Source organism: Actinomadura oligospora ATCC 43269, assembly GCF_000518265.1.
GTDB classification, from domain to species: Bacteria; Actinomycetota; Actinomycetes; order Streptosporangiales; family Streptosporangiaceae; genus Spirillospora; species Spirillospora oligospora.
In genome coordinates this window covers 57,672-108,354 of sequence record NZ_JADG01000023.1, presented here as the reverse complement: position 1 = coordinate 108,354, position 50,683 = coordinate 57,672, and the positions used below count along the sequence as shown (strand labels likewise).

52 protein-coding genes and 2 pseudogenes (1 of these 54 running past the window's edge) are annotated in these 50,683 nt (G+C 71.8%); 29 read left to right on the top strand and 25 right to left on the bottom strand.

From position 1 onward, the window contains the following. Window positions 1–780, bottom strand: a 780-nt coding sequence (locus P696_RS49105) for a GntR family transcriptional regulator (protein ID WP_064744158.1), incomplete at its 3' end; no start/stop codon positions are given. A 121-nt stretch (window positions 781–901) separates the two neighbouring features. Between P696_RS49105 and P696_RS0130215 the strand changes: the two genes are divergently transcribed. The 5 genes from P696_RS0130215 to P696_RS0130195 all read left to right on the top strand — a co-directional run bounded on the left by P696_RS0130215 (window position 902) and on the right by P696_RS0130195 (window position 7,233). Then, window positions 902–1,120: a hypothetical protein gene (locus P696_RS0130215; RefSeq protein ID WP_026415261.1), complete on the top strand. Its 219-nt coding sequence runs from the start codon at window positions 902–904 to the stop codon at window positions 1,118–1,120. Between the two features lie 737 nt (window positions 1,121–1,857). Continuing rightward, on the top strand, window positions 1,858–3,150 hold the full coding sequence (locus tag P696_RS0130210; RefSeq protein ID WP_051468363.1) for a GH39 family glycosyl hydrolase: 1,293 nt from the start codon (window positions 1,858–1,860) through the stop codon (window positions 3,148–3,150). 81 nt (window positions 3,151–3,231) lie between these two features. Then, window positions 3,232–4,500: a cytochrome P450 gene (locus tag P696_RS0130205; protein ID WP_026415259.1), complete on the top strand. Its 1,269-nt coding sequence runs from the start codon at window positions 3,232–3,234 to the stop codon at window positions 4,498–4,500. An 88-nt stretch (window positions 4,501–4,588) separates the two neighbouring features. Further along, the gene (gene glgB, locus P696_RS0130200) at window positions 4,589–6,871 is read left to right on the top strand and encodes a 1,4-alpha-glucan branching protein GlgB (RefSeq protein ID WP_026415258.1); all 2,283 of its coding nucleotides are present in this window, start codon (window positions 4,589–4,591) and stop codon (window positions 6,869–6,871) included. Beyond that, window positions 6,868–7,233: an ACT domain-containing protein gene (locus tag P696_RS0130195; RefSeq protein WP_026415257.1), complete on the top strand. Its 366-nt coding sequence runs from the start codon at window positions 6,868–6,870 to the stop codon at window positions 7,231–7,233. Before glgB ends, P696_RS0130195 begins: the two co-directional genes overlap by 4 nt. On the opposite strand, the gene P696_RS0130190 is transcribed toward P696_RS0130195, so the two are convergent. Continuing rightward, the gene (locus P696_RS0130190; RefSeq protein WP_026415256.1) at window positions 7,230–8,099 is read right to left on the bottom strand and encodes an NUDIX domain-containing protein; all 870 of its coding nucleotides are present in this window, start codon (window positions 8,097–8,099) and stop codon (window positions 7,230–7,232) included. The two genes, P696_RS0130195 and P696_RS0130190, sit on opposite strands and share 4 nt — an antisense overlap. 146 nt (window positions 8,100–8,245) lie before the next feature. On the opposite strand from P696_RS0130190, the gene P696_RS0130185 reads away from it, so the two are divergent. The 5 genes from P696_RS0130185 to P696_RS0130165 all read left to right on the top strand — a co-directional run bounded on the left by P696_RS0130185 (window position 8,246) and on the right by P696_RS0130165 (window position 11,938). Continuing rightward, entirely contained in the window at window positions 8,246–8,740 is a 495-nt protein-coding gene (locus P696_RS0130185; RefSeq protein ID WP_245627875.1) for a PaaI family thioesterase, read from the top strand. 105 nt (window positions 8,741–8,845) lie between these two features. Then, window positions 8,846–10,549: a signal peptide peptidase SppA gene (gene sppA / locus P696_RS0130180; RefSeq protein WP_026415254.1), complete on the top strand. Its 1,704-nt coding sequence runs from the start codon at window positions 8,846–8,848 to the stop codon at window positions 10,547–10,549. Further along, window positions 10,534–11,025, top strand: coding sequence for a flavin reductase family protein (locus P696_RS0130175; RefSeq protein ID WP_051468369.1), 492 nt, complete (start codon window positions 10,534–10,536; stop codon window positions 11,023–11,025). The genes sppA and P696_RS0130175 overlap by 16 nt, the downstream gene beginning before the upstream one ends. Before the next feature lie 90 nt (window positions 11,026–11,115). Next, window positions 11,116–11,448, top strand: a complete 333-nt coding sequence (locus P696_RS0130170; protein ID WP_026415253.1) for a cupin domain-containing protein — start codon at window positions 11,116–11,118, stop codon at window positions 11,446–11,448. A gap of 10 nt (window positions 11,449–11,458) precedes the next feature. Beyond that, a complete protein-coding gene (locus P696_RS0130165; protein ID WP_026415252.1) occupies window positions 11,459–11,938 on the top strand; it encodes a cupin domain-containing protein in 480 nt (159 codons plus the stop codon). Between the two features lie 148 nt (window positions 11,939–12,086). On the opposite strand, the gene hutI is transcribed toward P696_RS0130165, so the two are convergent. Continuing rightward, window positions 12,087–13,250, bottom strand: coding sequence for an imidazolonepropionase (gene hutI, locus P696_RS0130160; RefSeq protein WP_026415251.1), 1,164 nt, complete (start codon window positions 13,248–13,250; stop codon window positions 12,087–12,089). A gap of 376 nt (window positions 13,251–13,626) precedes the next feature. Between hutI and P696_RS49100 the strand changes: the two genes are divergently transcribed. Then, window positions 13,627–14,313, top strand: a complete 687-nt coding sequence (locus P696_RS49100) for an FAD-dependent oxidoreductase (protein ID WP_084338412.1) — start codon at window positions 13,627–13,629, stop codon at window positions 14,311–14,313. 10 nt (window positions 14,314–14,323) lie between these two features. Here P696_RS49100 and P696_RS0130150 read toward each other — a convergent pair whose 3' ends face one another. Beyond that, window positions 14,324–14,779: a MarR family winged helix-turn-helix transcriptional regulator gene (locus P696_RS0130150; protein ID WP_026415250.1), complete on the bottom strand. Its 456-nt coding sequence runs from the start codon at window positions 14,777–14,779 to the stop codon at window positions 14,324–14,326. Window positions 14,780–14,807: 28 nt separating this feature from the next. Here P696_RS0130150 and P696_RS0130145 point away from each other — a divergent pair, with 28 nt between their 5' ends. After that, the gene (locus P696_RS0130145) at window positions 14,808–15,713 is read left to right on the top strand and encodes an LLM class flavin-dependent oxidoreductase (protein WP_026415249.1); all 906 of its coding nucleotides are present in this window, start codon (window positions 14,808–14,810) and stop codon (window positions 15,711–15,713) included. Here P696_RS0130145 and P696_RS49095 read toward each other — a convergent pair. After that, window positions 15,623–16,627 carry a LysR family transcriptional regulator gene (locus P696_RS49095; protein ID WP_051468361.1) on the bottom strand — a complete coding sequence of 335 codons (1,005 nt, stop codon included), beginning with the start codon at window positions 16,625–16,627 and terminating at the stop codon, window positions 15,623–15,625. The two genes, P696_RS0130145 and P696_RS49095, sit on opposite strands and share 91 nt — an antisense overlap. Before the next feature lie 84 nt (window positions 16,628–16,711). On the opposite strand from P696_RS49095, the gene P696_RS0130135 reads away from it, so the two are divergent. Further along, on the top strand, window positions 16,712–17,656 hold the full coding sequence (locus tag P696_RS0130135) for a threonine ammonia-lyase (protein WP_026415248.1): 945 nt from the start codon (window positions 16,712–16,714) through the stop codon (window positions 17,654–17,656). Window positions 17,657–17,709: 53 nt separating this feature from the next. Then, window positions 17,710–18,090 carry a Rid family hydrolase gene (locus tag P696_RS0130130; RefSeq protein ID WP_026415247.1) on the top strand — a complete coding sequence of 127 codons (381 nt, stop codon included), beginning with the start codon at window positions 17,710–17,712 and terminating at the stop codon, window positions 18,088–18,090. Between the two features lie 75 nt (window positions 18,091–18,165). Here the strand turns inward: P696_RS0130130 and P696_RS0130125 are convergent, their stop codons facing one another. Together P696_RS0130125 and P696_RS0130120 are read right to left on the bottom strand one after the other, a co-directional pair. Further along, entirely contained in the window at window positions 18,166–20,313 is a 2,148-nt protein-coding gene (locus P696_RS0130125; RefSeq protein ID WP_157429999.1) for a hypothetical protein, read from the bottom strand. A 113-nt stretch (window positions 20,314–20,426) separates the two neighbouring features. Beyond that, window positions 20,427–21,176 (bottom strand): arginase family protein, encoded by a 750-nt coding sequence (locus tag P696_RS0130120; protein WP_026415245.1) that lies wholly within the window; start codon window positions 21,174–21,176, stop codon window positions 20,427–20,429. Window positions 21,177–21,253: 77 nt separating this feature from the next. Between P696_RS0130120 and P696_RS55000 the strand changes: the two are divergent. Then, a pseudogene (locus tag P696_RS55000) lies at window positions 21,254–22,135 on the top strand (LysR family transcriptional regulator); the annotation flags it as partial. Between the two features lie 24 nt (window positions 22,136–22,159). Here the strand turns inward: P696_RS55000 and P696_RS57595 are convergent. Next, window positions 22,160–23,086, bottom strand: a complete 927-nt coding sequence (locus P696_RS57595) for a GDSL-type esterase/lipase family protein (RefSeq protein ID WP_026415243.1) — start codon at window positions 23,084–23,086, stop codon at window positions 22,160–22,162. A gap of 261 nt (window positions 23,087–23,347) precedes the next feature. Between P696_RS57595 and P696_RS0130105 the strand changes: the two genes are divergently transcribed. The 4 genes from P696_RS0130105 (at window position 23,348) to P696_RS49085 (ending at window position 25,805) form a co-directional block, all read left to right on the top strand. Then, window positions 23,348–24,172, top strand: a complete 825-nt coding sequence (locus P696_RS0130105; RefSeq protein WP_026415242.1) for a S1 family peptidase — start codon at window positions 23,348–23,350, stop codon at window positions 24,170–24,172. After that, the gene (locus tag P696_RS49090) at window positions 24,139–24,738 is read left to right on the top strand and encodes a L,D-transpeptidase (RefSeq protein ID WP_051468360.1); all 600 of its coding nucleotides are present in this window, start codon (window positions 24,139–24,141) and stop codon (window positions 24,736–24,738) included. The genes P696_RS0130105 and P696_RS49090 overlap by 34 nt, the downstream gene beginning before the upstream one ends. A gap of 167 nt (window positions 24,739–24,905) precedes the next feature. Then, complete coding sequence (locus tag P696_RS0130095; RefSeq protein ID WP_157429998.1) at window positions 24,906–25,295, top strand: hypothetical protein; 390 nt, start codon at window positions 24,906–24,908, stop codon at window positions 25,293–25,295. 96 nt (window positions 25,296–25,391) lie between these two features. Continuing rightward, window positions 25,392–25,805 carry a DUF5959 family protein gene (locus tag P696_RS49085; RefSeq protein WP_051468359.1) on the top strand — a complete coding sequence of 138 codons (414 nt, stop codon included), beginning with the start codon at window positions 25,392–25,394 and terminating at the stop codon, window positions 25,803–25,805. Here the strand turns inward: P696_RS49085 and P696_RS54995 are convergent. Genes P696_RS54995 through P696_RS53110 form a run of 4 tightly spaced genes read right to left on the bottom strand, consistent with a single transcriptional unit; the run spans window position 25,789 to window position 27,176 of the window. Next, window positions 25,789–25,986 (bottom strand): DUF397 domain-containing protein, encoded by a 198-nt coding sequence (locus P696_RS54995; RefSeq protein WP_084338408.1) that lies wholly within the window; start codon window positions 25,984–25,986, stop codon window positions 25,789–25,791. The two genes, P696_RS49085 and P696_RS54995, sit on opposite strands and share 17 nt — an antisense overlap. Next, the gene (locus P696_RS54990; protein WP_084338406.1) at window positions 25,967–26,179 is read right to left on the bottom strand and encodes a DUF397 domain-containing protein; all 213 of its coding nucleotides are present in this window, start codon (window positions 26,177–26,179) and stop codon (window positions 25,967–25,969) included. The genes P696_RS54995 and P696_RS54990 overlap by 20 nt, the downstream gene beginning before the upstream one ends. Continuing rightward, a complete protein-coding gene (locus P696_RS0130080; protein ID WP_026415240.1) occupies window positions 26,176–26,370 on the bottom strand; it encodes a DUF397 domain-containing protein in 195 nt (64 codons plus the stop codon). Before P696_RS0130080 ends, P696_RS54990 begins: the two co-directional genes overlap by 4 nt. After that, window positions 26,367–27,176, bottom strand: coding sequence for a helix-turn-helix domain-containing protein (locus P696_RS53110; protein WP_051468358.1), 810 nt, complete (start codon window positions 27,174–27,176; stop codon window positions 26,367–26,369). The genes P696_RS0130080 and P696_RS53110 overlap by 4 nt, the downstream gene beginning before the upstream one ends. 258 nt (window positions 27,177–27,434) lie before the next feature. On the opposite strand from P696_RS53110, the gene P696_RS0130070 reads away from it, so the two are divergent. Both P696_RS0130070 and P696_RS0130065 read left to right on the top strand, forming a co-directional pair. After that, a complete protein-coding gene (locus P696_RS0130070) occupies window positions 27,435–28,076 on the top strand; it encodes an ATP-binding protein (protein ID WP_157429997.1) in 642 nt (213 codons plus the stop codon). Further along, on the top strand, window positions 28,073–29,344 hold the full coding sequence (locus tag P696_RS0130065; protein ID WP_084338404.1) for an SGNH/GDSL hydrolase family protein: 1,272 nt from the start codon (window positions 28,073–28,075) through the stop codon (window positions 29,342–29,344). Before P696_RS0130070 ends, P696_RS0130065 begins: the two co-directional genes overlap by 4 nt. Window positions 29,345–29,347: 3 nt before the next feature. On the opposite strand, the gene P696_RS0130060 is transcribed toward P696_RS0130065, so the two are convergent. Together P696_RS0130060 and P696_RS0130055 are read right to left on the bottom strand one after the other, a co-directional pair. Then, window positions 29,348–29,935, bottom strand: coding sequence for a TetR/AcrR family transcriptional regulator (locus P696_RS0130060; protein ID WP_026415237.1), 588 nt, complete (start codon window positions 29,933–29,935; stop codon window positions 29,348–29,350). Window positions 29,936–30,074: 139 nt separating this feature from the next. Then, on the bottom strand, window positions 30,075–30,899 hold the full coding sequence (locus P696_RS0130055) for an HAD family hydrolase (RefSeq protein WP_211245893.1): 825 nt from the start codon (window positions 30,897–30,899) through the stop codon (window positions 30,075–30,077). A 184-nt stretch (window positions 30,900–31,083) separates the two neighbouring features. Between P696_RS0130055 and P696_RS0130050 the strand changes: the two genes are divergently transcribed. The 3 genes from P696_RS0130050 to P696_RS49075 all read left to right on the top strand — a co-directional run bounded on the left by P696_RS0130050 (window position 31,084) and on the right by P696_RS49075 (window position 33,982). Next, a complete protein-coding gene (locus tag P696_RS0130050; RefSeq protein ID WP_026415235.1) occupies window positions 31,084–31,761 on the top strand; it encodes a hypothetical protein in 678 nt (225 codons plus the stop codon). 13 nt (window positions 31,762–31,774) lie between these two features. Continuing rightward, window positions 31,775–32,650, top strand: coding sequence for a transporter substrate-binding domain-containing protein (locus P696_RS0130045; RefSeq protein ID WP_026415234.1), 876 nt, complete (start codon window positions 31,775–31,777; stop codon window positions 32,648–32,650). 204 nt (window positions 32,651–32,854) lie between these two features. Continuing rightward, the gene (locus P696_RS49075) at window positions 32,855–33,982 is read left to right on the top strand and encodes an AurF N-oxygenase family protein (RefSeq protein ID WP_064744157.1); all 1,128 of its coding nucleotides are present in this window, start codon (window positions 32,855–32,857) and stop codon (window positions 33,980–33,982) included. Between the two features lie 10 nt (window positions 33,983–33,992). Here the strand turns inward: P696_RS49075 and P696_RS0130035 are convergent, their stop codons facing one another. The 4 genes from P696_RS0130035 to hutH form a co-directional block, all read right to left on the bottom strand. After that, a complete protein-coding gene (locus P696_RS0130035; protein WP_026415233.1) occupies window positions 33,993–35,357 on the bottom strand; it encodes a formimidoylglutamate deiminase in 1,365 nt (454 codons plus the stop codon). A 9-nt stretch (window positions 35,358–35,366) separates the two neighbouring features. Continuing rightward, entirely contained in the window at window positions 35,367–36,572 is a 1,206-nt protein-coding gene (locus tag P696_RS0130030) for an allantoate amidohydrolase (protein WP_026415232.1), read from the bottom strand. A gap of 16 nt (window positions 36,573–36,588) precedes the next feature. Then, complete coding sequence (gene hutU / locus P696_RS0130025; RefSeq protein ID WP_026415231.1) at window positions 36,589–38,247, bottom strand: urocanate hydratase; 1,659 nt, start codon at window positions 38,245–38,247, stop codon at window positions 36,589–36,591. 94 nt (window positions 38,248–38,341) lie between these two features. After that, on the bottom strand, window positions 38,342–39,886 hold the full coding sequence (gene hutH / locus P696_RS0130020; RefSeq protein ID WP_026415230.1) for a histidine ammonia-lyase: 1,545 nt from the start codon (window positions 39,884–39,886) through the stop codon (window positions 38,342–38,344). Window positions 39,887–39,977: 91 nt separating this feature from the next. Between hutH and P696_RS0130015 the strand changes: the two genes are divergently transcribed. Next, window positions 39,978–40,802, top strand: coding sequence for an IclR family transcriptional regulator domain-containing protein (locus P696_RS0130015; protein WP_157429996.1), 825 nt, complete (start codon window positions 39,978–39,980; stop codon window positions 40,800–40,802). Window positions 40,803–40,845: 43 nt separating this feature from the next. Here the strand turns inward: P696_RS0130015 and P696_RS0130010 are convergent, their stop codons facing one another. The 4 genes and pseudogenes from P696_RS0130010 to P696_RS49065 all read right to left on the bottom strand — a co-directional run. Further along, window positions 40,846–41,769: an ABC transporter substrate-binding protein gene (locus tag P696_RS0130010; RefSeq protein WP_026415228.1), complete on the bottom strand. Its 924-nt coding sequence runs from the start codon at window positions 41,767–41,769 to the stop codon at window positions 40,846–40,848. Between the two features lie 34 nt (window positions 41,770–41,803). Further along, window positions 41,804–42,490, bottom strand: coding sequence for an ABC transporter permease (locus P696_RS0130005; RefSeq protein ID WP_051468356.1), 687 nt, complete (start codon window positions 42,488–42,490; stop codon window positions 41,804–41,806). After that, window positions 42,487–43,236, bottom strand: a complete 750-nt coding sequence (locus tag P696_RS49070) for an ABC transporter permease (RefSeq protein WP_026415226.1) — start codon at window positions 43,234–43,236, stop codon at window positions 42,487–42,489. The genes P696_RS0130005 and P696_RS49070 overlap by 4 nt, the downstream gene beginning before the upstream one ends. Window positions 43,237–43,340: 104 nt before the next feature. Continuing rightward, a pseudogene (locus P696_RS49065) lies at window positions 43,341–44,084 on the bottom strand (ABC transporter ATP-binding protein); the annotation flags it as partial. Window positions 44,085–44,263: 179 nt separating this feature from the next. On the opposite strand from P696_RS49065, the gene P696_RS0129990 reads away from it, so the two are divergent. After that, window positions 44,264–45,757 (top strand): aromatic amino acid ammonia-lyase, encoded by a 1,494-nt coding sequence (locus P696_RS0129990; protein WP_026415225.1) that lies wholly within the window; start codon window positions 44,264–44,266, stop codon window positions 45,755–45,757. Window positions 45,758–45,761: 4 nt separating this feature from the next. Here the strand turns inward: P696_RS0129990 and P696_RS0129985 are convergent, their stop codons facing one another. Then, entirely contained in the window at window positions 45,762–46,760 is a 999-nt protein-coding gene (locus P696_RS0129985; protein WP_026415224.1) for a LacI family DNA-binding transcriptional regulator, read from the bottom strand. A gap of 132 nt (window positions 46,761–46,892) precedes the next feature. On the opposite strand from P696_RS0129985, the gene P696_RS0129980 reads away from it, so the two are divergent. Together P696_RS0129980 and P696_RS0129975 are read left to right on the top strand one after the other, a co-directional pair. After that, window positions 46,893–47,786, top strand: coding sequence for an amidohydrolase family protein (locus tag P696_RS0129980; protein ID WP_245627873.1), 894 nt, complete (start codon window positions 46,893–46,895; stop codon window positions 47,784–47,786). Further along, a complete protein-coding gene (locus tag P696_RS0129975; protein ID WP_026415222.1) occupies window positions 47,776–48,318 on the top strand; it encodes a cysteine dioxygenase in 543 nt (180 codons plus the stop codon). Before P696_RS0129980 ends, P696_RS0129975 begins: the two co-directional genes overlap by 11 nt. Before the next feature lie 63 nt (window positions 48,319–48,381). Here the strand turns inward: P696_RS0129975 and P696_RS49060 are convergent, their stop codons facing one another. Continuing rightward, window positions 48,382–49,377, bottom strand: a complete 996-nt coding sequence (locus tag P696_RS49060; RefSeq protein WP_084338400.1) for a rhomboid family intramembrane serine protease — start codon at window positions 49,375–49,377, stop codon at window positions 48,382–48,384. Window positions 49,378–49,468: 91 nt separating this feature from the next. Between P696_RS49060 and P696_RS49055 the strand changes: the two genes are divergently transcribed. Then, window positions 49,469–50,251 (top strand): SGNH/GDSL hydrolase family protein, encoded by a 783-nt coding sequence (locus tag P696_RS49055; RefSeq protein WP_245627872.1) that lies wholly within the window; start codon window positions 49,469–49,471, stop codon window positions 50,249–50,251. On the opposite strand, the gene P696_RS49050 is transcribed toward P696_RS49055, so the two are convergent. Next, a protein-coding gene (locus P696_RS49050) for an ATP-binding protein (protein WP_245627871.1) crosses the window boundary here: on the bottom strand, window positions 50,142–50,683 show its final stretch. Its footprint extends 2,620 nt past the window's final position; 542 of the gene's 3,162 nt are visible here — the last part of the coding sequence; its start codon lies beyond the right edge, outside the window; it ends in the stop codon at window positions 50,142–50,144. The genes P696_RS49055 and P696_RS49050 overlap by 110 nt on opposite strands.

The following is a 50,683-nucleotide window of genomic DNA, read 5'->3' as shown; positions in this document are numbered from 1 at the left end:
GGGGGTGAGGTCGATGGCGTAGTCGAGGACGGCGCGGTCGGCGGGGATGACGATGTCGCGGCAGACCTCGAGGATCCGGGCGTCGGAGATCATTCGGCGGGTGATGGCGAAGACGGGGACGCCCGCGCCCATGCCGAGGGTCTCGGCCTCCTCGGGGGTCGGCATGCGCGCGCCGACGGACTCCTCGACGCGGGTGGGCGGGTGGCCCAGGTACACGAGCTGCGCGAGGGTGCCGCCGGGCCACGGCTCGCGCGCGGGGTCGGAGACGGGGGTCTCGGCGACCAGGTCCCAGGGCAGGTAGTTGACCGAGATCTGCTGCGGGTCGCCGCGCGCGTAGAAGACGAACCGGCGACGCAGAAGCTCGGTGCCGACGGGGAGTTCGAAGAGGGCGGCGAGGTCGGGGGTCGCCTGGGTGCGGGTGAACTCGCGGTCGAGCCGGTACTCCTGCCAGCCGATCCGCTGGTCGTGGGTGAAGGTGGTGGCGGGCGGCAGCGGGGTGTCGCGTCCGGGGGGCGCCGCCGTGAACCTGCGGTACCGGTCCATCGCGATGCGGCGGACCGGGGGCGTGTGCCGGACCATGGTGCCCGCGCCGCGCCGCGACTCGATCAGTCCCTCGCCGCGCAGGAGCGCGAACGCCTGGCGGACGACGATCTCCGAGACACCGAACTCCTCGCCGAGATCCCGCATGGTGGGCAGGCGGGATCCGGGTGGATACGTGCCCGAGCGGATCTGGTCGCGGATGGTGTCGGCGATGCGCAGGTAGGCCGGGCGTTCGGCCACGGGCTCACCTCCCTAGGCACTGTCCGTGAGGGGACGGTCCACTTACGGACAGCTTGACACCTCTTCGACCGAGTAAGACTTTTGTATACAGAACCGCCGCCCCGGGGAAAGGACGACCTTGATGGGCGACTTCGAGGATCTGAAGACGACCATCGAGCGCGAGTACCCGGGTTGGCTGGTGTGGCGCAGCGACGCGGGCCGGTGGTACGCGACCCGCAGCGGCGACCTCACCGACGCCCAACTCCAGGCCGGATATGCGATGACCGTGGCCGCCGACGACTCCGGCGGCCTCCGCGAGCTTCTGGCCGAGCAGTCCCGCAAGGACGGCGGCGAGCGGTGAGACGGGCTTTCGGGGCGCCGGAGCCCGGCCCGGAGTCGGGGGCGGGCCGGGCTCTACCGCACCGCGACGACAGTGACCTGTGGCGCTCAGGTGACACAGGAATGGAGCTCTGGTCGGTGGGGTGGACGTCACCCCCCGGGCCAGGAGGACGTGACCGCACGGATGACACATCGGCGCGACCCCAACAAGAAGTCGTGTCGTCCGTGCGGTCGCGCAGAGCGGTTCTTCCGCTGGAACGGGCTCGGCACGGCACATTCTCCTGACGCACGGTTCCCAGCCGTCCCGCAGCCGTTTGGCCGAGCTTTTGCCGGGGCGGACGCGGTCGTGCACGGGACGCAGCCGGGTCGTACGGGTGGGGGTTCCGCGACAGGCCGCACAGGGGTTAGGCAGATATGACGGCCAAATGGAAGACGGGGACGAACCCGGCCCCCGTCCGCGACGTTCTAACAGACGTGCGCGCATGACGCCGATCACGGGAGGCGCACGTGGACGTTCGGTCGCGGACCCATGACATGCCGGAGCCGGATCACACCGCGGCGTCCGGCGAACGACGCGCGGCGTCCGGTGAGCGGCGCGCGGCGTCCGGTGAGCGGCGCGCGCGGCCGAGTAAAAGGCGCGCGCGGTCCGATGGGCGGGGCGGGTCGCGGCGGGGGGTGTTCCGGGGGAGCAGGGGGAGGCACGGGCGGAGGCGTCGCCGGGGTCTGCTTCCGGTCGCGCTCCTCGCGGCGCTCGCGGGGGTGCTGACCTCGGCTCTGGTGATCTGGACGACGGGGTGGCAGGCCGGGGGCGTCGGGTTCGGGCCGACGCGTCCGGTGGGGCCCGCGTCCCGGGTGGCGCCGGACGCGCCGACGAGCTGGCCCGCGTGGGGCTTCACCCACACGCAGGTGTCGGTCGACACCCAGCAGGGTCCGGCGCAGGCGCTCCGCGACCTCTCGCGGGAGGCGATGCCGCAGGTCACACCCATCATGGGGTGGGGGCTGGACAACCCCGAGCCGAGCCCCGGCGAGTACAACTGGGCCTCGCTCGACCACCGGATGAGCGTGATCCGCAAGACCAGGGGCACGCCGGTGATCACGCTGTGCTGCTCGCCGGACTGGATGAAGGGCGGAGCGCAGGGCCAGACCGACTGGACGCACCTCGAGGACGCGGTCGCGTCCCAGCATTTCGACGATTTCGCGAATCTCGCCGCGAAGGTCGCCCAGCGCTATCCGGACGTGAGGTACTACGCCGTCTGGAACGAGTTCAAAGGCTTCTGGAACAACAGGGCCAACCGCTGGGACTACGAGGGCTACACCACGCTCTACAACAAGGTGTACGCGGCGCTGAAGAAGGTGGATCCCGACCTCAGGATCGGTGGCCCGTACATCGTCCTCAACAGTGACGCCCCTGGTAGGGCCTATGGTCCGCCCTCGGAGTTGCACGGTGTCTGGGGAAGCATGGACCAGCGTGGCCTGGACGCGGTGAAGTACTGGTCCAAGCACAAGGCCGGTGCGGATTTCCTCGCCGTTGACGGTTCTTCTCTGCCACAGCAAAAAGACGTCAGGATGAACGAGTTCGAGACGCTCGCCAAGTTCTCCGACGCGACGAAATGGTTGCGCGGCCTGGATCCGAAGCTGCCGGTGTGGTGGGCCGAGTGGTACGTGGAGCCGGACGGTTCGGACTGGTCGGACGAGCACAGGGGCGCGGTGCTGACGGCCGCGTTCATGGAGTTCGTCCGGGGCGGGGCGTCCAGCGCGTACTACTGGAGCCCGCAGACCCACACGTCGGGGAGCTGCGCCGGGTGCCTGTGGTTCGGCTCGTCGCAGGGTGGGGGTGCGACGCCGAACCTGGTCATGTTGCAGAACTTCGCCCGCTGGTTCCCCCCGGGGACCAGACTCGTGGACGTCCGGTCGTCCGACCCGTCCGTGCGGGTCCTCGCGCAGGCGCACGAGATGGTCCTGGTGAACACCCGGGACACTCCCGTGTCGGCCCAGGTGGGCGGGCACAAGGTGGACCTCGCGCCGTACGAGGTCAAGTGGATGGGCCGTTGACCGGATCGTCTTCGACCGGATCGCGTCGCCGGGCCTTCGGGGGCCGGACGCAGGGCACGTGATGGCCACAGGGGGAACGTGATGGCGCTCGCCGCAGACATCGACCTGGTCGACATCGGGTTCTGGGACCGTCCGCCGGACGAACGGCTCGCGGACTTCGCGCGCCTGCGCGAGCGCGGCGCCCCAGTCCACTTCGCCGAACCCCGGGTCCCATTCGTCCGCTCGGGCAAGGGCTTCTACGCGCTGGTCCGGCATGCGGACGTGGTGGCGGCCAGCCGCAACGCGAAGGTGTTCTCCAGCGAACCGGCCGCGACGTCGCCGGAGCCTCCGCCGTGGCTGTCGAAGGTGTTCGGCACGCCGATGGTGAACATGGACGACCCCGCGCACGCGCGTCTGCGGCGCATCGTGTTCCGCGCGTTCACGCCGAAGATGCTCGCGAAGATCGAGGACGACATCCGGGCCACGGCGGCGCGCATCGTCGACGACGTCCTGGCGGAGGGGCCGGGCGACTTCGTCGGGCAGGTCGCGGCGCGGCTGCCGATCAACGTCATCTGCTCGATGATGGGCATCCCCGAGGAGACCCGTCCGTACGTGCTGTCCCGGATCGACGCCATGACGGAGTACTCCGGTGTGCGCGGGTCGCTGGCGAGCCCCCGCACGATGCGGTTGCTGGCGGGGAACCTCAAGGCGATCGTGGATCTGCACCGACTCGTCGCGCGCCTGGGCGAGGCGCGCAGGGAGAACCCGGCCGACGACCTGGTGTCGGCGCTCGTCAACGCCAATCCCGACGGCGAGCGGTTGTCGGTGAAGGAGCTCGGGTCGTTCTTCGACCTGCTGCTGGTGGCCGGGAACGAGACCACGCGCAACGCGCTCGCGCACGGGCTGAAGCTGTTCACCGACCATCCGGACCAGCGCGACCTGCTGCTGTCCCGGTACGACGAGCGGATCGGGACGGCGATCGAGGAGATCGTCCGGCACGCGTCCCCGATCATCCAGTTCCGCAGGACGGTGACCACCGGGCATGAGCTGAACGGGCATCCGCTCAGGACAGGCGACAAGGTGGTGTTGTTCTACCCGGCCGCCAACCGCGACCCCGAGGTGTTCACCGACCCGGACGCCTTCGACATCACCCGCTCCCCCAACCCACACGTCGGGTTCGGCGGGCCTGGGCCGCACCTGTGCCTTGGGGCGAACCTCGCGCGCATGGAGCTGCGCATCCTGTTCCAGGAGCTGTTCGGCAGGCTGCCCGGCCTGCGCGCGTGCGGGGAGCCCGAGTACCTGCTCTCCAGCTTCGACAACGGCATCACGCGCCTCCCCTTCACCTGGGGTCACCAACCAGAAACCGGGTGAGAGGGGCGCATCTCGGGGCATGGCTAGGGGCGCACACACGCACCCATCGACATCAACCCCTCGCCCTCACCCCCGGGAGGAGCGCCCGATGACACGAGTGACCCGCGCGGAGATCGACCGGCTCGTCGGAGGCGACCACCACGATCCGCACTCCGTCCTCGGCGCGCACGCGGGGCGGACGGGAGTGACGGTCCGGGCGCTGCGCCCCCTCGCGGAGCGGGTCGAGGTGCTGCTGCCGAACGGCGACCGGAAACGGCTGCGCCACTACCAGGCGGGCGTGTTCACCGGGACGCTGCCGCCGGGGGCCTCACTGTCCAACATGTCCGGTCCGCCGCAGGCGGTGCCCGACTACCGGCTCGCCGTGACCTATCCCGGCGGCCCTGAGATCGTCCAGGACGACCCGTACCGGCATCTCCCCACTCTCGGCGAGCTGGACCTGCATCTGCTCGGCGAGGGACGCCATGAGGAGCTCTGGCGGACTCTCGGGGCACGCGTCCGGACGTACGACTCGGCGTTCGGACCCGTCTCGGGGACGGCGTTCGCCGTGTGGGCGCCGACCGCGCGCGGCGTGCGCGTCGTCGGCGACTTCAACCACTGGGACGGGCGCACCCATCCGATGCGGTCGCTCGGCTCCACGGGCGTGTGGGAGCTGTTCGTCCCGGACGTGGGCGACGGCGACGCCTACAAGTTCCAGATCCTCGGTGAGGACCATGTGTGGCGCACCAAGGCGGACCCCATGGCGAGGTACACCGAGACGCCCCCGGCCACGGCCTCGCGCGTGTACGAGTCGTCCTACGAGTGGGGCGACGGCGACTGGATGGACCACCGCAAAGGACGCGATTGGGTGGACGAGCCCATGAGCGTGTACGAGGTGCATCTGGGGTCGTGGCGTCCCGGCCTGAGCTACCGGGACCTCGCGGACGCCCTCACCACTTACGTGCGCGACATGGGCTTCACGCACGTGGAGTTCCTGCCGGTGGCCGAGCATCCGTACGGACCGTCCTGGGGGTACCAGGTCACGTCCTACTACGCCCCCACCTCCCGGTTCGGCACGCCGGACGACTTCCGGCATCTGGTGGACCGGCTGCACCAGGCGGGCGTCGGCGTCATCATCGACTGGGTTCCCGCGCATTTCCCGAAGGACGAATGGGCACTGGCGCGCTTCGACGGGACGGCTCTCTACGAGCACGCCGACCCCGACAAGGGCGAGCATCCGGACTGGGGGACCTACGTCTTCAACTTCGGACGCGCGGAAGTGCGCAACTTCCTCGTCGCGAACGCCTGCTACTGGCTCGAGGAATTCCACGTCGACGGCCTCCGCGTGGACGCCGTCGCCTCCATGCTCTACCTGGACTACTCCCGGAAGTACGGCGAATGGAAGCCCAACGTCTACGGCGGCCGGGAGAACCTGGAGGCCATCTCGTTCCTCCAGGAGATGAACGCGACGGCCTACAAGCGGAACCCCGGAATCGTCACGATCGCCGAGGAGTCGACGGCCTGGCCTGGGGTTTCACGTCCCACACACCTGGGCGGGCTCGGGTTCGGCCTCAAATGGAACATGGGCTGGATGCACGACACCCTCAACTACCTCGAGCACGATCCCGTGTTCCGGCACTACCACCACAACGAGATCACCTTCTCGATGGTGTACGCGTTCTCGGAGAACTACGTCCTTCCCCTTTCGCACGACGAGGTCGTGCACATGAAGGGGTCGCTGCTGGAGAAGATGCCCGGCGACACCTGGAAGAAGTTCGCGGGGCTCAGGACTCTGCTCGCCTACATGTGGTCACATCCGGGAAAGCAGCTTCTCTTCATGGGCGGAGAGTTCGGCCAGGGGGCCGAATGGTCCGAGAGCCGAGCCCTGGACTGGTGGCTTCTGGACAACGCCGCCGAAGGCGCGAACCACATCGGCGTCCAGAGGCTCGTGCGCGACCTCAACCACGCCTACCGGGAACGGCCGGAGCTGTGGACGCGCGACGCGTCCGCTGAGGGATTCCAGTGGATCGACGCCAACGACGCCGAGGGCAACGTCCTCTCGTTCGTCCGGTACGCGGCGGACGGCACGCCCCTGACCTGCGTCGTCAACTTCTCCGGAGACGCCCACGAGGACTACCGCGTCGGGCTGCCGCGCCCCGGCGCCTGGCGGGAGCTGCTCAACACCGACGCCTACGAGTACGGCGGCAGCGGCGTCGGCAACATGGGACGCGTCGAAGCCCACGACGAGCCGCTCCACGCGATGCCCGCCTCCGCCGCCATGCGCGTCCCACCGCTCGGCGTCGTCTGGCTGGTTCCCGAGCCGGATGACGCCGCCGACCCGGAATCCGACACGAGCACAGGCACTGTCGCGGACGCGAATACAGTGGCGGAATGACCACTGCTCAGACCCTCGGTATCGTCCCGAACCAGTTCGTCCTGGAGCATCTGCCGAACTCGGTGTTCCCCGAGGACGACGAGTGGGTGGCCCTCGTGCGCGCGCCCGAGGGGCTGACGGTCGTCCGCGAGGCACCGCCCTACGTGGAGGCCGACCGCTGGGTGGGTTTCTACGGCGGGGCGACCGCGCACTCCCTCGACATGCCCGGCATGCTCGCCGCCGTCGTGGGCCCCCTGGCCGAGGCCCGGGTGTCGGTGTTCGTGGCGTCGACCTATCACGCGGACCTCGTCCTCGTGCCCGAGCACAAGCTCAAGGTCGCGACCGAGGCGCTCCAGGCCGCCGGGCACAAGATCCAGCCCTAGCCTGACCGGGCCCCCAGGCGGCCGAGGAGCCAGCGGGGTCCGGCGACGGCTCCGCCGGCCGCCGCGACCCGGGTCTTGAGTTCGCGGTCGGCGGTGATGACCAGCGCCTTCTCCCCCGGTCCGGTGCCCGCGACGAGCTCGACGATGTGATCGTCCCCGCTGCCGGGGGCCGGGCTGACCTCCACCCAGTCGGACGAGGACACCGAGCGCGCGGCCCCCTCCACCGCCTGGACGATCGCCGGGTACGCGGTGTCATAGGGCACCGGCACGCCGGGCAGGTCGGTGACGCCCTCGGCGATGACGGCCAGGTCGTCGCGGAGACGCGCGTTCGCCCCGGCCCGGTCGCGCCACCAGCCGTGTTCCGCGCGCGCGCCGACGACGTTCGCGGCGTCCACGATCAGGACGACCTCGAAGAGCGCCTCCCGCAGCACCGGCCAGGTCCCGGCGAACGGCGCGAACAGCTTGAGCGCCTCGACCTTGTCTACGGGAACCCACGCGGCGCGGCGCGTCTCGAACGAAACGCCCCGAACGGCGGTCATTTCGGGGACGGACATGACGACCGACGTGAACGACCAGTTCCCGTGGTCCTCAGTACGGGTTCCAATCAGATCGGCGTCGGACGCGTCGAACGTGCTCTCCTCGCCCGTTTCGCGGATGGCGCCCGTGATCGGGTCCTCGTGGCTGTGGTTGGCACCGCCGAACATGCCCCACGTCCCGCCGCCGGGCCCAAAGGCCCCGCGCTTCTGCAGAAGCACGTGGACGACGCCGTCCGGACCCCGGTGATAGGGCAGCAGCCCGGACGCGCCGAACCGGCCCCAGTGCTTATGCCCCTGTTCACACCGCGTCCAGCCGTCGCCGTCTCCCATGTCCGCGACACTAGCCGTGACGAAGTGCACATGCCCGCGCATCGCCGCCCCGAATACCCTTCGGTTGTCCCGTCCGCCTCAACCGTCCGCGCCCCCACCCGTCCGCCTCACCCGTCCGCCAGACCCGTCCATCCGAGGGAGCAGCGTTGAGCGCCCAGACCCGACCCGCCGCGGCCGCCCAGGCCGAGCACGCCCGCATGTGGGACGAGCTGTCCGGAGCGGAGCTGATCCAGGCGATGGCGGACGGCGCGTTCCCGCACGTCTCCCAGGTGGACGAGCACCTCGGGATGGAATTCCGGTCCGCCGAGTCCGGCCTGATCGCCGTCGGCTGGACCCCCGGCGAGCACCTCTGCAACCCCGGCGGGATCGTGCACGGCGGCTATGTGGCGATGATCCTCGACAACGCCGTGTGCCTCGCCGGGTCGTCCACGTGCGAGCACTTCATGCCGATGCTGACGCTCAACCTGAACGTCGACTACCTGCGGCCCGTCCAGGCGGGGGTGCCGTACACGGTGACCGGCACCTGCGTGCACCCGGGCCGCACCCGCATGGTCGCCAACGCCGCGATCACCGACGCGGACGGCCGTGTGTTCGCGCAGGCGAGCGCGTCCGTCCTGCCCAACCGCGCCTTCGACCGCTGATCCCAGGCCCTGCGCCGCATACGGCACAACGGCTGGTCCGACCGCTGATCCACACCCGGCCCGGCCGCCGTCCGGATGGCCCGCACGGCGCATAGGGTGGGAGGCATGGTGGATCCCGGCAACGTTGTCAACGTCATCCGGCAGGCGCGCGAGCGGCGTACCGCTCCGCTGGTCCTGGAGCTGGACCTCACCGACGGGATCGTGGAGGCCCCGCCCGGCGACCCGTTGTCGGCGGTCCTCGCGATGCGGCGGACGCACCTGCGCGACGTCCTCGACGGGCTGCGCCGCGCGCGCTCGGACGCCCGGGTCAGGGCGCTTGTGGTGAAGGTGACCGGCGGGGCCGGGCTGGCGCTCGTCCAGGAGGTCCGGGACGCGGTGACCGCGCTGCGCGAGGCCGGGAAGTACACGGTCGCGTGGGCCGAGACGTTCGGCGAGGGCGGGCGCGGCACGGTGCCCTACTACCTGGCGTCGGCGTTCGACCGCGTGTACCTGCAGCCGACCGGCGAGGTCGGGCTGACGGGCGTGGCGCTGGAGGAGCCGTTCTTCGCCGGCGCGCTGGAGAAGGCGGGCGTCCAGCCGCGGTTCGCCAAGCGCTACGAGTACAAGACGATGGCGAACACCTTCATGGAGAAGGCGTACACGCCGGAACACGAGGAGTCGTCCAAGCGGCTCGTCGAGTCGCTCGGCGAGCAGCTCGCGAAGGGCATCGCGGAGGCGCGCGGGATGAGCCCGGAGCGGGTCCGCGAGCTGACCGACAAGGGCCCGCTGCTCGCGGACGAGGCCCTCGAGGCCGGGCTGGTCGACAAGCTCGGCTACCGCGACGAGGTGTACGCGCACCTGAAGGCGAAGGCGGGCGAGGACGCGCAGCTCAGGTACGTCGCGCGGTACAACCGGACGCACGGCCTGGCGAAGCGGATCCCGCAGCCCGGGCGGCACGACGGCGTCGCCCTGATCAACGGGCACGGGCAGATCCGGCTCGGACGCAGCGGACGCGGCGGGCCGCTTCCCGGGCAGAGCGTCGCGATGGGCTCGGACACGGTCGGCGCGGCGTTCCGCGCGGCGGTGAAGGACGACAAGGTCAAGGCGATCGTGTTCCGGGTGAACAGCCCCGGCGGGTCGGCGGTGGCGTCCGACGCGATCTGGCGTGAGGTCGTCCTCGCGCGCAAGGCGGGCAAGCCCGTGATCGTGTCGATGGGCGACGTCGCGGCGTCCGGGGGCTACTACGTCGCGATGGCCGCCGACACGATCGTGGCGCAGCCCGGGACGATCACCGGATCGATCGGCGTGGTCGTCGGGAAGGCCGTGGTGAACGGGCTGCTCGACCGGGTCGGGATCGGCCTCGGCGCGGTCGAGGACGGCGCGCACGCCCGCATGTTCAGCGCGACCAAGGACTTCAGCGACTCGGAGTGGGAGCGGATCAACGCCTCGCTCGACAAGATCTACGACGACTTCACCGGGAAGGCCGCCGAGGGCCGTGGAATGACCCGCGAGCGCGTCCACGAGCTGGCCCGCGGCCGGGTCTGGACGGGCGCGGACGCGCAGGCCAGCGGCCTGGTGGACGAGCTGGGCGGCCTCGACCTGGCGTTCGACCTGGCGCGGAAGAAGGCCGGGCTCGCGGCCGACGCCCCGATCCGCACGTTCCCGCACACCTCGCCTCTGGAACGGCTGCGTCCGCCCGAGTCCAGCGAGGACCGCACCGCCGCGTCGGCGCGGTTCGACGGCTGGGGCTCGCTCGGCGGGCTCGCCGCGCGGCTCGGACTGCCGTCCGCCGGTCCGCTCACCCTGCCCGGCACCTGGGACATCCGCTGAACGAGGTCGAGTTCACCGAGGCCGTCGCGGGTTTCGCGACCGGGGTCGTGGTGCTGACCGTCCGGGACGAACGGGACGATCTCGGCACCACGGTCACCTCGTTCATGTCGGTGTCGCTGGAGCCGCCGATGGTGCTGGCCGGGGTCGCCTCGGACGGCTACCTGGCCGAGGTGCTCCAGCGCCGTCCGCGCTGGGCGGTGACGGTGCTGAGCGCGGAGCAGCGGGCGCTGGCCGGACGGTTCGCCGCGGCGGGACGTCCGTCCGCGCGGATCCTGCTGGCGTCCGAGCCGCACCACCGGGGCCCACGGTCGGACGCGCTGATCGTGGAGTCCGGGCTGGCCGCGCTGGAATGCGAGACCCGGCAGACGATCGAGGCGGGCGACCACCTCCTGTTCGTCGCCGAGGTCCTGGCGGCCGATTACGTGGCCCGCCGCCGCTCCCCTCTGATCAGGGTGAACCGCCGCTACGTGACCTGAGCCGATTCGTGCGGCAGGGCCGCTTCGGGGCAGCGGGAAGGAACGACATGTCGATACGCTCCGGGCAGGAACGCCCCAAAGGAGCACGACATGACCTTCTCGCTCACCGTGAGCGACGCCGTCCTGGACGAGGACGGGCTCGACCCCGCGACCGTGCTGGCGGGTGAGCCGCGCATGTTCAGCAAGGTCCTGCACGAGGATGGAACGGTCCAGCGCGGGATCTGGGAGATCACTCCGGGTACGGTCACCGACGTGGAGGCCGACGAGATCTTCACCGTCCTGACCGGACGCGCCACGATCACCGTCGAGGACGGCCCGACGCTGGAGGTCGGCCCCGGCGACGTGGGCGTCTTCACCGAGGGCGCGCGCACCACCTGGACCGTCCACGAGACGCTCCGCAAGGTCTACCAGATCACCCTGTAGAGGACCCGCGATGACCTACCCAGAGCCCCGGTACCACGGTGACAAGGGCGAGATCAACGCCACCTACCGTCCGGACTCCACCGACCCCGACTTCGTGTACGAGAACGGGACCCGCGTCCACTACCTGGCGACGGGCGCCTCGACGACCGGGCAGTTCGGGCTGTACCGGTGGGAGATGGGGGCGGTGCCGAGCGGCCCGTCGCCGCACTTCCACCGGTCCCTGTCCGAGTCGTTCTACATCCTCGCCGGGACCGTCCGGATCTTCGACGGCGCGAAGTGGATCGACACGGCGCCCGGCGACTGGGTGCACGTCCCGGAGGGCGGGGTGCACGGCTTCCGCAACGAGTCGGGCGAGCCCGCGTCCATGCTGATCCACTTCTCGCCGGGCGCGCCGCGCGAGGGGTACTTCGAGGGCATCCCGCACCTGGGCGAGATGACCGACGAGGAACGAGTCGCGTTCTTCCTCGAACACGACACCTTCTGGGTCTGACCCCCGGACGTCGCCAGACGCCCCCCGAGGCCGGGCCGCGCCGCCTCAGACGCGGCCCGGCTCGGCACATGGGCGGCTCGTCGCCAGGCCCGGCTTCAGTGCAACCGGGCTCGGCACCAGCGTCGCCGGGGCTCGTGGCCGGGTGTCGTCAGACGCGGCAGCCTCGTTTCCAGACGGCGGCGACCTGGGGGACGCCCGGCCGGTAGGCCAGGTGGATGTGGGACGCGGCGGACAGCGCGAGCACGTCCGCCCGGGCGCCGACGCCGAGCCGTCCGACGTCGGTGCGGCGCAGCGCGCGGGCGCCGCCCGCCGTCGCGGCCCAGACGGCCTCGGCGGGCGTCATCCGCATGTCCCGGACGGCGACCGCGACGCAGAACGCCATGCTGGAGCTGTAGCAGGACCCGGGGTTGCAGTCGCTCGCGAGCGCGACCGTGGCCCCGGCGTCGATCAGCCGCCGCGCGTCCGGGTAGGGCTGGCGGGTGGAGAACTCCACGCCGGGCAGCAGCGTCGCGACGGTCTCGGAGTCGGCGAGCGCCGAGACGTCGGCGTCGCTGAGGAACGTGCAGTGGTCGGCGGACGCCGCGCCCAGCTCGACCGCGAGCCGTACGCCGGGGCCCTCGCCGAGCTGGTTGGCATGGACGCGCGGCATGAGCCCGGCCTTGATCCCGGCCTCCAGCACCTCGCGGGTCTGGTCGGCGTCGAACGCGCCGCGCTCGCAGAACACGTCGATCCAGCGCGCGTGCGGCGCGCACTCGGCGAGCATGTCGCCCGTGACGAGCCGCACGTATCCCTGCTGGTCGTCGGCGTACTCGGCGGGGACGACGTGGGCGCCGAGGAAGGTGACCTCGTCGGCGAGCTCGGCCGCGATCCGGACGGCCCGCTTCTCGTCCTCGACGTTGAGGCCGTAGCCGGACTTGCACTCGACGGTGGTCGTGCCCTGCCGGGCCATCTCGTCCACCAGCCGCCGCACGTTCGCGCGCAGCTCGTCGTCGGACGCGGCGCGCGTCTTCGCCACGGTCGTCCGGATGCCGCCCGCCTTGTACGGCTGGCCCGACATGCGCGCGGCGAACTCCTCGGCCCGCTCCCCCGCGAACACCAGGTGCGCGTGCGAGTCGACGAAGCCCGGCAGGACGGCGTTGCCGCCCGCGTCGTACGCCTCGTCGGCGGCGGGCGCGTCGGCGCTGGGGCCGACCCACGCGACCCGCTCCCCGTCCAGGACGAGGGCGGCGTCCCGGACGATCCCGAGCGGCCCCTCCCCGAGTCCGGGCTCGTTGGTGACCAGTTCCCCGATGTTGGCGATGACGATGCTCACCGTCCCAGCATCGCACCCGACGCCCCGTCCGCCACCCGGCGCCCCACGCGCGCCGTCTCGTATCCGAGACGTCCGGACCAGGCCGGTAGCGGACAGCGCGGACGATCCACAGCGCGCCCTCCCGGTGGGACGCGTTCCTCCAGACCTTCATGTGGTACTACGCGGCCCGTCCCGCGGCGGAGAAGTGACCGCCCGCGCCTGAACGCCCGCACGTGACCGTCCGCGCGCGACCGTCCCGCGTGCGGCCGTTCGCGCCTGATCCGCGCGTCACGGGACGACATCCCCCATCGGTGATCCGGATCACACCGCCTTGAAGTTCGTACTACGAACCAAATACGGTTCGTAGTACGAACTGAAGCTCGAGGGAGTGGGAATCATGAGCGAAACCGTTGTGGTCATCGGTGGGGGATACGGCGGCGCCGCCGCGGCGAAGGCGCTGGACGAGCACGTGACGGTCGTGGACCCCGCCGAGCGGATCGTCCCGGCCTTCGACGAGCAGATGCGCGCCGACCTGCGACGACAGCTGGACGAGCGCGGGATCGAGCTGCGCATGGGCACCGCGCTGAGCGCCGAGCCGCCGGTCGAGCCGGGCCGCGCGGAGACGTTCACCGTGGACGGGATCACCGCCGACATCTGGTTCCGGGCGCACGGCGTGGCCGTCCAGACGTCCTACCTGGGCGAGGACCTGGCCGCCGCCCGCACTCCCGGGGGACGGATCCGGGTGACCGGGAGGCTGAACGTCGAGGGCTTCGAGAACGTGTACGCGGTCGGCGACGTCACCGACCTGGACGAGGCGAAGATGGCCGGGTACGCGATGAAGCACGCCGAGGTCGTGGCGGCGAACATCGCCGCGCGGGTGCGGGGCGAGGAGCCGGAGGCGACGTACACGCCGTCGCCGATACCGTCGGTGCTGCTGCCGCTCGGGCCGGACGGCGGCATCGGCCAGTACCCCGGCCCGGACGGCCCGCTCGTCATCCCCACCGAGACCGTCGCGGAGTACAAGGGCCGCGACCTGTTCATCGGCCGCTTCATCGAGCTCTTCAACATCGAGGCCGAGGCTTAGGGGGCGCTGTCTACGGCTCGTCCATGAAGATCTCGGGGACGTCGTTCTCGTCGACGACACGGGCGAGCAGCTCCACCAGGGCGTCGCGCTCGGCGGCGCTGAACCCGGTGGGCAGCCCCTCGACCCGGCGGCAGGTCTCGGTGTAGAAGTCGTCGGCGAGCGCGGTGCCGGCCTCGGTGAGCGCGACGCGGACGGCGCGGGCGTCGTCCGGATCCGGCTCGCGGCGGACCAGGCCACGCCGGGCGGTGCGGTCGACCAGCCCGGTCAGGCTGGACTTGGCCAGACTGAGCATCGAACCGAGCTCGCCCATCCCGATCGGCCGGGGCATCAGGACGCAGAGCAGCTGCCCCTGCTGCGGGGTGAGGCCGTACTCACGCGCGGCTCCGGCGTACACGGCGTTCACCAGAAAGGACGAGCGGACCAGCGCGGTCGCCACCGCCATCCGCTCACCCGTCGGTTTTCCCATGTCAACACAGTATCCCTAAGGAATGACCATGCGTACTTCGCGTAACGAACTTGTTTTCGGCCTCGGACTCTCCTCGGCCGTCCGCACGACCGCCACGATGCTGGAACAGGCCGCGCGGGCCGACCGCGACGGCCTCGACATGGTCAGCGTCTCCGACCACCCCTACTACGCCGACCGGCTCGACGCGTACGCCACCGTCGGCGTCCTGCTCGGCCGCACCGAGCGGCTGTCGGCGTTCGCGAACGTCACGAGCCTGCCCGTCCGCCCGGCGCCGCTGCTCGCCCGGACGATCACCTCGCTGTCCGAACTGTCCGGAGGCCGGGTGATCCTCGGACTCGGCGCGGGCGGGCTGTGGGACGAGGCGGCCCGTATGGGCGTCGAGCGGCTCACGCCGGGCCAGGCCGTCCGGGCCTTCGAGGAGGCGTTCCAGGTCGTCCGGGCGATGTCGGGCGGCGGCGGACCGGTGACCTTCGAGGGCGAGTTCTACCAGGTCATGGGCCTGGAACCGGCCGACGCGCCGACCCCGCCGGTCTGGACGGGCTCGAACGGGCCGCGCTCGCTCGCCGTCACCGGGCGGCGGGCGGACGGCTGGATCCCGGGGCACGCCGCCGACTGGCTGAGCGAGCGGTACCGGTGGTCGCGTCCGCTCATCGACGAGGCCGCCGCGGCGGCGGGGCGCGACCCGTCCGACGTCAGGACCGTCTACAACCTGCCGGGCCGCATCACCGCCGACCCGCTCGCCGAGACCCGCGACGCCGAGGGCCGCTGGATCGGCGGATCGGTGAGCCAGTGGACCGAGGAGCTGACCGGCGCCGTCCTGGAGCACGGCGCATCCGGTTTCACCTACTTCGGGAGGGAGGCGGACGCCTGGGCCCGCGAGGTCGTCCCCGCCGTCCGGGAGGCCGTGACGTCCGCCCGGGGCACGGCTTCGTGAGGCTCGTCCGGAGTGCCTCCGAGGATCACGGAAGCCGCCCTGACCAGGTGTTTCAGGACGGCCGCCGTCGCGGGCGGATCGGGCGGCTCGCCGTGGACGGCCGCGGTGACCAGCCGTGTCTGGCCGGGCAGCCGGACCGCCCGCACGCCCTCGTCCCGGACGGCGTGCAGCGCGAGGGCGGGCAGGGTCGTGACGCCCAGTCCCTGGGCGACGAGCGCCTGCACCGCCACGTAGTCGTCGGTGGTGAAGGCGATGTCCGGAGTGAAGCCCTCGTCCTCGCACGCGCGGACGAGCTGCTCCCGGCATCGTTCGCAGCCTGAGATCCACCGGCTGGCCGCATGGTCGGAGAGCCGTCCGGCTTCTTCGGAAAGCCGTTCGCCGCCTGGTGCGCGCGGGGTGACCAGGTGGACGGGCTCGGTCAGGAGCGGGACGTGCCTCAGGCCGTCCGGGGCGGCGGGCGGCGCGTGGGCGAACAGGACGGCGATGTCGATGTCACCCGAACGCAAGGCCCGGATCGCTTCGGGAGGTTCGGCCTCGCTGAGGCGAAGCTCCACGTCGGGGTGGTCGGCCGCGAACGCTGCGGCGGCGCGCGGGACGAAGGTGCCGAGCGCGGAGGGGAACGCGGCGAGCCGGACCCGCCCGGCGCGCAGGCCGGTATGGGCGGCGAGTTCGGCTTCGGCGGCGTCCAGGCGGCCGAGGATCTCCTCGGCGCGTTCGGCGAGCACGCGTCCGGCGTCGGTGAGCCGGACGCCCCGGCCGACGCGCTGGACGAGGCGGCTCCCCGTCTCGGCCTCCAGGCGCGCGAGGTGGTGGCTGACGGAGGGTTGCGCGTAGCCGAGCGCGCGGGCGGCCTCGGTGACCGAACCGTGCCGCGCCACCGCCGCCAGCACGCGCAGTCGGGCGACGTCCAGCATGACTCGAACGTATCAACGAGCTCGATGTGTTCCAGAGAAAATTGGCATTGGACCTATGGGTCCGGGCGTCGCGAGCATGGAGGCATGCGACTCCCCGTGTTCGACGACGTCCTCGCCGCCCGCGACCTGCTGTCCTCCCACCTTCCCGCGACGCCGATGTGGTCCTACCCCGCGCTGGACGAGGCGACGGGCGCGTCGGTGTTCGTGAAACACGAGAACGCGCAGCCCACGGGCGCTTTCAAGGTGCGCGGCGGGCTGACGTTCCTCGCCGGGCTGTCGCCGTCGCTGCGCGAGCGCGGGCTGGTGACGTACTCGACCGGAAACCACGCCCAATCGATGGCGTACGCGTGCGCCCGGTACGGCGCGCCCTGCACGGTCGTCATGCCGGAGTCGGCGAGCGAGGAGAAGATCCGCGCCACGCGCGGCTACGGCGCGCGGGTGGTGCTGAGCGGCGCGGACATGGCCGGGGCGCAGAAGGCGGCCGAAGCGCTCGCCGGTGAGTTCTTGCTGGTCAGCCCGGGTGACACCGTGGAGTTGATGGCCGGTGTCGGCACCGCGTACCTGGAGGTCTTCGAGGCGCGGCCCGACCTGGACGCGGTGGTGGTGCCGGTGGGGAGCGGCACGGGCGCGGCTGCCGCGTGCCTGGTCGCCGCCGCCGTCGCGCCACGATGCCGGGTGATCGCCGTCCAGTCGGCGTCCTCTCCTGCGGCGCATGATTCCTGGCGTGCTGGAAACACCGTGGAACGTCCCAACCGGACGGCCGTCGAGGGGCTGGCCACGGGTCGCGGTTTCACCGTGCCTCAGCAGGTGTTGCGGGACGGGCTCGCCGAGTTCCGGCTGGTCTCGGACGAGCAGATCCGGGCGGCCCAGCGCGTTTTCGCCACGCACGCGCACACACTCGCGGAAGGCGCGGGCGCTGCCGCGCTGGCGGTCGTCCTCGCGGCTCCGGACGACTTCGCGGGCCTCCGTGTCGCCGTGGTCTGCACGGGCGGCAACGCCTCCGGATCCGAAATCGCCGATCTCGCCTGAGAATTCCGTCATGGGACTGTGCGGCGCGTCGTGGCCGCGGTTACCTTCGTGCGGTGAACGAGATCGCGGGATTCGAGACGGGCTTCGACGAGGCCCTGGCCTACCCGAAGGCCGTGCGCGTCGGGCAGTCGGTGTGGATGGGCGGGACGACGGCGGCCGACCCCGGCGGCGCCGTCGGCGGAGGCGACGTCATCGCGCAGGCCACCGAGGTGCTCCGCCGCATCGACATAGCGCTGCGTCAGGTCGGATCGGCGCTGGACGAGGTCGTCCGGTTCCGCGTGTACCTCACCGACATCGGCCGCCGGGCCGAGATCGTCACCCTGCTCCGGCAGTTCTTCCCCCACCGCCCGGCGTCCACGATGGTCGAGGTCAGCAGCCTCTTCGCCCCGGACCTCCTCGTCCAGATCGAAGCCGACGCCATTGTCCGCGCCTGACCGGCCGTCCGTTGTTTCCGTCCTCCGGCTGAGGCTCGGAGTCTCAGGCCGAGCGCATCGAGGACGCCCGGCGGCTCAGGCGTCGGGTTCGGCCAGGAGGGCGGCGAGCCGGGCGCGTGCCTCCTCGTCCTCGCGGACCAGCCGTCCGCCGATCCCGACGCCCGGGCACGGGCTGTCGCCGTCGACGAGTTCTCGCAGTTCAGGCAGGAGTTCCGCGACGTCCGGGCCGAGCTCTCGGAGCGGCTCGTCCAGCCAGGGCCCGGCTCCGAGGCTCGTGAGCCAGGCGCGGACGCCGGCGACGAGTGGCTCGGACTCGCCGGTGATCCGGCGGAACGCGAGCGCGGCGGCGACGGCTTCGTGGGGGGCGCCGAGCCTCGCCCGCACCCGCCGGTCGAGTTCTCCGGCGGCCGCGCGTCCGACCTGACCCGCGAGTTCCAGCGCCAGGGTGGTGCAGATCCCGGCGTCCAGCGCGTCTGCGGCGACCTGGATGGACGGGTCGGCCTCGCCCTGGCCGAGCAGCAACCGGGCGGCTTCGAGTCGTTGTCTGAGAACGGCCGGGTCGTCGGTCGGCGCGGTGCGGGCGGCTGTGGCGCGCAGGGCCGGGAGGACGTCGTCCAGGGGGAGGCCGTGGCGGAGCGCGGCCTGGGCGGCGAGCGACGGTTCGCCCTCGGCTGCGACGGCGGCGACGCCGGCGGAGAGCTGGTCCTCGTCGCCGGTGATCGCGGCGATCGCCTCCGCGCACTGGAGCCGCCTGCTCGCCGCTTCCGCCGTGTCGCGGACGCGAGTCAGCGTGGGCACCGCCTCCGACGCCGCCTCACCGATCGCGCCGAGCGCCCGGACCGTCCACCAGATGTCGTCCGGGACGATCGGGACCAGGTCGGGCACCGCGTCGGCGGCGTCCGGGCCCCAGTGGTGGACGAGCCTGGTGAGCGCGTTGATCTCGTTGTGCCGCACCACGCCGGCGTAGGTCTCGCGCACCTGCCCGGCACGCCACGCGGCGATCCGCCGCCGGACGGCCCCGAGCAGGACGTCGTCGCAGGGCACGCCCGCGTCGATCAGTGTTCCCAGCGTGCCGAACATGATCTCGCCCGCGTCGAGGGCGTGGACGAGCGGCTCCCGCCAGCGCGGGTCCCCGAGCGTGATCAGGACGTCGAGGGCGACCGGGAGCAGCCGGTCGTCCTCCGACAGGAGACGCGGCCCCTCATCCGCCGGGACGGCGCGGACGGCCGGAAACCTTGAAGTGATCCGGACGGCGTGGGCGGCCAGCGTGTCCACCACCAACGGCGTGGCCTCCGGGACGTCCCGGGCGGCCTCCGCCGCGGCGAGACGGACCACGGGGTCGGGGTGCTCGACAGTCTCGGCAAGCAAAGACGCCAGTACGGCGCGGGCCGAACGCGACCGCACGCACCGCTCGTACACGGCGTCGATCGCAGCCCGCGCGGCTTCGTTCGGCCCCTCTTCGAGGATGGTCCGGCTGATGGCGGCGAAGGCCGGGGTGTCGAGCCGCAGGACGATGTCCTCGTAGGGCCGGTCGGACCAGATCCAGCCCTCCAGGGGTTCGCCGTTCAGCCAGCAGTCGGTGAGTGCCTCGGCCGAGGCGTCAGTCCACGGGAGCCCGGCGGCGGACGAGGCCCAGAGGGCGCCCGCGCGAACGGTGTCCGGCTTGCCGGACGCGAGTTCTTCGGTCAGCCAGGCGGCGTTGGTTTCCGGGGCGAGGCGTCCTGCGGCGGCGAGGAGACCGGCCACCACGATCGGCTCCTGCTCGACCGTCCACCGCGTCCGTAGGGTGGGCACCACCTGAGCTGCGGTTTCACGCGGAAGGTGGCCGAGCAGGTGGGTGGCGACGTGCCGGGTCTCGGCATCCGGGTCGTCCAGGAGGGGAAGCAGGAGACCAACGTCGCTCACCAGCGCCGCCCGCACGTCGGCGAGGACCGCCGGGGACGCGTCATCGGTCTCGGCAATCGCGCCAAGCAGGTGAACCAGCCCCGCACGCCCAGGCGTGGCGGGGTCGGTGACGGCGCGAACGACGAACGGAACGGCGTAGGGAGTAGCGGTGTACAGGGTCCCCTGGTGGTAGATGCTGCCGAACAACTCGTGAAGCGCCTCATCGCGCACTTCGGGATCGGGATCGGTGGCGTCCTTGAGCATCTGCGGAAACGCGTCCGCCGGACCATACGCATCACCAAGCGAAGCCCAGTCAATCTCGTCGATACTCGCGGCCATCCGCCGTCGTCCTTCCGCCCCAAGTGGTGATCAGCGGCCAGGCTAGCCACGACGTCCGACAAGCCAGACCAAAGCAGCATCCCGAACGAGACGACGCGGTGCCTGCGGGTGTTTCAGCGGGTGTGAGATGTTGCGCAGAGTCGGACGATCTTTGGGGCCAGGTCGGTGAGGAGGGTCTCGTCCGCTGGGTCTGACGGGGTGTATTCGGTGATGCCCAGGCCGATGACGTGGTGGCGGGTCGATAGGGCTTTGACCTGCGACAGCAGGTTGTTTGGGGTGAGGCCGCCGGGTTCTGGGCAGCCGATCGAGGAGAAGCCGTCCAGGACGTCCAGGTCTAGGTGGAGGTAGAGGAGGGCGTCCTCCGGGAGGGTTTCCGCGTCACCGAACGGGTGGTTCTGGACGTAGTCGCGCTCCGCCGGATCCAGGGCGCGGACGCCGGACAGGACGATCTGGGACGGCCGCAACGGGACGGGCGGGAGCAGTTCGGCCGGGCCTTCGCCGAGCAGGGTCCGCAGGACCATCCCGTGGAACGCGCCCGAAGGCGACGACTCCGGTGTGTTGAGGTCGCCGTGCGCGTCGAACCACACGACCGCGAGCCGTTCGCCGAACCGGCGAGCGGCAGCGGCGATCGGTTCCAGCTCGACGCCGCAGTCCCCGCCGATGGTCACGGTCAGGCCGTCCGGTGGGAGGACGGCCCGGACGCGCGAGGCCGTCTCCGCCAGGGACTCCCCCGGCGTCACCCGGACGCGCGACGCCGCGCCGTCGCTGATCAGGGACGCGAGGCGCGCTGCGCCCTCGGCCAGTTTCGGCGCGGACGGAGCCGACGACCCCTGCCACTGCGGCACTTCGATGACGGTGAACATCGTGTTCCCTCCCCGGACGGCGTCGAAGACGCAGTGTGGTCGGCCTCGTCCTCCAAGGTCCACTAAGCGTTGCTGGGATGATCTGTAAGCTCGCCTTGATGTTGGATCCCACGCGCCTGCGTCTCCTGCGCGACCTCGCCGAGTACGGGACGATGACCGCCGTCGGCGAGGTGAACGGCATGACGTCCTCGGCCGTGTCGCAGCATCTGGCCCGGCTCGAACGGGAGGCGGGCGTGCGGCTCGTCCGCCGGGTCGGACGCCGCGTCCGGCTGACCCCCGAGGGACATCGGCTGGCCGGTCACGCGCACACTGTTCTCAACGCCTTGGACGCGGCGGAGAAGGATCTCCGTGAGGCGGGCCAGCCGCGCGGCCCGGTGCGTGTCGCGACCTTCGCCACGGCCGCCGTCCGCCATCTGCTGCCCGCCGTCCGGGCGGCGCGGACGCGGTTTCCCGAGCTGCGCGTCGTCATCCGTGAACTCGAACCCGCCGACGCGATCACCGCGCTCCGGGAAGACCGCTGCGACCTGGCGATCACCTACGCCTACAGCCTGCTGCCGGAGCCCGCGCCGGACGGCCTGGAGGTCCGGCCGTTGCGCCGCGAGCCCGTCCTGGTCGCGCTGCCCGCCGGGCACCCGGCCGTGGCTCCCGCCATCGACCTGCGGAAACTGTCGTCGGAGTCGTGGATCGTCGGCTCCCGGGGCACCGCCGACCACCAGCTCATCGAACGGGCCGCCGCGCTCGCGGGCTTTCGGCCGGACACCGGTCACTCGGCCGACGACTACGCGCTCATCCTCCAGATGGTCCGGTATGGGCTGGGTGTCGCGCTCGTCCCGGAGAGCGGGACCGACGGCGCGCCGCCGGACGTGCTTCTCCGTCCGCTCGCCGACCTGCCGCTCAGCCGGGACGTCCAGGCCCTGATCCGGCACTCCACTCCGGCCGTCCGGGCCGTCCTCGACCTGCTCGGCGAGGCTGCGGGCGGAGTTTCAGCTGGTCAGAGCGGTGAGGTGCTCGCTGAGGGCGCGGTGGCCGTCCGGGGTGGGGTGCAGGCCGTCGGCGAGGAGGGCCGGTCTGTCGCGGAGGGGCTCCCACATGTCGACGTGATCGATGTGGTTCTCGGCGCACCAGGCGCGGGTGAGCTCGCGTAGGGCCTCGGCGCGGGCGAGCGTGAAACGCAGTTCTCCGAAGACGGGGGCGCGGGCCTCATCCAGCCAGGTCGGGCCCAGGACGACGAGCCGCGCGTTGTGTTTCAGGGCCGTCCTGCCGAGGGCGGCGAGGTTGTCGGCGACGTCCGCGAGCCAGCCGTCTCCACTGTGAGGACGGGCGGAGTCGTTGATGCCCGCGCCGACGATGAGCGTGTCCGGCAGGCGGAACGGCAGGAGCGCGGGGAGCTGTTCGCGGACGTCGTCCAGGCTGCTGCCGGGGATGGCGACGTTGAAGACGCGGTGGTCGCGTTCGTTGGCGGCGATGTGCGCGGCGGCGAGGCGGGCCGCCCATCCGCCGTCGGGGTCGCAGCGTCCGTAGGCGATGCTGTCCCCGGCGATCACGATGCGGGCGGCGGGGCGCAGGGGCTTGGCGTCCACGTAGGCCCAGGCGGCCTCGCCCGACGTGAGGCGGACGCGGCGGCGGACGTAGTCGTCGACCTCGTAGGCGTCGGCGGCGGCGAGGTCCGCGTCCGTGAGGTGCAGGATCGCCCCCTCGACCTCCGCCCCGATCTCGCGCGTCAGCGTCAGGTGCACGTCGAGGCCGCTGGTCGCGATCACGGACGGGTCGGTGATCCGCAGCGGCCGGGTCGCGTACCCCGCGAGCGCGGCCGGTTCGCTGGGGACGGGCCGTCCGAAGAGCTTGTTCTGCACCCGCTCGTCCAGCAGCGTGCCGAAGGAGAACAGGGCGTGCGGACGGGAGGTGTTCACCGTGGCCTTTCTGCCGAAATGACCAGCTCAGCCTACCGATCCTGGGGCGAGGGTGGCGTCGTGGAGCCTCGCCGCAGCGAGGAGCAGGATGGCGGCGGTGCGGGCGGCCCCGGCGGTGTCGTCCCTTTTCGGTCGGCGCGCGGCGCGGCGCGTCTGGGGGCTGGCTACACCATGTGAACACCTACTGGCCCGGTGTCCCGGCGCCTCGCTCACGGCCAGGCTGGACGTATCCGAACTCTCGACCAGCAAAAGGAACTTCCAGTGTTCGCTCCCAGATCCGCACGCCGCCACGCGACGCGTGCCGCCGTCCTCGCCCTGGCCGCCGGTGTGGCAGGCCTGACCGTGACGGCCGGCAGCGCCAACGCGATCATCAACGGCAAGGACGCCACAGAGCCATACCCGTTCATGGCGTCGATCCCGGTGTCGGCCGACGAGCTGCAGTTCAAGGGGGTCTGCGGCGGGTCCCTGATCGACCGCCAGTGGGTGCTGACGGCGGCCCACTGTGTGGTGGAGACGCAAGCGGACGGCACCGTCCGCATCGGCAGCCAGGGGTACAAGTCCGGAGGCACCGTCCGCGCCATCACGCGGACGGTCGTCCATCCGGGCTACAAGGCGGGCGATTCTGAGCAGAACCGTCCCAACTCCAACGACGTCGCGCTGATCCGCCTGGACCGCCCCGTCCGCGAGAAGCCCATCCGCATCGCCAACCAGCCCGGACCTCCCGGCACTCCGACCAGGCTGCTCGGTTTCGGCACGGTCGTGGAGAGCCCTGACTACACCAAGTGGGTCTTCGCCGAGCGGCTTCAGCAGCTCGACGCCCGCAGGGGGTCGGCCGCCGAGTGCGCCCCCGGCTATGCCGACCAGACCAGGCTGTGCACGATCAGCCGGGTGCCCAAGGCCATGGCCTGCAACGGAGACTCCGGCGGCCCGCAGATCCAGCGGGCCCGGAACGGGCGCTGGGAGCTCATCGGCGTGACCTCGGGCCCCGGCGCCCCGGGGGTGCCCTGCTCGCAGGGACCGGGGCTCTACAGCAGCGCGCCCGCCTTCGCCAAGTGGATCCAGAAGACCATCAGCACGAACGCCTGATCACCCTTGGCGGCGTCACGGCGGGCAAGGGGGTCTACGGCTCACGCGACTACGCCAGGACGTTCGCCGTCGGCGCCTCACAGATCGCCACGGCCGACTCCCGCCGCCACCTCATGACGGTGTGGCTCGACGGTTCCGTCAGGCGCACCATGAAGATCAGCACCGGCTCCAGCGAGCGGCCCAACTTCATCACCGCGAGCGGTCCGCACCTGGTCATGGGCAAGAAGCGGGTCGAGCACATGGACTCCCGATGGATGGGCGTCGGCCCCAAGGACACCGCGAACGGAGGGTACTCCGAGGAGATCCCGTGGGCGGTGCGGATCACGAGCAGCGGCGAGTACGTTCACCAGGGGGCGGCCTCCGCCCAGCGTTACCTCGGCGTCGCCAACATGAGCCACGGCTGCGTCCGCGCGACCCCGCAGGACTCACAATGGTTCTTCGGCATCGCCCAGCGCGGCGACGTCGTCGACGTCACCGGCACCACACGCCCCCTACCTTGGACGAACGGCTGGTCGTATTGGGTGAAGTCATGGGACCAATGGCAACGCGGCAGCGCCCTCCGCTGAAATTCGTCCTCGTGGCGTCCGGAGCCCTGCTCCTCGCAGCCGCCACTGCCGCATTCGTGTGGTGGCCCCAAGAGCATCGCCCCGCCGCACCACTGGCGGCAGGAGTGACCTTCACCGGCGAGGGCGACTCCCGGCTACGGCAACGGGTGTCGGACGTCATTGAGCGATTGCGTCAGCGCGACGCGTCCCGGCTCGCCGAGTTCGATGTGGACCTGACGACTCACCGAAGGTCGCCTGGCGGCGAGGCTGGCGCGAAATGGCTCATCACCCATTTCGCCACGCCGCTCCAAGGGCCCGTCCAGGCCGAGATCCGCCAGGACGAGAACACGGCACTCAACTGGCACGCCTGCCTGTCCTACGGCCACGACCAGCGAAAACTCCTCCTCACCTTCACCACCTACGGGAAGAAGGGAGTATGGCCCGACCCGAACGGAGGGGACAAGTACGCGTTCCCCGTCCACGTCTTCAAAGAACTCACCGGCAGGCCCCCGCACCCGAACGAGGCCATACCCGGCCTCTACTGCAACGAAGGCCAAGTCCTCCCACCTTCGCAATAACAACCCCCCACCCAACAACCACGCCTAACGGCCCACTCCGTGCCCCCTCTCCGGGGTGAACAAGTGAGTGGAGGAGGCCGACACGGAAGGAATCTCGTGGAACTGGTCAGGTTCGACGACGGTGAGAACAGCGTCATCGTGGAGGTCGTCGCTCCCGGGCCCTTCGGGACTCTCGAAGCCCGCATCACGGCGACGAGCGTGTTCGCTCATGGCCACCTGGACGACGTGTACCTCTTCGAAGAGGACCTGGATGAATGGGCGGCCGTCCTGGACGCGCTGTCCGCCGGGCGTCCGGCCGCGTGGATGGAGCAGGGACGCGGCCCTCAGATGAGGGTCGTTCCCGTCGAGTTCGGCGACCCGACCGGCCCGCGCATCGCAGCCGAGGCCACCGTCAAAGACGCCGTCGACTCACTCACCTCGGTGACCCTGCTGGTGCGGTTCCGCGACGACTGGATCGAGGACCACCGCGACCGGCTGGAACTCGCCCGGAAACTCATGCCCGACCGTTGAGAGCCCGACTCTCACTCACGCCAGCGAGCAGGGCGGCCAACTCGCCACGCGAGAGCACGAGGTGACCAGCCTGCGGGGCCTTGCTGTCCCGGACGGCCACTTGGTCGCACCTCAGAGCGACCTCAACGCAGTGACCACCAGCATCATCGCTGTGCGAAGACTTACGCCACCGATTCCTCATGCACCCGACTCTGAAGCGAATTCCGCTTCACGCAAGCGAGCAGGTCGGCGAACGCGTCGGGGGTGAGACTCAGGTGTCCGCCCTCAGTGGCCTTGCTGTCACGCACCCCCAGTCCGGTCGGAAATGCTGCCAGCTCCACGCAGTCGGAGTTCGAGTCGTGGCTGTGGCTGGACTTGCGCCAGTTGGGAGTCATGCCTCCGACTGTGTGCCGCGATCCGCCTTCACACAAGCGAGCAAGTGGGCGAACGCGTCGGGGGCGAGCTTCAAATGTCCGGCGCCGGGGGCCTTGCTGTCCCGGACGGCCACCTGGTCACGCAGGGCCGCGAGTTCCACGCACTGCCCACCGGCGTCGTCGCTGTGCGACGACTTGCGCCATGAGGTCACTTCACCAGTCCCATCGTGTGCTCGATCAGGGCGTATGACTGACTCTCGGAGAACGCTCGCGCGGCGATTTCGTTGAGGCGAGCGCGAGCCTCCTGCACTTCGGGCCTTCGCTCATGGAGCCTACCCAAACGTCCCGCCTCGAGATAGGCGACCTCGCTGTCCCTCGAATTCATGATGGAGAGGGATCCGGGGATCGACGACCAGCCTGCCGAGACGGGGAGAACGCGAAGGCTCACGTTCGGCCATTGGGAGACCTCCAGCAGGTGGGCGAGTTGCTCTCGCATCACGTCGGGTCCGCCCACCTGCCACCAGAGGGCCGGTTGGGCGAGCACCATCCACAGCTTCGGCGGGGTCGGGCGGGTGAGGATCTCCTGGCGGGCGAGGCGCTTGGCGACCTCGGCTTCGACGTCCTCCACGACTCCGCCCGCCTGGAAGAGGGCGCGCATGTAGTCCTCGGTCTGGAAGAGGCCGAAGACCAGGTCCGAGTTGAAGCCCTCGATCGTCTCGGCCTTGCGTTCGTGGGCGAGGTAGGCGCCGACCCTGGTGTGGTCGTGGCCGTCCGTCGCGTAGTCGTGGAGGGTCGCGAGCAGCGCGCCGGTGCTCCACGCCTCGTCGAGTGCGACGAGCTCATTCCGGCGGGGGCGGCGTCGTCCCGCCTCCCAGTTTGAAACATGAGAGCGCGAGACGTTGGCGGTGCGTGCCACCTGTTCGCATGTCCAGCCGTGCTGGACGCGGAGTATGCGCAGCTGAACGGCTATGAGGTCCCACGTCGACGCCGCCGGGTCGAGCGAATCGATGCCGGTCATGTGGCCCGCCTCCTCGTCCGGACGGATGTTTCAGTACATCCGAATGCGTAATCACCGTAAGCACGGAGGGTCACGCTCGTCTTGGAGTTACGGAAAGAGACGAGAGAAGTGCGGTGGGTGATCTTCATGGGTGGGCGTGCTCGGGATCTTCCGTTCGGTGGGGCTTGCCTCTGGGAGCTGCCTGGTGACGCCCTTGGGGCGAAGCGGGCTCGGGGGCTGGTGGGGGCGGCGATGGCGGAGGTCGGGTTCGGGGCGTCCGTGGTCGAGGACGCGGTGCTCGCGGTCAGTGAGCTGGCCACGAACGCCTACCGGCATGCCGGCGACTCCCTCGAGTTGTGGGTGTGGGCTCGGACCCGGCCCCGGGCGGAGCTCGTCGTGTCGGTGTTCGACGGGAACCGGGAGGCCGTGCCGGAGGTGCATGGCGGGGACCTGCTCGACGAGAGTGGGAAGGGGCTGGGGATCGTCGCGGCGGTCGCTTCGGGGTGGGGGTGTCATCTGTCGCGGTCACGGCTTTCCCATGCGCCCGTGTTGGGGAAGGTCGCCTGGTTCGTCCTGCCCCTGCCGGAGCGGTGGCCTCGGCCTCCCTGGCGGGTGTCGCCCGGGGTCGCGGCTCGGCGGCTTGTCGATGCTCTGGCGGCTCGGGGGCTGAACGCGGAGTGGTCGAGTGACAGCGCGGGGGTCTCGATCGTCTCGGTGGACGGCATCAACGTGTGGGTCTGTCCGCTGACGTTCTCGTGGCGGGGACGAACCGGGGTGTACGCGCGGCATCCGCTGATCGATCTGCAGGAGGCGGCGGAGCGGGTCGTCCAGGCGGTGGAGGCGGGGGTTTCCCCCACCGGGGATCGTGGGGGTGGCTGCGATGCGCCGGGGGCGGGTGGCGCGGTGGGATCGTGGCCATGAATCAATCGATCTTGCGGCGGGCCCGGATGCCGGTGGCGGGGGCGTTCGTGCTCGCGTTGGCCGGTGGGACGGCCACGGCGGTCGCCAAGGCGCCGGACCGGAGCGCGCCCACGTGGACGCAGAGTTGGGGCGCGGCGATGCAACGTCCGATCGCCGGGGACGAGGACTCCGGGCAGAACTGGTCGACGGAGGGGTTCTCCGGGCAGACACTCCGGCAGGTGGTCCGGCTGAGCTCGGGTGGGACGCGGGTTCGGGTACGGATCTCGAACCTGTACGGCAACCGCCTGCTCAAGGTGGACGGGGCGGCGGTGGGCCGGTCCGCGGGCGGGGCGAAGGTGTGGCCGGGCAGCAGTGTGACGCTGACATTCGGCGGACGGTCCGCGCCGGTGGTCCGTCCCGGAGCCGAGGCTGTCAGCGATCCGGTGACGCTCTCGACGTCGCCGCTGGAGAAACTGGCGATCACGCTGAGGTTCGCGACACCCACCGGACCCGCGACGTTCCATCGGTTCGGCGGACGGGCGTCGTTCCTCGCGCAGGGCAACCACGTCGGGGACGTGGGGTCCGAGGCGTACACGAAGAGCACCGACTCGTCGTACTTCCTGTCGGGGGTCGACGTCAGCGGAGGGCGGAGCGCCGGGACGGTCGTGGCGTTCGGCGATTCGCTCGTGGACGGTGTCGGGGCCACGAACGGCGCGGACGCCTCGCTGCCCGATCTGCTCGCCGAGCGGCTGTCGGGGTCGTCCCGTCCGCTGAGCGTGGTGAACACGGGGATCGGCGGGAACCGGCTGCGTTACGACTCGGCCTGCGCTGGGGAGAAGGCCACGGCGCGGTTCAAGCGGGACGTCCTCGACCGGCCCGGGGTGCGCGCCGTCATCATGCACCTCGGGGCGAACGACCTCCGGGAGACGCCTGGGGATCCGTGCCTGGTCCCGGGCGGTCCGTCGACGGCGCAGCAGGTCATCGACGCGCAGCGGCAGCTCGTGAAGGCCGCGCACGCGCGCGGGATCAAGGTCGTCGGGGCGACGATCCTGCCGATGCGGTCGGCGCTGTTCCCGGCGTGGTCGCCGAAGGTCGAGAAGGCCCGGGTCGCGATCAACCGGTGGGTCCGGACGAGCCGGACGTTCGACGCCGTCCTGGACGTGGACAGGGCGATCGCCGATCCGGCCGCGCCCGACCGTCCACTGGTCGCGTACGTGTACGAGGACGGCCTGCACCCGAACGACGCGGGCTACCAGGCGATCGCCCGCGCGTTCCGGATGCCCCGCTGAGGGTCAGCGCGACACCGGGACGGCGGCGTTGATGAGCTGCTCGGCGGTGAAGTGCGCCTTCTCCACGGCGTCCTCGACGGTGCCGAGCGAGCCGGTGGAGATCGCGCCCTCGTAGACGAGGAGCAGCTGGTCGGTGAGGAGTTCGGGATCGGGGGTCCCGCTCTCCTCGGCCAGCTGGAACACGCAGTCGCGCAGGGCGGCCTTGTACGCGTGGACGACCGCGCGCGCCGGGTGGTCGGGCTCGGCGAGCTCGGCGAGGGCGTTGACGAACGAGCAGCCGCGGAAGCGGGACTCGGACGCCGCCCAGCCCTTGAGGGCGTCGAAGACGGCGAGCAGACGGGCGCGCGGATCCTCCCCGGCGGCGTCGATGGCCCGCTGGAGACGGAACTGCCAGCGGGTCTCGCGGCCCTCCAGATAGGCCATGATCAGGGCCTGCTTGCCGCCGAAGTGCTTGTAGAACGTCATCCGGGCGACCCCGGCGGCCTCGATCACCGCGTCCACGCCGGTCGAGTTGATCCCGTGCTCGTAGAAGAGCTCGTCGGCGGCGTCGAGGATGCGGCGGCGAGCGGGGGGCTTGCTGTCGTCGGCCATGCACCGGACTGTACAGAACGTTCCGTCTACCCTCAAGGGCGGTCGGTCCGACCGGCCGACGCCCGCCGCGGACGAGGCGGGCCGTCGTGAGGCGGCGGCCCTGGCTTCCCAGCCCCCTGGCCTTCTAGCCCCTGGCTTCCTAGCCGCCGTCGAGGCTCGCGAAGGTCGTGATGCGGGCGATCGTCGGCGCGGTGCCGGTGTGGACGTGGCCGGTGAGGCCGAGGCGTTCGGCGGCGGCGACGTTGGCCGGGGTGTCGTCGACGAACAGGGCGTCCTCCGCCGGGACGCCGAGCCGCCGGAGCGCCTCCTCGAAGATGCGCGGGTCGGGTTTCGCGCAGCCGACGTCGCAGGACAGGACGATCTCGTCCGCGACGCCGGTCAGGCCGTCCCGGGCGAGGATCGTCCGGGCGACGGGCCAGGCGTTGCTGACGATCGCGGTCGGCGTGCCCCGGTCGCGCAGTCCCCGCAGGCAGGCGACCAGGTCCGCGTTCCAGCTCTCCCGCGCGCCCATGTCGCCGCGCAGGTCGGACACCTCGTCCGGACGGAGCCGGAGCCGTTCGGCGACGATCCCCCACCAGTCGTCCTCGCTCATCCGCCCGACGAGGACGGTCTCGTCGTTGCCCGCGAACACCGCGCGCAGGACGCGCCGTCGCGACGTCCCGAGCCGGACGGCCCAGTCGGCGAGCACCTCGCGGGTGCGGTCGGAGCGCAGCACCCCGCCGATGTCGATCAGCACCGCGCGCGTGCGCGCAGAGTCCGGCACGGCGCCCGTGCGCGCAGAGTCCGGCACGGCGCGCGTGCGCGCAGAGTCCGGCACGGCGCGCGTGCGCGCAGAGTCCGGCACGGCGCGCGTGCGCGCAGAGTCCGGCACGGCGGGCGTGCGCGCAGAGTCCGGCACGGCGGGCGCCTCCCCCGGCACCGGCCGGGGGACGGCGGCGGCGGTGGTCTCGTCCATGAAAGGCATGCGCCAAGTCTCCCGTTGAAACCCGTGCGGACGCAGCCCCGGGCCGACGGGCGCGGACGCCGGGCGAGGCCCGCCTCAGGCCGACACCACCTCTGTCCCATTCCGGTCAAAAGGGTCCACCGGGCTGACCAGCTCGTCAGATTTGTACATCCACGAGGTGTCAGTCGGCAGGACGGAGGCCTTGATGTCAGACGCACCCCAGCGCGACCGCGGCGGGATCTTCCTCGGCCTGGGCACGGTCGCCGGGGCGCTCATCCTCATCGTCGCCTTCGTCCTGACGACCAGCGGAGTGTCACAGATCGTCTCGACGGTGGTGACCGTCGTCACGGCGATCACCGCGGTGCTGGCGCTCGTTCCGCAGTACTTCCCGCCGAAGCCCGATCAGCGCCTGACCCCCGACGCGCTCCGCGCCGCGATCTGGGCGATGCTCACCGTCGAGATCGTCTGCGCGGTCTTCCTCGGGGCGCTGCTGTGGAAGCGCCACCACGACGCGACGAAGACGCTGGACGTGACCGGATCGGTCATCGTGACGCAGGACGAGAGCGGGGTCCGCCCCGGAAGGACCCTGACGATCCGTGTCTCCATCTCCGACTACCGCCGCCTGTTCACGATGCGGCTGGACGCCCGGGACAGTGATCCGGGACGCGGGACCTGCCGCCCCTTCACACGCCTGATCCCGGCCACCCAGCTCGGAGGCGGCGTGGCCCGTCCCGACTCGGTGGCGCCGGGAGGGGTCGTCACCGTGCCCGTGCAGCGGGGGGTGGGGTCGGTGACGCTGAAGGTCGGCGTCGTCAACGACCAGGGCGACCGGAACTGCACGGTGCGGGTCACCGTGCTCGAGGCCCACATGACCAACGGTTGACCTGGGAGGACTCATGCGAACCCGCGGCGCGCGCACGGTCGGCGTCCTGCTCCTGCTCGGCTCGCTCATGGTGGCCTGCGACGATGACAAGGCGTGCGACCCGAAGAAGTCCGTCCTGTGCGGGCCGACGGTGTCCATCGGCGTCGTGGCGGACACTCCGGGCCTTTCCTGGGGGCAGACCAATCCGGCCGGTCTCGACATCGACGTGATGAACGCGATCACCCACGGACTGGGCCTCAAGCCCTCCACCCACATCCTCGACATGGGGGACCGCGCCGCCCAGTTGAAGGATCACACCGTGAGCCTGGTCATCGCGGCCTATTCCATCACCCCCGACCGGAACGAGGAGGGCGTCGACTTCGCCGGACCGTACGCCGTCTCCCAACAGGCGTTGCTGGTGCGCTCCGGCGACCACAGCATGGACAAGGGGTCCACGCTGAAGGGCAAGAGCGTCTGCACGACCGAGGACACCACCCCCGAGAAGGTGGAGCTGCCCGACGCGGTCATGAGCGCGAAGTCCAGGACCATCGCGGGCTGCGTGGCCCAGCTCGACCAGAGAAGGGTGGACGCGGTCTTCACCGACAGCCTGATCCAGTACGGCTACGTGCAGCAGTTCCCGGGGAGGTACCGGGTCGTGCAGTCCGGCACCTGGGGCCAGAACCAGTACTACGGCGTGGGGATCCTCATGGGCCATCACGCCGACTGCGTGAAGATCAATGAGCAGATCACGAACTACCTGCGCACCCAGTGGCGGACGGACTTCTCCGCCACCTTCCGCGCCGCGGCCGACGCGGCCACCGGACAGAACAGCGGCCAGGGCGACTTCGAGAGCATGTACAAGCCGTCCGGCAGCCTGATGACCGGGCTCTCCTGTAAGTCGAAGGACTGAGCGCCGCGCCGGACCACGGCGCCACCGGCGTGGCCGATGTCGGACATCGTGCCGGTAAGGGCTTGATTGCGCACCTCGGGGGCGGGGACGCGGTGGCGAGGCGATCACGGACGGTTGACCCGGCGGCGGACGGCTTCCTAGGTTGACGGAGAAAGAAAGCTTCAGTCACGCCGATGGAAACGTCACTTCTTTCCGAGGGACGGGATGACTGTCACCGATCTCGATTACGAGAAGGCCCTGCGAAGGCTGTCCAAGGCGTCCGTCGAAAAGCACTGGGAACCGTTCCGCGACATTCCCTGGGACGATCCCGACCACGCGATCGACCCGGAGGATCCGCGCTGGGAACTGCCGCGCGCCGATCCGCTGTCCGCGCATCCGTGGTACCTGTCGCTGCCGCCGGAGAAACGGGCCCGGCTCGGGCTGTACCGGCAGGCGAACGTCGCCAAGGTCGGGATGCAGTTCGAGAACCTGCTGAACAGGGGGCTGCTGGCGTTCGCCTGGCGGCTGCCGAACGGCTCGGCGGAATTCCGGTACGTGTACCACGAGATGATCGAGGAGGGTCATCACGGGCTGATGTTCCAGGAGTTCGTCGACCGCAGCGGAATGGACGCCCCGGGAATGTCGCGGATGTTCCGGTGGATCGGCGAATCGGTTCCGGTGTTCGGCGCGGTCGCGCCCGCGCTGTTCTTCTTCGGCGTTCTCGCGGGCGAGGAGCCCATCGACCACATGCAGCGGCGGGTGCTGCGCGAGGGCGAGAACGGCCATCCGCTCATCACCCGCATCATGGCCATCCACGTCGCGGAGGAGGCACGTCACATTTCGTTCGGACGCAGATATCTCCGGTACCACGTGCCGCGCATGGCGGCCCCCTCGCGGTTCCTGCTGAGCCTCGGCGTCCCGCCGACGGCGAAGGCGATGGCGGTCGTCATCCTGACCCCGCCGCCCGCGATGGCCCGCCGGTTCGGCATCCCGAAACCCGTGATGCGGCAGGCGTACTGGCGGTCCGACGCGTCCAGGGACACCATCGCCGACGCCGTGGCGGGCCTCCGCGACCTCTGCGTCGAGGTCGGCCTCATCAACCCGGTCAGCAAACGGCTGTGGCGGGCGCTCGGGATCTGGCGCGACGGGGCGGGGGCGTCGTCGCGCCAGATCCGAGCGAAGCACCACGCCCCCGCGAAGGGCCGCGAGGCTGCGAAGGGCCGCGAGCCCGCGGCGCGTCCCGGCCGGGCACCGGGCCGAGACGCTCCGCCGGGACGGGTCGTCTCGGCGCGGGAGGCGAGGGCGGCGAAGTGGCGCAGGAGGGTGGAGATCGCGCCGCTGCCCGACCTCTAGGCCGGTACCTCTAGACGGACGGTGACGGTTCGTCGCCCGTGACGGCGGCGATGGTGTCGCGGAGCAGGGCGGGGACGTCGGGGACGAGCACGTGGCGGCCGTCCTCGACGACCTGCCGTCCCGAGACCACGACGTGCCGGACGTCGGCGGCGGTGGCGGCGAACACGGCCGTCTCCGCCGCGAAGTCCGGGCCCGCGCCCGCCGTGCGCGGCGAGTCGAGCGCGATCGTGGTCAGGTCGGCGTACGCGCCGGGTTCGAGCCGTCCGGCCTCGGGCCAGCCGAGCGCGGAGTGGCCGTTCCACGTCGCGGCGGCGAGCAGCTCGTGGGCCGTCCAGTGGCCGCGGACGCGGGTGCGGAGCCGCTCGTCCAGCTCGACGGCGCGGGCCTCCTCGAACAGGTCGATGACGGCGTGCTGGTCGGAGCCGACGTTGATCGGGGAACCCGCGTGGTGCAGGTCGCGGGCGGGGCCGATGCCGTCGGCGAGGTCGCGTTCGGTGGTCGGGCACATGCACACGCCGGTCATGGTCGCGCCGAGGAGCCCGATGTCCTCGGGCGTCAGGTGCGTCGCGTGGACGGCCGTGGTGAGCGGCCCGAGCGCGCCGCACTCGGCGAGGAGCCGCGTCGGCGTCATTCCGTACGTCTCCAGGCACGCCTCGTTCTCGGCGGGCTGCTCGGACAGGTGGACGTGCAGGGGCGCGCGCCGTTCCTTGGCCCACGACGAGACGGCCCGCATCTGCTCGCGCGGAACGGCCCGCACCGAATGGATCGCCGCCCCCACGCGCGCATGAGGACGGGCGCCCTTGTCGTTCTGTTCGTAGAGGGAGTCCACGCGCCGTGCCCAGTCCCCCGCCGAACCGTCACCGAAGCGGAGCTGGGCGCCCGTCAGGGGCTGGCCCAGGCCGCCGGTCAGGTAGCAGGTGTCGAGCAGCGTGATGCGGATACCGGCCGCGTCGGCGGCCTCGATGAGCGCCTCGCCCATCGCGTTCGGCTCGTCGTAGGGAGCACCGCCGGGACGGTGGTGCAGGTAGTGGAACTCGCCCACGCAGCTGATCCCGGCCAGCGCCATCTCGGCGAACACGGCCGTGGCGAGCGCGCGGTAGGAGTCGGGGTCGAGGCGCTCGGCGACCTTGTACATCGTCTCGCGCCACGTCCAGAAGGTGCCCCGGTCGGCCTGGACGCGGCCGCGGAGCGCTCGGTGGAAGGCGTGGGAGTGGGCGTTGGCCAGGCCCGGGAGGGTGAGGCCGCGCAGGCGGGGGGCGTCCGGCGGGGCCGGAACACCTCTGCTGATGCCGCTGATCCGCTCGCCTTCGGCCTCGATGAGGACGTCGGCGGCGACGTCGTCTCCGAGCCAGGCGTACTCGGCGTGCCATCGCATAACGGTGTTCTACCCCCGGACCAGGTCCGCCAGTACCGCCGCGAGGGCCTCGACGCCCGCGAGGCAGTCGGGCGTCTCGGCGTGCTCGGCGGGCGCGTGCGAGACGCCCGTCGGGTTCCGGACAAACAGCATCGCCGTCGGGATCACCGCCGACAGGACGCCCGCGTCGTGCCCGGCCCCCGTCGGCAGCACGGGAGCCCCGCCGAGCGCCTTCACCACGCGGTCGCGCAGGCCGAGGTTGAAGTCGACGACCTCGGTGTAGGACTCCTCGGTCAGCTCGACCGCGACCCCGTGCCCCGCACCGGCGGCGCGCGCGTGTTCGAGCACGTCGGAGACCGTCGCGCGGACGGCCCGCTCGTCCGGCCCGCGGCTGTCGAGCCACGCGGCGACGGCGGACGGGATGGCGTTCACCCCACCCGGCACGACCTTCACCTTCCCGACCGTCGCGACGCTGTCGTGCCGCTCGGCGGCGGCCCGCGCGGCGAGGACGGTCGACGCGAACGGCAGCATCGGGTCGCGCCGGTCGATCAGGCGGGTCGTCCCGGCGTGGTTGCCCTCGCCGGTGAAGTCCAGCCGCCACCGGCCGTGGGGGACGATCGCGGACGCCACGCCGACCGGCGTCTCCGGGGCGAGCGCGCGCCCCTGCTCGACGTGCAACTCGACGTAGCAGCCGACGCGCGAGAGCAGGTCGTCGTCGCGTCCGATACCGGCGGGGTCGACGCCGTTCTCCGCTGCGACCTCGGCGAACGTGCGTCCTGCGCCGTCGGTCAACGCGCGCGCACGAGCCGGATCGATCGCACCGGACAGAAGCCGGGAGCCGAGGCACGCGATACCGAACCGCGCCCCCTCCTCCTCAGCGAAGGCGGCGACACCCAGCGGACGTGTCGGCTCGACCCCCCGCGCGCGCAGGAGGTCGATCGCCGCGAACGCCGACACGACGCCGAGCGGCCCGTCGAACGCGCCACCGCCCGGCACCGAGTCCAAATGGCTTCCGGTCAGGACCGCGCCGTCACGCCGTCCGTCCGCCGGATACCACCAGGCGAACAGGTTGCCGTTCCCGTCGCTCTCGACCTCCAGCGAACGGGCGCGGGCCTCATCGAGGAACCAGGCGCGGCACTCCAGCTCGGACGGCGTCCACACGAAACGGTCGTAACCGCCGGTGGCGGCGTCCCGTCCGACGGGCAGCAGCGCCGCCCACATCTCCTCGAAGCCCACGATTCTCCTCAGGGGATCAGTTCTCGCGCATGGGGATGCGGACGCCGCGCTCGTCGGCGACCTCCTCCGCGCGCTCGTAGCCCGCGTCCACGTGCCGCATGACGCCCGTCCCCGGGTCGTTGGTCAGCACGCGCTCCAGCTTGGCGCCCGCGAGCGCCGTGCCGTCCGCGACGCAGACCTGGCCCGCGTGGATCGACCGGCCGATGCCGACGCCGCCACCGTGGTGGATCGACACCCAGGTCGCGCCGGACGAGGTGTTCAGCATGGCGTTCAGCAGCGGCCAGTCGGCGATCGCGTCCGAGCCGTCCTTCATGCCCTCGGTCTCGCGGTACGGGGACGCGACCGACCCGCAGTCCAGGTGGTCGCGGCCGAGCACGATCGGCGCGCTGATCTCGCCGCGCGCGACGAGGTCGTTGAAGACCGCGCCCGCCTTGTCGCGCTCGCCGTAGCCGAGCCAGCAGATCCGGGACGGCAGGCCCTGGAAGTGGACCTTCTCCCCCGCCATCCTGATCCACCGGGTGAGCTGCTCGTTCTCCGGGAACAGGTCGAGGATCGCCTTGTCGGTGCGCGCGATGTCCTTCGGGTCGCCCGACAGCGCCGCCCAGCGGAACGGGCCCTTGCCCTCGCAGAACAGCGGCCGGATGTAGGCCGGGACGAACCCCGGGAACGCGAACGCGCGGTCGTACCCGGCGAGCTGCGCCTCACCGCGGATCGAGTTGCCGTAGTCGAAGACCTCGGCGCCCGCGTCCATGAACCCGACCATGGCCTCGACGTGCCTGGCCATCGACTGGCGGGCGCGGTCGGTGAAGCCCTTCGGGTCCTTGTCGCGCTCGGCGTCCCAGTCCTCGAACGCCACGCCGGACGGCAGGTACGCGAGCGGGTCGTGCGCGCTGGTCTGGTCGGTGACGATGTCGATCGGCGCGCCCCCGCGCAGCAGCTCGGGGACGACGTCGGCGGCGTTGCCGAGCAGGCCGATCGACAGCGGCTCGCGCCTGTCGCGGGCCTCCACGGCCAGGCGCAGCGCCTCGTCCACCGAGTCGGCGCGGACGTCGCAGTAGCGGTGCTCGACACGCCGGTCGATCCGGGACGGGTCGACCTCGACGCAGATCGCGACGCCGCCGTTCATCGTCACCGCGAGCGGCTGCGCGCCGCCCATCCCGCCGAGCCCGGCGGTCAGCGTGATCGTCCCGGCGAGCGTCCCGCCGAACCGCTTGGCGGCGACGGCCGCGAACGTCTCGTAGGTGCCCTGGAGGATGCCCTGCGTGCCGATGTAGATCCACGAACCGGCCGTCATCTGCCCGTACATGGTGAGGCCCTCGGCCTCCAGGCGGCGGAACTCGTCCCAGTTCGCCCACTGCGGGACGAGGTTGGAGTTGGCGATCAGGACGCGCGGCGCCCACTCGTGCGTGCGGAAGATCCCGACCGGCTTGCCGGACTGGACGAGCAGCGTCTCGTCCCCGTCCAGGGACTCCAGCGACCGGACGATCCCGTCGAAGGAGTTCCAGTCGCGGGCGGCCTTGCCGGTCCCGCCGTACACGACGAGCTTGTCGGGGTGCTCGGCGACCTCGGGGTCCAGGTTGTTCTGGAGCATGCGGAGGGCGGCCTCCTGCGGCCAGCCCTTGGCGGTGGTGAGCTGCGTCCCGCGCGGAGCGCGGACGGGACGGGGACCGGACATGAGGGATCTCCTCCGGAAGACGGGTCGCGCGCGGTCACCGCGCGCGGACGGTCAGGTCGTACGGTCGGGCAGTTGGCCTGTGGCCTGTGGTCTGTCAGGAGAGCGGGCCGGTGACGGACTCGGCGGCGGCGACGAGCGAACCGTCCCGCACCAGCTCGGTGGCGGCGGCGATCTCCGGAGCGAGGTGCCGGTCCGGGCCGGGGCCCGGGACGCGCTCGCGCAGCCTCTCGACGACCGCGCCCGTCGCCGGGCCCGGACGCAGCGGCGGACGCAGCTCCAGCGCGCGGGCCGCGGCCATGATCTCGATGGCGATGACCTGGGTCAGGCCGTCCACGGACCTGCGCAGCTTGCGCGCGGCGTTCCAGCCCATCGACACGTGGTCCTCCTGCATCGCCGAGCTCGGGATCGAGTCGGCCGAGGACGGCACCGCGTGGCGCTTCAGGTCGCTGACGATCGCGGCCTGCGTGTACTGCGCGATCATGAGGCCGGAGTCCACGCCCGGGTCGTCGGCGAGGAACGGCGGCAGCCCGAACGAGCGCGCCTTGTCGAGCAGCCGGTCGGTGCGGCGCTCCGACATCGACGCGACGTCCGCGGCAGGGACGGCCAGGAAGTCCAGCACGTACGCGATCGGCGCGCCGTGGAAGTTGCCGTTCGACTCGACGCGCCCGTCCGGCAGGACGACCGGGTTGTCGACGGCCGAGGCCAGCTCGCGGGACGCGACCAGCTCGGCGTGGGTGAGGGTGTCGCGGGCCGCGCCGTTCACCTGCGGGGCGCAGCGCAGCGAGTAGGCGTCCTGGACGCGGGTGCAGTCCGGGCCGCGGTGCGACGCCATGATCGGCGAGTCGGCGAGCAGCGCCCGCAGGTTCGCGGCCGAGACGCCCTGGCCCGGGTGCGGGCGCAGCGCCTGGAGGTCGGCGGCGAACACCCGGTCGGTGCCGAGCAGCGCCTCCACGGTCATCGCGGCGGCGAGGTCGGCGGCGGTGAGCAGCCTCCGCAGGTCCATGATCGCCATGACCAGCATGCCGAGCATGCCGTCCGTGCCGTTCAGGAGGGCCAGGCCCTCCTTCGCGCCGAGCGTGACCGGCTCGATCCCGGCCTCGGCGAGCGCGTCCGCCGCGTCCCGCAGGTCACCCTTGGCGTCCCGGACCTGGCCCTCGCCGATCAGCGCCAGCGCGCAGTGCGCCAGCGGCGCGAGGTCGCCGGAACAGCCGAGGCTGCCGTGCTCGTGGACGATCGGGGTGATCCCCGCGTTCAGCAGCGCCGCGAACGCCCGCGCCGTCGCGGGCTGGACGCCCGTCCGGCCGGTCGCCAGGGTGTGCAGGCGCAGCAGCATCAGCGCCCGGACGACCTCCCGCTCGACCTCCGGGCCCGACCCGGCGGCGTGCGACCGCACGATGTTCAGCTGGAGCTGCGCGCGCAGCTCCGGCGCGATGTGCCGGGTCGCGAGCGCCCCGAAGCCGGTGGAGACCCCGTAGACGGGCGTCGGACGGGAGGCCAGCTCCTCGATCGCGGCCCGCGCCTCGGTGATCGCCTTCAGCGCCTCGTCGGTCAGCGTGACCCGCGCGCCGTCCCGGGCCACCGCCACGACCTCCGCGAAGGTCAGCGGTTCCGGTCCGACCTGGATGCCTGTGTCCCCCATGCCGAAACTCATACCCCCATTGCAGCGCGCGGACCGCTCCCCGGCGACCCGCGCGCGGCCCCTACTGTCTCAGATACGAGACAATGGGCGAATGACCGTGAACCCCGCCCCAGACGACCCCGCGCCCGGCAGAGAAAAGGGCTCTGCAGTGGGCGGCGGGCAGGTTCCGGCGGCGCGGCGGGCGCTCGCCGTGCTGCGGCTGCTCGCCGAGTCCGCGGGCCCGCTGCCCGCGTCCGCCATCGCCGGACGGCTCGGCCTGCCCAGGTCGTCCACCTACCACCTGCTCACGGCCATGGCCGAGGACGGCTTCGTCTCCTACGTCCCCGAGGACCGGCGGTGGGGCCTCGGCGTCGCCGCCTTCGAGATCGGCTCCGCGTACCTGCGGCACGGCCCCCTCGAACGCCTCGCCCGCCCCCTGCTGCGCCGCCTGGTCGACCGCACCGGCGACATCGCCCAGCTCGGCGTCCTGCACGGCGCGGAGGTCCTCTACCTGCTGAAGGAGCAGCCCGCGCGGCGGCAGGCCCCGCTGGTCACCGACGTCGGCGTCCGGCTGCCCGCCCAGCTCACCGCGAGCGGCCTGTCGATGCTCGCCCACCTGCCCGCCGCCCAGGTCCGCGCCCTGTTCCCCGGGCCGCTCGTGGACCGCACCGGCCGTGGCCCGACGTCCCTGCGCGAGCTGCGCCGCGTCCTGTCCGCGGACGCCCGGCGCGGCTGGTCCGCCGAGGACGGCCAGGTCACCGAGGGTTTCGCGTCCATCGCGGCCTGCTCGTTCGACCACACCGGCCACCCCACCGCCGCGATCACCGTCACCTTCCGCCGCGAGACCCGTCCCGACGACACCTGGCCGGACCTCGCCGCCGAGGTCCGCCGCACCGCCGCCGACCTCACCACCCGCCTCGGCGGCCGCCAGCAATGAGAAAGGGCCCGCACGATGCGCGCGGGCCCTTTTCTCAGGTGTTTCAGGAGGTGATTCCGGCCTTCTTCAGCCAGTCCTTGGCGACGTCGCGCGGCTCGGCCTTGTCGACGGACATCTTCGAGTTCATCTCGAGGAGGTCCTGGGTGGTGAGCTTGGCCGCGATGGCGTTGAGAACACCCTGGGCGTCGGCAGTGACCTTGCTGCGGTAGATCAGCGGGGTGACGTTCTGAGCGGGGAAGACGTTCTTCGGGTCCTCGAGCGCCACAAAGCTGTTCTTGGTGATGGCGGCGTCGGTGGAGAAAAGGTTCGCCGCCTGGATGGCGCCCTGCTTCAGGCGCGCCACGGTGATCGGGCCGGCGGTGTCGAGGGCCTTGAACTCCTTGAAGTCGATGCCGTACTTGTCCTTGATGCCGACCAGGCCGGAGACGCGGGTCTTGAACTCGGACGGGCCGCCGAAGACGGTGTTCCCGGCGATCGGCTTGAGGTCGGCGATCGTCTTGAGGTGGTTCTTGTCGGCCGTCTCCTTGGTGACGACGACCGAGTCCTTGTCCTCGGCCTTGGCCGAGTCGAGGACGCCGAGCGAGGACGGGAGCTTCTGGCCGAGGGCCGAGTTGACCTCCTCGGTCGTGGCGGCGGTCGCCTTCGGGTCGACGTGCAGCAGCAGGTTGCCGTTGTACTCGGGGACGATCGCCAGCTGGCCGCTCTGGATGGCCTTGTAGTACGCCTCGCGCGTCCCGGCGACCTTGGTCTCGGCCTTGATGCCCTTGGCGCTCAGCGCCTGGGCGTAGACCTCGCCGAGGGCCTGGCTCTCGGGGAAGTCGGCGGTGCCGATGACCAGGGTTCCGCCCTTGCCGCCGCCGGACGAGCCGCCGAGCGGGTTCTTGTCGTCGTCACCGCCGCCACCGCAGGCCGACAGCGCCAGCGCGCCCACGAGCAGCACGGTCGCACCGCGCATCTTGGAGAACATGAACAGTCCTTTCGGCCGGAAATTTCAGTCAGTGTCAGGAGGTGCGCCGCAGGCCCGGGGAGACCGCGAGGCGGCGCAGCAGGGAGAAGACGAACTGGATGAGGAAGGCGAGCAGGATGACGAGGATCGCGCCGCCCGCGGTGCTGGAGTACTCCTGCCGCTTCAGGCCGTCCACGATGAACCGGCCGAGGCCGCCGAGACCGACGTAGGCGGCGATGGTCGCGGTGGAGACGATCTGGATGGCGGCGGTGCGCAGGCCGAGCAGCACCAGCGGCAGCGCCACCGGGGCCTCCACGCGCCACAGCACCTGCGTGCCGGTCATGCCCATGCCCTCCGCCGCGTCCCGCAGGCCGGGCTCGACCTGCTGGACGCCGGTGTAGGCGTTCACCAGGATCGGCGGGATGGCGAGGACGATCAGCGGGATCAGCGTCGGCACCAGGCTGGACGAGGTGACCAGCACGGCCAGGATGAGCAGGCCGAGCGTGGGCAGGGCGCGCGCGCCGTTGGCGGACGCGATGACCGAGAAGCCGAAGAACGAGGCGGCCCTGCCGCGCCGGACGTGCCCGAGCAGCAGCCCGAGGGGCAACGCGATCACCACGGTGATCAGGAAGGCGAGGCCGGAGTACCAGAGGTGCTCGGTCAGCCGGTGCGGGATGCCGTCGGCTCCGTGCCACTGCTCGCCGTGGAAGAACCAGCGGATCGCCTCGAGGATCGCGTTCACAGGGCCGCCTCCTCGGGCGTGGCCAGCTCGGCGCGGACGGCACGGCGCTCCGTCCGCCTGCTACCGCCCGCGCGCGCCCAGGGCGTGAGCACCCTCTGGACGATCAGGAGCAGCACGTCCGCGACGATCGCCAGCGCGATGATCAGCGCGATGCCGACCACGATCGGGGTGGTGAAGTCGCGGTTGAAGCCGTCGGTGAACAGCTGGCCGAGGCCGCCGACGCCGATCAGCGCGCCGACCGAGACCAGGCTGATGTTGGAGACGGTCGCGACCCGCAGGCCCGCCATCACGACCGGGACGGCGATCGGCAGCTCGACCTGGACGAGCCGCCGGAGCGTGCCGAAGCCCATGGCGGTGGCCGCCTGCCGGACGTGCTCGGGCACCGAGTCCATGCCGTCCACGACGGCGGGGACCAGCACCGACAGGGTGTAGAGGGTGAGCGGGATGATCACCGTGGTGCGGGTCAGGCCGGTGAAGGCGACCAGCACGACGAACAGCGCGATCGCCGGGATGGCGTAGAGCACGCTGGTGATCCCGACGACCGGCGCGTACAGCCAGCGGTAGCGGGCGCACAGCAGGCCGATCGGCAGCGAGACCGCCAGGCCGACCAGCACCGGGACGATCGCCAGGACGAGGTGGTCGTTGAGGGCGTGGGTGATGATGTCGGAGTTGCGGCCGATCCAGTCCCAGCGGATCAGGGGCTCCCCGCTGTCGCCGACGGCGACCGGGGAGAGGACGGCGCTCACCGCTCGCCCGCCGTCGCGGCCTCGTCGTCCGTCGGCGGCGGTGGCCCGCCGTCCGCGGCCTGGACGGCGGCTTCGGCCGCGGCCTCGGCGTCGAGCTCCTGGACGAAGCGGAGCCGCCGGATGCCGCGGTCGCCGCCGAGGAAGTCGCGGACGAAGTCGTTCGCGGGATTGGCGAGCAGCTCGTCCGGGGTGGCGTACTGGGCGAGGACGCCGCCGACCTGGAACACCGCGATGCGGTGGCCGAGCTTGACGGCCTCGTCGATGTCGTGGGTGACGAAGACGATCGTCTTCTCCACCTCGCTCTGGAGGCGGAGGAACTCGTCCTGGAGCTGGTGCCGGACGATCGGGTCGACGGCGCTGAACGGCTCGTCCATCAGCATGATCGGCGGGTCGGCGGCCAGGGCGCGGGCGACGCCGACGCGCTGCTGCTGGCCGCCGGACAGCTGGGACGGGTAGCGCTTGGCGAGCGCGGTGTCCAGGCCGACCCGTTCCATCAGTTCGAGGGCACGCGCGCGGGCCTGCTTCTTGTCCTGGTGGAGCAGGTAGGGCACGGTGGCGATGTTGTCGATGATCGTGCGGTGCGGGAACAGCCCGGCCTGCTGGATGACGTAGCCGATCCCCCGGCGCAGCTTCGGGGGGTCGACCTCGCGGATGTCGCGGCCGTCGACGGTGATCGTCCCGGTGGTCGGGTCGATCATCCGGTTGACCATGCGGAGGGTGGTGGTCTTGCCGCAGCCGGACGGCCCGACGAGCACGGTGATGCGCCCGGCCGGGATCTCCAGGTCCAGGTCGTGGACGGCGACGGTCCCGTCGGGGTACCGCTTCGTGACGCCCGTGAAGGTGATCAAACGATTCACGTCCTCTTCGGGCGCCGCCGTGACGCCGTTCCACTCGCTGACAAAGGGGTTATGGGTACCGGCATCCACCCAACCTTAGACAACCGACAATCTCCGGCACCTGCCCGGCCGGGTCAACCCGAGATCAGGCGATGTTATCGACCTGAAAACACGAGAAAGGGCGCAGCGCCGTGGTACACAGCCGGATCGAGCTCGACGGGACGTCCCTCACCTGCGATCTGGTCACCCGCGCGGCCCGCGCGGACGTGATGATCGCCATATCCGGTGCGGGGCTTGCGCGGGCCCGCGACGCGTGGCACACCGTCCGGCGTGTCGCCGAGCGGCGGCCGGTGTACGGCCGGACGACCGGGGTGGGGGCCAACCGGGCGGTCGAGGTCGAGTGGGAGGACGCGGACGCGCACGGCCTGCGGCTGATGCGGAGCCACGCGGCGGGGGCCGGGCCGCTGGTGCGGGACGAGGTGGTGCGGGCGATGCTGGTCGTCCGGGCGAACCAGATCGCGGCGGGCGGCTCGGGCGTCGATCCGGGGGTGCTGGAGGCGCTCGCGGACGCGCTGAACCTGGGCGTCCTGCCGCCCGTCCCGGTGTACGGCGCGATCGGCACCGGGGACCTGACGGCGCTGGCGTCGACGGCGCTGTGCCTGATCGGCGAGCGGGCCTGGCTGGACGGCGGGCTGGACGGCGGGGCCGGGGCGTCCCCGGACGCCGGGCTCGCGCGCGGCCCGCACTTCCCGCTGAGCTCGGCGGACGCGCTGGCGTTCATGAGCTCGAACGCGGCGACGCTGGGCGAGGCGGCCCTCGCGGTCGCGGACCTGCGGACGGCCCTTTCCGCTTCGGTGGTGATCGCGGCGCTGTCGCTGCTGGCGGTGCGCGGGTCGCGGGAGCCGTTCGCGCCCGCAGTGCACGCGGCGCAGCCCGTCCAGGCGGAGGTGGCGGCGGTGATGCGGAGCCTGCTGGCCTACGAGCCGGGCGCTCCGGCGCGCATCCAGGATCCGTACGGGTACCGGGCGTTTCCGCAGGTCCATGCCCCTGCGGTGGAGGCGGCGCGGCACGCGGAGTCGACCGTCACCCGGGTGATCAACAGCGCGGCGGAGAACCCGCTGGTGGACGTGGCGGACGTGGAGGTCTGGCACAACGGCAACTTCCACACGGCCGGGACGGGCCTGGCGCTGGACGCGGCGCGGCTCGCGCTGTTCCAGGCGGGGGCGCTGTCGGCGGCGCGGCTGGGGACGCTGGCCGAGCCGTCCTTCACGGGGCTGCGGCCGTTCCAGGCGGACGTGGAGGCCGCCTCGGGGATCATGATCCTGGAGTACGTGGCGCATTCGGCGCTGGCGGACGTCCGGCGGCAGGCGGCCCCGGCGGCGCTGGGCAGCGCGGTGCTGTCGCGCGGGCTGGAGGAGCACGCGGGGTTCGCGACGCAGTCGGCGCGGGCGACGGGCGAGGCGGTCGCGGCGTACCGGATCACGCTGGCGTGCGAGCTGGTCGCGGCGGTGCGGGCGCTGCGGATGCAGGGGCGCGCGCCGTCCGGGGGGCCGCTGCGGGCGGCGTTCGACCAGGCCACGGCCGTCCTGCCGGAGAGCGTGGCGGACCGTCCGCTGGACGCCGACATCGCGATCGCCGCCGATCTCGTCCCCGACCTGGCCCGCCTCCCGCCGAACGAGCACTAGCGGTTCAGGGGGAGGTGGACGGCCGGACGATCAGCTCCGGTTCGCGGACGACGCGGCGCGTGCGCGACTTGCCGTCGATCACGTCGACGACGAGCCGGACGGCGGCGTCGACGATCCCGTCGATGTCCCAGTCGACGGTGGTCAGCGGCGGGGTGAGCAGCGCGGACATGGGGTGGCTGTCGTAGCCGCAGACGGCCAGGTCGCCGGGCACCGACAGGCCGAGCTCGCGGGTCGCGGCGTAGACGGCGTAGGCGATCGAGTCGGCGAAGCAGAACACCGCCGAGGGCCGGCCCGGGCCCGCGAGGACGCGCAGCGCGACCTCGGTGGTCTCGGCCGGGGACGGCGGCGCGACGACCACCTCGACGGCGAGGCCGAGCCGGTCGGCCTCGGCGTTGACGTGCACGTCGGCGGGCCGGTCGGGGGTGCTGGCGCGGGTCGGGGTGAACACCGCGACCCGGCGGTGCCCGAGGTCGCGGAGGTGCTCCAGGGCCAGGGTGACGCCGCGCCGGTTGTCGAAGACGACCTCGCCCTGCGCCTTGCCGCCGTGCAGGGCGTCGCCGATGGAGACGACGGGGAGGGTCTCGGCGAGGTCGGCCCAGAGGGCGGCGGCGGGGTCGAGGGGCTGGACGATCAGGCCGTCCACGCGCTGGTCACGCAGGCGGCGGGCGAGGGCGAGCTCGCGCTCGGGGTCGCCGCCCGCGTCGACGATCAGGGCGTAGCGGTCGCGGGCGAGCAGGGCCCGGCCGATGCCGACGGCGAGGGACTGCTGCCAGTAGTCCTCGAGGGAGCCGCAGAGCAGGCCGACCATGTCGGTGCGCCCGCTGGCCAGGGCCCGCGCGATCGGATGCGCCTCGTAGCCGAGTTCCTCGGCGGCGGCGCGGACCCGTTCCTGGGTCTCCTCGGAGGTCTGGATGCCGCGCAGCGCGTAGGACACGGCCGCGGGCGACAGGCCGGTCGCCTGCGCCACTTCCCGGATGGTCGCGCGCTTCCGCCTGTCGCTCACGCCCCCCAACCCTAGACGGTCGGGCCGTCATTTCCTCTCCGGCGGTTGACGTGGAGCCACTGAACCGGTTCACTGAAACGGTTAACTGATGCGGTTCAGTAGCGGCTTGATCGGGGGCGGCGCGTGCCGGGCGTGGATGTCCATCAGCACCTCTGGGGCACTCCCCTGCTCGCCGCGCTGCGCGCCCGGAGCGCCCCGCCGCGCCTGGACGGCTGGACGCTCCACCTCGCCGGGGAGCCCCCGTACGAGGTGGATCCGGACGATCACGACGTGGCGCGGCGGGCCGGGCTGGCGCGGGCGGACGGCCTCGGCCTCGCCCTGGTCTCGCTCTCCTCGCCCCTCGGCGTCGAGTTCCTGCCCCCGGAGCAGGCCGATCCGCTGCTGGACGCCTATCACGACGGGGCCGCCGCGCTCCCCGAGCCGTTCCGCGCCTGGGCCTCCGCCCGGGTGACCGAGATCGACGCGGACGCCCTGGCCGTCCAGCTTGATCGCGGGTTCGTCGGGCTTCAGCTCCCCGCGACGGCGCTGCTGGACGCCGAGGGGTACCGGCGCTGCGCGCCGCTCCTCTCCCTGCTCGAAGAGCGTGGGCTGCCGTTGTTCGTCCATCCCGGGCCTGCCGGTGGCGCCGAAGGGCCTGGCTGGTGGGCGGCGGTCGTCCCGTACGTCTCCCAGATGCATGCGGCCTGGTACGCGTTCCGGGCGTTCGGACGGCCCGCCTTCCCGCGCCTGCGCGTCTGCTTCGCCCTGCTGGCGGGCCTCGCACCGCTGCACGGCGAACGTTTCATAGCGCGCGGGGGCGGGCGCGGCGAGATCGACCGGGACGCGTTCGTCGAGACGTCCTCCTATGGGCCGCGCGCCGCCGACGCCGTCGTCCGGGCGCTCGGCGTGGACGTCGTGGTGCACGGCAGCGACCGTCCTTATGCGGATCCCCAAGACCTCGGCCTCGGTGAGGCCGCCCGCCACGCCTTCCGCGTGGCCAACCCGCACCGACTACTCGGAGGAGAGGAGCGAACCCATGTCGTCTGACGCCGTTCTTGCCGAGGGCGATTCTTGTTCGCCTGAACTGCCTGAGCTGCCCGAGCTGCCCGCGCGCGCCCTGGACAAGCGTGAACTGCGCGGCCTTGTGGACGACCTGGCCGGGCGGCCCGAAGTATGGCGGAAGCACGTCGCCTTCTCCGCCGACGAGCGCCACTACGCGTCCCTCTACCGCGACGAGTACGTGGACGTGTGGCTGCTGTGCTGGACGCCGGAGAACGACACCGGCTGGCACGACCACGACGTGTCGTCCGGGGCCGTCCACGTGGTGGCGGGCGAGCTGGAGGAGTGCAACCCGCGCATCGGCGGTGAGCACGTGCGCGTGCGCGTGGGCGAGGGCACGTCGTTCTCGTTCGGGCCCGAGCACATCCACCGGCTGGTGGGGTCGGCGACGTCGAGCGTGTCGATCCACGCGTACTCGCCTCCGCTGTGGCGGCTCGGCCAGTACTCGATCAGCGACGACGGCGTGATGCGCCGCGTCTCGGTCAGCTACGCGGACGAGCTGCGTCCGCTGGACGCCTGAGCCGGTCCCGCCGCCGACCGGCTCGCGGTGTGGAGGACGACGGCCCTCCACACCGCGCGGCGGTCAGGTGAGCGTCGATGTCTTGACCACCACGAGGGCCAGGAGCAGGGCGAGGACGGTGAGCCCGGCGGCGGCCTGGATCACGGCGCGGCGGGCCTTCGGCGCGTAGGCGAAGGCCAGGGCGACCGCGCCGCCCGCGAGGAAGCCGCCGAGGTGGCCCTGCCAGGAGGTGAACCCGGCGGAGATCACCAGCCAGATCAGCACGTAGACCGTCTGCTGGTTGGCGGCGCGCATGTCGTAGCCGAGGCGGCGGCTGAACACCCAGTAGGACGCGGCGAGGCCGAACACCGCGCCGGACGCGCCGAGCGAGCCGGTCGTGGGCGCGACCAGGAAGACCAGGACCGAGCCGCCGAGCGCGGACAGCAGGTAGAGGGCGGCGTAGCGGGCCCAGCCGAGCATCTCCTCGGTCTGCCTGCCGAGCGTCCACACCCACCACATGTTCAGGGCGATGTGCAGGACGCCGAAGCCGCTGCCGGGCGGCTGGTGCAGGAAGGCGTAGGTGAGCAGGCGGTACCACTCGCCGTGCGCGATGCCGATCTGCGTCCAGCCCTGGGGGACCATGCCGCCGTCGACGTAGTAGCGCCCGCCCGGGGAGCGCAGGCCGGTGCCGAGCGCGTCGAGGCGGTCCACGATGCCGGGGGCGGCGAGCTCCAGGAGGTAGCCGAGCACGCACAGGGCGATGATCGTGTAGCTGACCCAGGGGGTGCCGCCCACGCGCCCGCCGAACACCGACCGGGCCTGGCGGATGCTCCGGTTGCCCTCCTTGACGCACTCCACGCACTGCTGGCCGACCGCCGCGTCCCGGAGGCAGTCGGGGCAGGCGTAGCGGTCGCACCGGACGCAGCGGACGTAGGTCTCGCGCTTCGGGTGCCGGTAGCAGGACGGCGTTTCGGAGGGCTCTGCGGACTGGGCGTCCGCCGGGACGTCCGCCGGGGGGTTCGTCGGGGTTTCGACCGGCGTGTCCGTCGGCGTTCCGGCCGGGGGCTCGGCGGTGGTCATCGGGGCTCCGTTCGGGAGGCTGGTCCTGGGCTGAAGGGCCGCTGATCATAGCGGCGGGAAACGACACTCTGAGGGGGTTTCGATCGCTAGGATGCGCGAGAATGTCCCGAACAATGGTGGTTTGTCGATGGCGTCTCGCCGCGTCCGCCGTAGCGCGGCGTCCCTGCTGATCTGCGTTCCGCTCGTCCTGGCGGGCTGCGCTTCGCGCGCGCACGAGCCGACGAAGGCGAAACCGCCCAAGACGGCCGACCGGGTCGCCACGGAAGCGCCTGTGGTGATGTTCCTGGGCGACTCCTACACGGTCGGTGAGAAGGGCACGCAGCCCGAGACGACTTATGCCGCCGCCACCGCGCGCCTGCTGGGCTGGCAGGTCGTCGTCGGCGGACGGTCCGGGACCGGGTTCGTCAACCCGGGTTCGAAGCACAGCACGTTCAGCAAGCTGTTCGAGGACCAGCTCGGCTGGCGTCCCGCGCCCGCGATGCTCGTCGTGTCCGGCGGGCACAACGACGCCAAGTTCCCGGCCGCGCACGTCTCGGACGCGGCGCGCGTGCTGCTCCAGACGGCCAAGGCGCGCTGGCCGCGCACCCGGATCATCCTGATCGGGCCGTTGTGGGGCAGCGACCATCCGTCCGCCGGGGCCCTGGCGGTGCGGGACGGCCTGCGGACGGTCGCGGGGCAGCTGAAGATCCCGTTCGTCGATCCCCTCGCGGAGAAGTGGATCACCGGGGACCGGGAGCGGGACACCGGGAACGCGCCCCGGTTCATCAAGCCGGACCGGACCCACCCGACGCCGGACGGCCATCGCTACCTGGCGACGCGGCTGGCCCAGGACCTGGCGAGGGTCGGCCTGGCGCATCCGGCGAGCAGCGGCTGACCGCCTCGCCCGGGGTGAGGCGCGCGCCCTCGGCGAACGCCTCGGCGAACGCGTCCTCCCCCAGCGCGGACGCGGCGGACGCGGTGATCCGGTCGACGTCGGCGCGTTCGGCGGACGGCAGCGGAGCCCCGACGCCGCGCCGCGCCGCGTCGGCCGCGCCGAGCAGCAGCGCCGCCCGGCGCGCGTCGCCCGCCACGGCGAACGCGCCCGCCATGCCCTCCAGGGAGAGCGCGAGCGAGCGGGGTTCGGCCAGGTCGACGGCTATCGCGAGCCCTTCGCGCTGGTGCGCGAGAGCCACGTCGGCGTCACCGCGCAGCTCGGCGACGAAGCCCAGTTCAGCGGCCATCAGGTGCTCGCCGAGCGGGGACGACTCGTACCCGGCCCGCAGGTCCAGCAGGCGCGCCTCGGCGTCGTCGAGGTCGCCGGAGCGGC

Coding starts and splice junctions, on each gene's coding strand:
- P696_RS0130215 (WP_026415261.1), top strand. CDS start 902: ATGGGCGACTTCGAGGATCTGAAGACGACCATCGAGCGCGAGTACCCG.
- P696_RS0130205 (WP_026415259.1), top strand. CDS start 3,232: ATGGCGCTCGCCGCAGACATCGACCTGGTCGACATCGGGTTCTGGGAC.
- glgB (WP_026415258.1), top strand. CDS start 4,589: ATGACACGAGTGACCCGCGCGGAGATCGACCGGCTCGTCGGAGGCGAC.
- P696_RS0130195 (WP_026415257.1), top strand. CDS start 6,868: ATGACCACTGCTCAGACCCTCGGTATCGTCCCGAACCAGTTCGTCCTG.
- P696_RS0130190 (WP_026415256.1), bottom strand. CDS start 8,099: ATGGGAGACGGCGACGGCTGGACGCGGTGTGAACAGGGGCATAAGCAC.
- sppA (WP_026415254.1), top strand. CDS start 8,846: ATGGTGGATCCCGGCAACGTTGTCAACGTCATCCGGCAGGCGCGCGAG.
- P696_RS0130170 (WP_026415253.1), top strand. CDS start 11,116: ATGACCTTCTCGCTCACCGTGAGCGACGCCGTCCTGGACGAGGACGGG.
- P696_RS0130165 (WP_026415252.1), top strand. CDS start 11,459: ATGACCTACCCAGAGCCCCGGTACCACGGTGACAAGGGCGAGATCAAC.
- P696_RS49100 (WP_084338412.1), top strand. CDS start 13,627: ATGAGCGAAACCGTTGTGGTCATCGGTGGGGGATACGGCGGCGCCGCC.
- P696_RS0130150 (WP_026415250.1), bottom strand. CDS start 14,779: ATGGGAAAACCGACGGGTGAGCGGATGGCGGTGGCGACCGCGCTGGTC.
- P696_RS0130145 (WP_026415249.1), top strand. CDS start 14,808: ATGCGTACTTCGCGTAACGAACTTGTTTTCGGCCTCGGACTCTCCTCG.
- P696_RS49095 (WP_051468361.1), bottom strand. CDS start 16,627: ATGCTGGACGTCGCCCGACTGCGCGTGCTGGCGGCGGTGGCGCGGCAC.
- P696_RS0130135 (WP_026415248.1), top strand. CDS start 16,712: ATGCGACTCCCCGTGTTCGACGACGTCCTCGCCGCCCGCGACCTGCTG.
- P696_RS0130125 (WP_157429999.1), bottom strand. CDS start 20,313: ATGGCCGCGAGTATCGACGAGATTGACTGGGCTTCGCTTGGTGATGCG.
- P696_RS0130120 (WP_026415245.1), bottom strand. CDS start 21,176: ATGTTCACCGTCATCGAAGTGCCGCAGTGGCAGGGGTCGTCGGCTCCG.
- P696_RS54995 (WP_084338408.1), bottom strand. CDS start 25,986: ATGAGGAATCGGTGGCGTAAGTCTTCGCACAGCGATGATGCTGGTGGT.
- P696_RS54990 (WP_084338406.1), bottom strand. CDS start 26,179: ATGACTCCCAACTGGCGCAAGTCCAGCCACAGCCACGACTCGAACTCC.
- P696_RS53110 (WP_051468358.1), bottom strand. CDS start 27,176: ATGACCGGCATCGATTCGCTCGACCCGGCGGCGTCGACGTGGGACCTC.
- P696_RS0130065 (WP_084338404.1), top strand. CDS start 28,073: ATGAATCAATCGATCTTGCGGCGGGCCCGGATGCCGGTGGCGGGGGCG.
- P696_RS0130060 (WP_026415237.1), bottom strand. CDS start 29,935: ATGGCCGACGACAGCAAGCCCCCCGCTCGCCGCCGCATCCTCGACGCC.
- P696_RS0130055 (WP_211245893.1), bottom strand. CDS start 30,899: ATGCCTTTCATGGACGAGACCACCGCCGCCGCCGTCCCCCGGCCGGTG.
- P696_RS0130050 (WP_026415235.1), top strand. CDS start 31,084: ATGTCAGACGCACCCCAGCGCGACCGCGGCGGGATCTTCCTCGGCCTG.
- P696_RS0130045 (WP_026415234.1), top strand. CDS start 31,775: ATGCGAACCCGCGGCGCGCGCACGGTCGGCGTCCTGCTCCTGCTCGGC.
- P696_RS49075 (WP_064744157.1), top strand. CDS start 32,855: ATGACTGTCACCGATCTCGATTACGAGAAGGCCCTGCGAAGGCTGTCC.
- P696_RS0130035 (WP_026415233.1), bottom strand. CDS start 35,357: ATGCGATGGCACGCCGAGTACGCCTGGCTCGGAGACGACGTCGCCGCC.
- hutU (WP_026415231.1), bottom strand. CDS start 38,247: ATGTCCGGTCCCCGTCCCGTCCGCGCTCCGCGCGGGACGCAGCTCACC.
- hutH (WP_026415230.1), bottom strand. CDS start 39,886: ATGGGGGACACAGGCATCCAGGTCGGACCGGAACCGCTGACCTTCGCG.
- P696_RS0130015 (WP_157429996.1), top strand. CDS start 39,978: ATGACCGTGAACCCCGCCCCAGACGACCCCGCGCCCGGCAGAGAAAAG.
- P696_RS0130010 (WP_026415228.1), bottom strand. CDS start 41,769: ATGTTCTCCAAGATGCGCGGTGCGACCGTGCTGCTCGTGGGCGCGCTG.
- P696_RS0129975 (WP_026415222.1), top strand. CDS start 47,776: ATGTCGTCTGACGCCGTTCTTGCCGAGGGCGATTCTTGTTCGCCTGAA.
- P696_RS49060 (WP_084338400.1), bottom strand. CDS start 49,377: ATGACCACCGCCGAGCCCCCGGCCGGAACGCCGACGGACACGCCGGTC.
- P696_RS49055 (WP_245627872.1), top strand. CDS start 49,469: ATGCGCGAGAATGTCCCGAACAATGGTGGTTTGTCGATGGCGTCTCGC.